The sequence below is a fragment of the Pseudomonas xionganensis genome (assembly GCF_009763245.1).
Taxonomy (GTDB): Bacteria; Pseudomonadota; Gammaproteobacteria; order Pseudomonadales; family Pseudomonadaceae; genus Aquipseudomonas; species Aquipseudomonas xionganensis.
In genome coordinates this window covers 1,052,106-1,109,776 of sequence record NZ_WKJZ01000001.1, presented here as the reverse complement: position 1 = coordinate 1,109,776, position 57,671 = coordinate 1,052,106, and the positions used below count along the sequence as shown (strand labels likewise).

Annotated in this window: 46 protein-coding genes and 1 riboswitch (2 of these 47 cut by a window edge); of the genes, 13 read left to right on the top strand and 33 right to left on the bottom strand. The window is 63.0% G+C overall.

Annotation, left to right across the window (positions count from 1 at the left end):
* Both orn and GJV18_RS05005 read right to left on the bottom strand, forming a co-directional pair.
* Positions 1-328, bottom strand: partial view of an oligoribonuclease gene (gene orn / locus GJV18_RS05010; protein ID WP_160343605.1) — the 5' portion only. 215 nt of this gene lie to the left of the window's left edge; only the first 328 of its 543 coding nucleotides appear in the window; its start codon is at positions 326-328; the stop codon falls past the left edge of the window.
* A gap of 31 nt (positions 329-359) precedes the next feature.
* Entirely contained in the window at positions 360-1,175 is an 816-nt protein-coding gene (locus GJV18_RS05005) for a class I SAM-dependent methyltransferase (protein ID WP_160343604.1), read from the bottom strand.
* A 132-nt stretch (positions 1,176-1,307) separates the two neighbouring features.
* Here GJV18_RS05005 and rsgA point away from each other — a divergent pair, with 132 nt between their 5' ends.
* The gene (rsgA, locus tag GJV18_RS05000; RefSeq protein ID WP_160343603.1) at positions 1,308-2,339 is read left to right on the top strand and encodes a small ribosomal subunit biogenesis GTPase RsgA; all 1,032 of its coding nucleotides are present in this window, start codon (positions 1,308-1,310) and stop codon (positions 2,337-2,339) included.
* Between the two features lie 104 nt (positions 2,340-2,443).
* Here the strand turns inward: rsgA and motB are convergent, their stop codons facing one another.
* Entirely contained in the window at positions 2,444-3,445 is a 1,002-nt protein-coding gene (gene motB, locus GJV18_RS04995; protein ID WP_160343602.1) for a flagellar motor protein MotB, read from the bottom strand.
* Between the two features lie 10 nt (positions 3,446-3,455).
* The gene (gene motA, locus GJV18_RS04990) at positions 3,456-4,307 is read right to left on the bottom strand and encodes a flagellar motor stator protein MotA (protein ID WP_160343601.1); all 852 of its coding nucleotides are present in this window, start codon (positions 4,305-4,307) and stop codon (positions 3,456-3,458) included.
* Positions 4,308-4,426: 119 nt separating this feature from the next.
* Here motA and GJV18_RS04985 point away from each other — a divergent pair, with 119 nt between their 5' ends.
* The 5 genes from GJV18_RS04985 to GJV18_RS04965 all read left to right on the top strand — a co-directional run bounded on the left by GJV18_RS04985 (position 4,427) and on the right by GJV18_RS04965 (position 11,868).
* Positions 4,427-5,944: an HDOD domain-containing protein gene (locus GJV18_RS04985; protein ID WP_160343600.1), complete on the top strand. Its 1,518-nt coding sequence runs from the start codon at positions 4,427-4,429 to the stop codon at positions 5,942-5,944.
* A 75-nt stretch (positions 5,945-6,019) separates the two neighbouring features.
* Positions 6,020-6,835 (top strand): rhodanese-like domain-containing protein, encoded by an 816-nt coding sequence (locus GJV18_RS04980; RefSeq protein WP_160343599.1) that lies wholly within the window; start codon positions 6,020-6,022, stop codon positions 6,833-6,835.
* Positions 6,836-6,860: 25 nt separating this feature from the next.
* The gene (gene asd / locus GJV18_RS04975; protein WP_160343598.1) at positions 6,861-7,724 is read left to right on the top strand and encodes an archaetidylserine decarboxylase; all 864 of its coding nucleotides are present in this window, start codon (positions 6,861-6,863) and stop codon (positions 7,722-7,724) included.
* 205 nt (positions 7,725-7,929) lie between these two features.
* On the top strand, positions 7,930-9,735 hold the full coding sequence (locus tag GJV18_RS04970) for a molecular chaperone (RefSeq protein ID WP_160343597.1): 1,806 nt from the start codon (positions 7,930-7,932) through the stop codon (positions 9,733-9,735).
* Between the two features lie 63 nt (positions 9,736-9,798).
* Positions 9,799-11,868, top strand: coding sequence for an EAL domain-containing protein (locus tag GJV18_RS04965; RefSeq protein ID WP_160343596.1), 2,070 nt, complete (start codon positions 9,799-9,801; stop codon positions 11,866-11,868).
* A gap of 59 nt (positions 11,869-11,927) precedes the next feature.
* Here GJV18_RS04965 and serB read toward each other — a convergent pair whose 3' ends face one another.
* Positions 11,928-13,142, bottom strand: a complete 1,215-nt coding sequence (serB, locus tag GJV18_RS04960; protein ID WP_160343595.1) for a phosphoserine phosphatase SerB — start codon at positions 13,140-13,142, stop codon at positions 11,928-11,930.
* Between the two features lie 174 nt (positions 13,143-13,316).
* Here serB and GJV18_RS04955 point away from each other — a divergent pair, with 174 nt between their 5' ends.
* Positions 13,317-14,846 (top strand): AhpA/YtjB family protein, encoded by a 1,530-nt coding sequence (locus GJV18_RS04955; protein ID WP_160343594.1) that lies wholly within the window; start codon positions 13,317-13,319, stop codon positions 14,844-14,846.
* Between the two features lie 79 nt (positions 14,847-14,925).
* On the opposite strand, the gene GJV18_RS04950 is transcribed toward GJV18_RS04955, so the two are convergent.
* The 10 genes from GJV18_RS04950 to thiC form a co-directional block, all read right to left on the bottom strand.
* Positions 14,926-15,627: a PqiC family protein gene (locus GJV18_RS04950; protein WP_160343593.1), complete on the bottom strand. Its 702-nt coding sequence runs from the start codon at positions 15,625-15,627 to the stop codon at positions 14,926-14,928.
* Positions 15,628-15,807: 180 nt separating this feature from the next.
* Positions 15,808-18,060, bottom strand: a complete 2,253-nt coding sequence (parC, locus tag GJV18_RS04945; protein WP_160343592.1) for a DNA topoisomerase IV subunit A — start codon at positions 18,058-18,060, stop codon at positions 15,808-15,810.
* A 7-nt stretch (positions 18,061-18,067) separates the two neighbouring features.
* A complete protein-coding gene (locus tag GJV18_RS04940; RefSeq protein ID WP_160345991.1) occupies positions 18,068-18,553 on the bottom strand; it encodes a retropepsin-like aspartic protease family protein in 486 nt (161 codons plus the stop codon).
* Between the two features lie 38 nt (positions 18,554-18,591).
* Positions 18,592-19,575: an esterase-like activity of phytase family protein gene (locus tag GJV18_RS04935; RefSeq protein ID WP_160343591.1), complete on the bottom strand. Its 984-nt coding sequence runs from the start codon at positions 19,573-19,575 to the stop codon at positions 18,592-18,594.
* Complete coding sequence (parE, locus tag GJV18_RS04930; protein WP_160343590.1) at positions 19,575-21,479, bottom strand: DNA topoisomerase IV subunit B; 1,905 nt, start codon at positions 21,477-21,479, stop codon at positions 19,575-19,577. The genes GJV18_RS04935 and parE overlap by 1 nt, the downstream gene beginning before the upstream one ends.
* Before the next feature lie 14 nt (positions 21,480-21,493).
* Positions 21,494-22,105 (bottom strand): YqiA/YcfP family alpha/beta fold hydrolase, encoded by a 612-nt coding sequence (locus tag GJV18_RS04925; protein ID WP_160343589.1) that lies wholly within the window; start codon positions 22,103-22,105, stop codon positions 21,494-21,496.
* An 84-nt stretch (positions 22,106-22,189) separates the two neighbouring features.
* Positions 22,190-23,008, bottom strand: a complete 819-nt coding sequence (cpdA, locus tag GJV18_RS04920) for a 3',5'-cyclic-AMP phosphodiesterase (RefSeq protein ID WP_160343588.1) — start codon at positions 23,006-23,008, stop codon at positions 22,190-22,192.
* A gap of 153 nt (positions 23,009-23,161) precedes the next feature.
* Positions 23,162-23,614: a DUF1249 domain-containing protein gene (locus tag GJV18_RS04915; protein ID WP_160343587.1), complete on the bottom strand. Its 453-nt coding sequence runs from the start codon at positions 23,612-23,614 to the stop codon at positions 23,162-23,164.
* On the bottom strand, positions 23,605-24,204 hold the full coding sequence (locus GJV18_RS04910) for an NUDIX domain-containing protein (RefSeq protein WP_160343586.1): 600 nt from the start codon (positions 24,202-24,204) through the stop codon (positions 23,605-23,607). Before GJV18_RS04910 ends, GJV18_RS04915 begins: the two co-directional genes overlap by 10 nt.
* 89 nt (positions 24,205-24,293) lie before the next feature.
* Positions 24,294-26,177, bottom strand: coding sequence for a phosphomethylpyrimidine synthase ThiC (gene thiC, locus GJV18_RS04905; protein ID WP_160343585.1), 1,884 nt, complete (start codon positions 26,175-26,177; stop codon positions 24,294-24,296).
* 93 nt (positions 26,178-26,270) lie between these two features.
* Positions 26,271-26,377, bottom strand: a riboswitch (TPP riboswitch).
* Between the two features lie 209 nt (positions 26,378-26,586).
* On the opposite strand from thiC, the gene GJV18_RS04900 reads away from it, so the two are divergent.
* Entirely contained in the window at positions 26,587-28,035 is a 1,449-nt protein-coding gene (locus GJV18_RS04900) for a TolC family outer membrane protein (protein ID WP_160343584.1), read from the top strand.
* A gap of 120 nt (positions 28,036-28,155) precedes the next feature.
* On the opposite strand, the gene waaA is transcribed toward GJV18_RS04900, so the two are convergent.
* A complete protein-coding gene (gene waaA, locus GJV18_RS04895) occupies positions 28,156-29,436 on the bottom strand; it encodes a lipid IV(A) 3-deoxy-D-manno-octulosonic acid transferase (RefSeq protein ID WP_160343583.1) in 1,281 nt (426 codons plus the stop codon).
* Positions 29,437-29,522: 86 nt separating this feature from the next.
* On the opposite strand from waaA, the gene GJV18_RS04890 reads away from it, so the two are divergent.
* The 3 genes from GJV18_RS04890 to GJV18_RS04880 all read left to right on the top strand — a co-directional run bounded on the left by GJV18_RS04890 (position 29,523) and on the right by GJV18_RS04880 (position 32,441).
* On the top strand, positions 29,523-30,695 hold the full coding sequence (locus GJV18_RS04890; RefSeq protein WP_160343582.1) for an NAD(P)/FAD-dependent oxidoreductase: 1,173 nt from the start codon (positions 29,523-29,525) through the stop codon (positions 30,693-30,695).
* Positions 30,695-31,504, top strand: a complete 810-nt coding sequence (locus tag GJV18_RS04885) for an aldo/keto reductase (protein ID WP_407692332.1) — start codon at positions 30,695-30,697, stop codon at positions 31,502-31,504. The genes GJV18_RS04890 and GJV18_RS04885 overlap by 1 nt, the downstream gene beginning before the upstream one ends.
* A 61-nt stretch (positions 31,505-31,565) precedes the next feature.
* Positions 31,566-32,441, top strand: coding sequence for a metal ABC transporter ATPase (locus GJV18_RS04880; RefSeq protein ID WP_407692331.1), 876 nt, complete (start codon positions 31,566-31,568; stop codon positions 32,439-32,441).
* A gap of 30 nt (positions 32,442-32,471) precedes the next feature.
* Here the strand turns inward: GJV18_RS04880 and GJV18_RS04875 are convergent, their stop codons facing one another.
* The 5 genes from GJV18_RS04875 to msbA all read right to left on the bottom strand — a co-directional run bounded on the left by GJV18_RS04875 (position 32,472) and on the right by msbA (position 39,458).
* Positions 32,472-33,680, bottom strand: a complete 1,209-nt coding sequence (locus GJV18_RS04875) for an acyl-CoA dehydrogenase family protein (RefSeq protein WP_160343581.1) — start codon at positions 33,678-33,680, stop codon at positions 32,472-32,474.
* A gap of 12 nt (positions 33,681-33,692) precedes the next feature.
* Positions 33,693-34,976 carry an acyl-CoA dehydrogenase family protein gene (locus tag GJV18_RS04870; protein WP_160343580.1) on the bottom strand — a complete coding sequence of 428 codons (1,284 nt, stop codon included), beginning with the start codon at positions 34,974-34,976 and terminating at the stop codon, positions 33,693-33,695.
* Positions 34,977-35,086: 110 nt separating this feature from the next.
* Complete coding sequence (gene hldE / locus GJV18_RS04865) at positions 35,087-36,508, bottom strand: bifunctional D-glycero-beta-D-manno-heptose-7-phosphate kinase/D-glycero-beta-D-manno-heptose 1-phosphate adenylyltransferase HldE (protein ID WP_160343579.1); 1,422 nt, start codon at positions 36,506-36,508, stop codon at positions 35,087-35,089.
* A 295-nt stretch (positions 36,509-36,803) separates the two neighbouring features.
* Positions 36,804-37,514 (bottom strand): lipopolysaccharide kinase InaA family protein, encoded by a 711-nt coding sequence (locus GJV18_RS04860; RefSeq protein WP_160345987.1) that lies wholly within the window; start codon positions 37,512-37,514, stop codon positions 36,804-36,806.
* 150 nt (positions 37,515-37,664) lie between these two features.
* Positions 37,665-39,458: a lipid A export permease/ATP-binding protein MsbA gene (msbA, locus tag GJV18_RS04855; protein WP_160345985.1), complete on the bottom strand. Its 1,794-nt coding sequence runs from the start codon at positions 39,456-39,458 to the stop codon at positions 37,665-37,667.
* A 112-nt stretch (positions 39,459-39,570) separates the two neighbouring features.
* On the opposite strand from msbA, the gene GJV18_RS04850 reads away from it, so the two are divergent.
* Positions 39,571-40,215 (top strand): lipopolysaccharide kinase InaA family protein, encoded by a 645-nt coding sequence (locus GJV18_RS04850; protein WP_160343578.1) that lies wholly within the window; start codon positions 39,571-39,573, stop codon positions 40,213-40,215.
* On the opposite strand, the gene GJV18_RS04845 is transcribed toward GJV18_RS04850, so the two are convergent.
* From GJV18_RS04845 to glnE, 12 genes are all read right to left on the bottom strand, one after another.
* On the bottom strand, positions 40,216-41,685 hold the full coding sequence (locus GJV18_RS04845; protein WP_233280071.1) for a hypothetical protein: 1,470 nt from the start codon (positions 41,683-41,685) through the stop codon (positions 40,216-40,218).
* Positions 41,682-42,587 carry a glycosyltransferase family 2 protein gene (locus tag GJV18_RS04840; protein WP_160343576.1) on the bottom strand — a complete coding sequence of 302 codons (906 nt, stop codon included), beginning with the start codon at positions 42,585-42,587 and terminating at the stop codon, positions 41,682-41,684. Before GJV18_RS04840 ends, GJV18_RS04845 begins: the two co-directional genes overlap by 4 nt.
* A complete protein-coding gene (locus GJV18_RS04835) occupies positions 42,574-44,328 on the bottom strand; it encodes a carbamoyltransferase family protein (protein ID WP_160343575.1) in 1,755 nt (584 codons plus the stop codon). Before GJV18_RS04835 ends, GJV18_RS04840 begins: the two co-directional genes overlap by 14 nt.
* A gap of 12 nt (positions 44,329-44,340) precedes the next feature.
* Complete coding sequence (locus tag GJV18_RS04830; protein ID WP_160343574.1) at positions 44,341-45,786, bottom strand: lipopolysaccharide kinase InaA family protein; 1,446 nt, start codon at positions 45,784-45,786, stop codon at positions 44,341-44,343.
* A complete protein-coding gene (locus GJV18_RS04825) occupies positions 45,783-46,529 on the bottom strand; it encodes a lipopolysaccharide kinase InaA family protein (RefSeq protein WP_160343573.1) in 747 nt (248 codons plus the stop codon). Before GJV18_RS04825 ends, GJV18_RS04830 begins: the two co-directional genes overlap by 4 nt.
* Positions 46,526-47,260, bottom strand: a complete 735-nt coding sequence (locus GJV18_RS04820; RefSeq protein WP_160343572.1) for a lipopolysaccharide kinase InaA family protein — start codon at positions 47,258-47,260, stop codon at positions 46,526-46,528. Before GJV18_RS04820 ends, GJV18_RS04825 begins: the two co-directional genes overlap by 4 nt.
* The gene (gene rfaP, locus GJV18_RS04815) at positions 47,260-48,066 is read right to left on the bottom strand and encodes a lipopolysaccharide core heptose(I) kinase RfaP (RefSeq protein ID WP_160343571.1); all 807 of its coding nucleotides are present in this window, start codon (positions 48,064-48,066) and stop codon (positions 47,260-47,262) included. Before rfaP ends, GJV18_RS04820 begins: the two co-directional genes overlap by 1 nt.
* Positions 48,063-49,184, bottom strand: coding sequence for a glycosyltransferase family 4 protein (locus GJV18_RS04810; RefSeq protein WP_160343570.1), 1,122 nt, complete (start codon positions 49,182-49,184; stop codon positions 48,063-48,065). Before GJV18_RS04810 ends, rfaP begins: the two co-directional genes overlap by 4 nt.
* Positions 49,184-50,185: a lipopolysaccharide heptosyltransferase I gene (gene waaC, locus GJV18_RS04805; RefSeq protein ID WP_160343569.1), complete on the bottom strand. Its 1,002-nt coding sequence runs from the start codon at positions 50,183-50,185 to the stop codon at positions 49,184-49,186. The genes GJV18_RS04810 and waaC overlap by 1 nt, the downstream gene beginning before the upstream one ends.
* Before the next feature lies 1 nt (position 50,186).
* Positions 50,187-51,221 carry a lipopolysaccharide heptosyltransferase II gene (gene waaF / locus GJV18_RS04800; RefSeq protein ID WP_160343568.1) on the bottom strand — a complete coding sequence of 345 codons (1,035 nt, stop codon included), beginning with the start codon at positions 51,219-51,221 and terminating at the stop codon, positions 50,187-50,189.
* 59 nt (positions 51,222-51,280) lie between these two features.
* Positions 51,281-52,204: a branched-chain-amino-acid transaminase gene (gene ilvE, locus GJV18_RS04795; RefSeq protein ID WP_160343567.1), complete on the bottom strand. Its 924-nt coding sequence runs from the start codon at positions 52,202-52,204 to the stop codon at positions 51,281-51,283.
* Between the two features lie 64 nt (positions 52,205-52,268).
* Positions 52,269-55,214, bottom strand: a complete 2,946-nt coding sequence (glnE, locus tag GJV18_RS04790; RefSeq protein ID WP_160343566.1) for a bifunctional [glutamate--ammonia ligase]-adenylyl-L-tyrosine phosphorylase/[glutamate--ammonia-ligase] adenylyltransferase — start codon at positions 55,212-55,214, stop codon at positions 52,269-52,271.
* 268 nt (positions 55,215-55,482) lie between these two features.
* On the opposite strand from glnE, the gene aceE reads away from it, so the two are divergent.
* A protein-coding gene (aceE, locus tag GJV18_RS04785) for a pyruvate dehydrogenase (acetyl-transferring), homodimeric type (RefSeq protein WP_160343565.1) crosses the window boundary here: on the top strand, positions 55,483-57,671 show its 5' portion. 457 nt of this gene lie beyond the right edge of the window; 2,189 of the gene's 2,646 nt are visible here — the first part of the coding sequence; the start codon lies at positions 55,483-55,485; its stop codon lies beyond the right edge, outside the window.

Here is a 57,671-nt window from a genome sequence, read left to right as displayed (position 1 = left end):
GGCCGATGCTGTTGCCGCAGATGGGCGAGGCGCCCTGGGGCACCCATTGCTGCAGGAAGGCGATGGTCTGCGCCTCGGCTGCCGCGGTGTCGATGGTGCTTTCACGCACGCGCTGGGTCAGGCCGCTTTCGCCATGGGTGCGGGTGCACCACTCGTCCATGCCGGCCAGCACCGCATCGCTCTGGTGGATGGCGATCACCGGCCCTTCGGCGAGGATATTCAGGTCGCTGTCGGTGACGATGGTGGCCATCTCGATGATGACGTCTTTCTCGGGCTCCAGACCGGTCATTTCCAGGTCGATCCAGATCAGGTTCTGCGGGTTCTGCATGCTGTGCTCCTTGGCTGATGGCGGCAGTTTATCAGCCCGCCGGCAACGCCGTATCGGCTGTACTGAGCCCCGCACCCGGCATGCACCACAGCAGCAGACTCGACTGCCGCCAATCCGACAATTCGATCAGGCGCTGCGGCGGCACATCGGGCACGGCAAAACTGTTGCTGATCAACCAGCTCCCCGCTGCCATTTCGGCCCTGGCCTTGCGCCATAACTCGGCCATGGGGGCGGGCGAAAGAAAGCAGTACACCAGGTCAAAGTCGGCAAGATCGGTGCGCCACAGGCTCTGATAGCGAATCCGGCAGTTGCTCTGCAACAGCGCCCGCAGCCAGGCGATGGCAAAGCTGAGCGGCGCGGTTTCCACCCCGACAAACTGCGCCTGGGGAAACTGCCGAGCCAGGGCCAGCAGGGTGCCAGCCGGGCCACAGCCCAGGTCGACAAAGCGAAAGTGCTCACCGCGCTCGGCCAGCAACTGGCTCAACTGGCGGCGCGTGCCCGCGCCGGTCAGGTACAGCGGCACCCGCTCGCCCAGGCTGTTCCAGTTAAGCAGCAGCAACAGCACAAAGCCGAGCAGAAACAGCCAGCCCGGCAAGGCTGCACCGCTGGCCAGCAGCAGGCCGGGGACAAAGGCCAGGTTGAGCCACCACCACCAGGGCGCCAGCCCCAGATAGCGGCCGAGCGTGGCAGCCAGCAGCCCCTGCAGCAGGCCCGCCAACAAGGCCGCGGGGCGCCAGGGACTGAGTTGTACCACCATGACCAGCAACGCCAGCACCACCAGGCTGGCCAACAGCTGGGCCAACAGGGCTGCCAGAGCCGGGTAGCGGGCAAATAAGGCGCGGGGCATGCAGGCTCCTATGGCTGGCAAGATGCCTGGCAGTTTAGCCGCAACAGCGCCCTTGTCGGCAATCGCCTGCAGTGGGGCGCAGGCTGCTAAACTCGCCGACGTTTTCCTCGCTTCTCAATTCTTGGAACCTTCATGGCCAAACGCCAACTCAATCGCCGGCAGAACTGGCGGATCGAAAAAATCCAGGGGGAACGGGCTGCCCGCGCCGCCAAACGCGAATCCCAGGCGGAGCAGATTCTCGAAGGCGGTGACCTGGGGCCGGAGCAGACCGGCCTGGTGATTGCCCACTTTGGCGTGCAGGTAGAGGTCGAGGCCCTGGAAGGCCCTCAGGCCGGCCAGGTGTTCCGCTGCCACCTGCGTGCCAACCTGCCGGCCATGGTCACCGGGGACCGGGTGGTGTGGCGCTCCGGCAATCAGGGCATCGGGGTAATCGTCGCGCAGCTGCCGCGCAGCAGTGAACTGTGCCGCCCCGATACCCGCGGCCAGCTCAAGCCGGTGGCGGCCAACGTCGACCTGATCGTGATCGTCTTCGCGCCCCTGCCCGAGCCACACGCCAACCTGATCGACCGTTATCTGGTGGCCGCCGAGCATGCCGGCATCCGCCCCCTGCTGCTGCTGAACAAGGCCGACCTGATCGATGAGCAGAACGCCGTGGCCCTCAATGCCATGCTCGCGGTGTACCGCCAGCTGGGCTATCCGCTGCGGGAGGTGTCGGCTCACCAGGGCGATGGCATGGAGCAGCTCAAGCGCCTGCTTGATGGCCATGTCAGCGTGTTTGTCGGCCAGTCCGGGGTGGGCAAGTCGTCCCTGGTCAACAGCCTGCTGCCGGGCGTGGATACCCGGGTCGGGGCGCTTTCAGAGCTGACCGGCAAGGGCACCCACACCACCACCACGGCGCGGCTGTTCCACTTCCCTGGCGGCGGTGAGCTGATCGACTCCCCGGGCATTCGCGAATTCGGCCTGGTGCATGTCAGCCGTGAGGATGTCGAAGCGGGGTTTATCGAGTTCCACGACCTGCTCGGTCATTGCCGCTTCCGCGACTGCAAGCACGACCGCGAGCCCGGCTGCGCCCTGCTCCAGGCTCTGGAGGATGGTCGTATTCAGCCTCAGCGCATGGCCAGCTACCGGCATATCCTCGCCAGCCTGCCGCAGGCCGAGTACTGATACGAAAAGGCCGTGACGATTGTCACGGCCTTGGCTACTGCAACACCGCTCAGAGGCTGCTTGCAACGCAGCATGGCCGAGCGCAGTAATGTGTAAACACCCGCTCAGGGCTGATCGAAATTCAGCACCCCATCCTCGAAGATATTCAGGCGCTCGCGCAGCTGATCCGGCTGCAGCGGCTCGTCTGCCGGGGGCGTGCTGATGCGACTGGGAAGTGCAGGCGGCGCCTGCTCATTCTGCGTCTCGTCAGCGGCTTCGCTCTGCTCGCCTTCGATGGCGCGCTGGGCTTTCTTGGTCAGCACCACGATATCGATACGGCGGTTGACCGGGTTAAGCGGATCGTCGCGATCAAATAGCGCCGAAGAGGCATAACCCACCACCCGGGCCACCTGCTCATCGTCATAGCCACCGGCCACCAGCACCCGTCGCGCGGCATTGGCGCGGTCGGCCGACAGCTCCCAGTTACCATAGCCGCCGCGCCCGGCAAAGGGCTGGGCATCGGTATGGCCGCTGATGCTGATCTTGTTCGGCACGGCGGCGATGGTGTCGGTCAGGGCCAGCAGGATGTCCTCGAAATAGGGGCGCAGCTGCGCGCTGCCGGAGGCGAACATGGGCCGGTTCTCGGCATCCATGATCTGGATGCGCAGGCCATCCTGGGTGATCTCGAAGAGGATCTGATCCTTGAAGTTCTGCAGCTGCGGATTGTCTTCAACCTTGTTCTGCAACTCTTGCAACAGCAACTCCAGCCGCTCGCGCTCCACCTCTTCGGCCAGGGATTCGGCCTGGGTCAGATCCATCTCGGAAGGTGCCTGTTCGGCGGGCGCCTGCTCCTCGGGGTTGAGGGTGCGATCCGGCGCCGGCGTGGGCGAGCCACCCAGGTCGATCACGTAAGGACTGGCGCTTTCGGAGAAGCCGATTGGGTCCTGGAAATAGCCGGAAATCAGCTTCTTCTGCTCAGGTGTCGCGGTGGTCATCAGCCACATCACCAGAAAGAAGGCCATCATCGCCGTGGCGAAGTCGGCGAAGGCGATCTTCCAGGCACCGCCATGGTGGCCGCCGGCTACCTTCTTGACCCGCTTGACGATGATCGGCTGATTGTTCTCCATGATTCAGCCTTTAGTTGCCGCGCATGGCTTGTTCAAGCTCGGTAAAGCTCGGGCGATGGGCCGGATAGAGCACCTTGCGCGCGAACTCCACCGCCAGCGACGGCGGCATGCCGGAGGCCGAAGCCACCAGGCCGGCCTTGATCGCCTCGTAGACGTTCAGCTCTTCCTTGGCATCGTGCTCCAGGGCAGTGGACAAAGGCCCGAAGAAACCATAGGAGGCGAGAATACCGAGGAAGGTACCCACCAGCGCCGTACCCACCTTCTGACCGATCTCGGCGTTGCTCGCCTCGGCCAGGATCGACATGGTGATCACGATCCCCAGTACCGCCGCCACGATACCCATGGCCGGCAAGCCGTCGGCAATCTTGGCCACGGCATGGGAGGGATGCTCAAGATCCTCCTTGAGGCTGGCCAGTTCCATATCGAACAGCCCTTCCAGCTCGTGGGGCGCCATATTGCCGGAGGACATGATGCGCAGGTAATCGCAGATATAGGCGGTCATGCGCTGGTCTTTGAGGATGCCCGGGTACTTGCTGAAGATGGGGCTGGCGTTGGGGTCTTCCACGTCGGCTTCGATGGCCATCATGCCTTCGCGACGGCTCTTGTTGAGGATCTCGTAGATCAGCTTGAGCACATCCAGGTAGTAGCTGTGGGTAAAGCGCGAGCTGAACATGCTCAAGGACTTCTTGAACACATGCATGAAGGTGCTGCCGGGGTTGGCCTGGAGAAAGCCACCCAGGGCCGCGCCACCGATGATCAAGACTTCATAGGGGTGCACCAGGGCCATAAACTGACCACCAGACAGGATAAAGCCACCGATCACACAACCCAGTACGACGAGAATCCCGAGAATTTTTACCATAGGAAGCAACTGGCCAGAGGTGAGGAAAAGGGGCTTTGCAAAACAACCCTTCTATTTATCGGAAGTTTTGCGCGAGACTATAGCCAGTTAAGGTCAAAAGCCAGCTTGACTCAACCCGAATGCCAAAGCCCCCTCCTCGCCCCCGCACCCTGAATGACTGGCTCACGCTGCTGGATAAGCAACGGCTGCCTGTGACTCAGCAGAGCCAGCTGTTAATCCTCCGCGCCTTGGCCGATAGCAATAAATCGATGCGCGATATTGCCGAGCTGATGCAGCAGTGCCCGACCCTGGCCCTTGCGGTGCTGCGCGAAGCCAATCGTCAGGGCGGTGGGTTTCACGAGCCGACCGAAAGCCTGGAAAACGCGGTCAGCCGCCTGGGCCTGAGCCGGGTCGAAACAGTACTCAAACAGTTGCCGAGCCTGAACGAAGAGGAGATGCCCCTGGCCCTGCGGCAGATCCAGCTGATCAGCCTGCACGCCAGCCAGCAGGCCAATGGCCTGTTCGGCGGCCGCCTGGCGCGCTTATGGCAGGAAATCCACTGGGGCAGCCTGCTGTTTCTTGCGCCGATCTGGCACCTGCTGGCGGCCTTTCCGGAGCTGTTCGAGGCCTGGGAGCAGCGCGTGCTGGTCAAGGGCCAGGCGGCCAGCCGGGTGGAGCAGGACGAACTGGGCGTGCCCCTGCTGCAGCTGTGCCTGGCCCTGAGTGAACGCTGGCGTCTGCCGGCCTGGATCATCCAGGGCTACCGTCTGTTGCTGGACGATCGCCGCCTGCTGGTCAAGGCCCTGCATATCGCCCGGGAAAATGAACACCCCCTGCAGCAGCAACAGCACCTGGATAACGACACCCATTTGCGCCGCTGGCTGACGCACCCGGCCAACAGCATCCTCCTGGCCAATGGCCTGGCCCTGTCCGCCCACTATGCCTGGAATGGCCAGCACAGCCTGCGCTGGCAGCGCCTGACCGGCCTGTATCTGCACCTGCCCCTGGCCGATCTGCAACAGCTGCTGCACCAGCAGGCGGTGCTTAGCGCCCGGCAGGTGAACTGCAGTGGCCTCTGGCATCCGGCCCAGGCCCTGCTCTGGCCCTGGGAGGCCCGCCACATCAAGGCAGCGCCGCCCCCTGCGGCGAAACCGACCGAAGTCAGCGCCTGGCGTCAGTACTGTGGGCAACTGCTGGCGCAACCGAGTCCCTTCAGCAATGTGCTGCAACTCACCAACTGCGCCAAACAGGCCCTGCAAGCCTGTGGCATGAGTCGCCAGTTGCTGCTGCTGGCCGACCGCAACCACAGCCGCCTGATCGTCCAACAGCATGCCGGCCTGGACCCGGCCGCCGCCAACCTGAGCCTCGACCCGCAACAGAGCCAGGTGCTGCGGCGCCTGCTCAGCAGCCCCGGCCAGCTGCGCCTGACCCCTGGCAATATCGCCCAGTTCTCGGCCATGCTGCCCGGCAGCCTGAAAGCCCTGTTCCCCGGCGAGCATCTGCTGCTGCGCTCGCTGGCCAGCAACGAGCGGGTGGTCATGCTGGTGGTGGCCGATCAGGCCGGCGCCAGCATGAGCGACGCCCAGGTGCAGGCCTTCGGCAAGACCATGCAGTGCATTGAGCGGGCGCTGGGCAGTTTTGCCCGACGCGCTCGCTAGCGGCGCCACGCACCCGGGCAGCCAGCACGGCTTTGGGCTACAATCGCTGCCTTTTCACCGCATATGAGGCCCGGCATGACCGCCTTCGCTGACCTGCCCCTGCTGATCGAGCCTGCCCAGCTGGCCAGCCGCCTGGATGGCCCGGAGCTGATCCTGGTCGACCTGACCAGCACCGCCCGCTATGCCAACGGCCATATCCCCGGCGCCCGCTTCGTCGACCCCAAGCGTACCCAGCTGGGCCAGCCACCGGCGCCCGGCCTGCTGCCACAGCCTGAGGCTCTACAGCAGCTGTTCGATGAACTGGGACATCGTCCGGATGCGGTCTATGTGGTTTACGACGATGAAGGCGGCGGCTGGGCCGGACGTTTTATCTGGTTGCTGGATATGATCGGCCACCCGCACTACCACTACCTCGATGGTGGCCTGCACGCCTGGCTGGCAGAGGGCCTGCCACTGAGCCAGGATGAGCCGGTGCCCGCCCGGGGCAGCGTCAAGCTGCACCTGCAGGAGGCGCCAATGGCCACCCGCGAGTACCTGCAAAGCCGCCTGGGCGCCGCCGACCTGGCCATCTGGGACGCCCGCTCGCCCGCCGAATACCGCGGCGAGAAGGTGCTCGCCCAGAAAGGCGGGCATATCCCCGGCGCGGTCAATTTCGAGTGGACTGCAGCCATGGACCAGGGCCGCGCCCTGCGCATCCGCCAGGACATGCCACAGATCCTGGGCGAGCTGGGCATCACCCCGGACAAGGAGCTGATCACCCACTGCCAGACCCACCATCGCTCAGGCCTGACCTATCTGATTGCCAAGGCCCTGGGCTACCCGCGGGTAAAGGCCTATGCCGGCTCCTGGGGCGAATGGGGCAACCACCCCGACACCCCGGTCGAACTCTGATCCGCTTCCCCAGCAAGGACTCTCCATGAAACAGCGTCTGTTTATCGCCAGCCAATACCTGCTGCCCCATCACCTGCTGTCGCGCCTGATCGGCTGCGCCGCGGAATGCCGCGCCAGCTGGTTCAAGAATCGCCTGATCACCTGGTTCGCCAAGCAGTACCAGGTCAATATGAGTGAGGCTCAGGTCGAAGACCCGACGGCCTATCAGCACTTCAATGACTTCTTCACCCGCGCCCTGAAAGAGGGTGCCCGCCCCCTGGACCCGACCCCCGGTGCGATTCTGTGCCCGGCCGACGGCGCAGTCAGCCAGCTGGGCAAGATCGAGCATGGCCGCATCTTCCAGGCCAAGGGCCACAGTTTCAGCCTGGTGGAGTTGCTGGGCGGCGACACCGAGCGCGCAGCGCCCTTTATGGGTGGCGAATTCGCCACCATCTACCTGTCGCCCAAGGACTATCACCGCGTGCACATGCCCCTGGCCGGCACGCTGCGCGAAATGGTCTATGTGCCGGGCCGCCTGTTCTCGGTCAACCAGACCACGGCGGAGAACGTGCCCGAACTCTTTGCTCGCAACGAGCGGGTGGTCTGCCTGTTCGACACCGAACGCGGACCCATGGCCGTGGTGCTGGTCGGCGCGATGATCGTCGCCTCCATCGAAACCGTCTGGGCCGGCCTGGTCACCCCGCCCAAGCGCAGCCTGAAAACCGTCCGCTACGACGAAGCTGCTCGCGCCGCCGTGGAACTGGACAAGGGCGCTGAAATGGGTCGTTTCAAATTGGGCTCTACCGCCATCGTGCTGTTTGGCCCCGACCAGGTGCAGTGGGCCGAGCAGTTGAGCGCGGGCAGTGCCGTGCGCATGGGCCAAGGCCTGGGCCTGCCGCAAGCGAGCTGAGCCCAGCCGACCGGGGGCGGCCCGCCCGCTCCCGGCTGAACCCACGACCCAGCACTGAGGTCAAAGACCACAGAATCCGTGATGCAACGCTCCTTTGGTCGCGCAGCACTGGCCAAGCGTATGGCTGCCATGGCTGCCAGATGCTGCTAGAGTCGAGCATAAGACCACTTTCACCCGACAGGCGTGCCGGAGCATCCAAGCGAGTATGGAGAAACAGAGCCCACACCTTATGCTGCGTGTCACCACGCCGGACAAGCAGAGCCTGTCATTCTGCAATGCCAACCCGCGCGACCTGAAACGCTGGGTTGCCGGCCTGCCCAAGGCCAATATCGGTGAAACCGCACGCCAGCTGTATCAGGTCCTGGTCGAACTCAACCAACTGATCACACCCTCGGACAACCGCCTGCAGCTGCTGGAGCTGCTGCGCCCCGAGGTGTATTTCGTGTGCAAGCAGCTGGAGAAACACTTCCTCAACCAGGCCATCGTCCTCGACGAGCGTCCGCGCAAGGTCGCCAACCTGTGCCAGGCCCTGCAGAACCATCTGGCCATCGGCTACAAGCTGATCATCAGCCGCCTGCTCAGCCAGAACAGTAGCGAGCGCACACCGCTTCTGACCGTTGCCCTGCAACGTGCGGTATACAGCCTGAGCGGCCCGCTGATTCGCGCCAGTCAACTCTACTGCCCGGTCCCCGAAGGCTTGTGGCTGGAGCTGCACCAGCTTTACCAGATCGCCCAGAGCCGTGACCTGCATAGATCCCGCGTACGCGACCCGCTGGCTTGCCATGCCGACGGCCTTAGCGTGGAACAAAGCTATCTGGTCGCGCTCCTGCTGGGCTGCGCCCGTTGCAACCAGATGCGCCAGCAGTCCATCGCCCTGCTGGCCGAGGCGCTGGAGCCCTGGAGCACCCTGGTCAAATTGCAGACCGGCACACCGATCTCCAGCCTGTTTGCCGTAGCGCCCCGACAAGATGCGCCGCCGCGCTACACCTCGCTGTTCCAGCCGAGCGAGCTGCAGAGCAGCATGGCCCTGGACCCCACCGAGCTGGTGGATGCCATCAAGGAGTACCTGCTGCTGCCCAGCGAAGAACAGAACAAGACACGTCTCAACGATCCCCATGGCCTCAGCCCGGACATGCTGCAACATTTGGCGGCAGCCTGGGGTGATATCGCCGAGCGCTCGTTCCAGCGCACCCAGAGCCAGGGCCAGCTGACCCTGTGCATCGGCATGAGCGCCCTGCACTATCACCTGGCCGGGCAGCGCCTGTTCAACGAGGTGTTGCAGCGCCCCAGCGTAACCAACACCGTGAATTTCGAGACCCGCAGCGAAGCCCCGGATGTCTGGTCCAATGCCTTTGATGCGGAAAGGCTGCAGAGCTGGAACTCGCCAGCCCCGATGGAAGAGATCCAGTACAGCCCGCCATCCGAACCCGTCCTGCCGAACGAGGCCAGTGTCACGGAAAGCTATCCGACCTATCCGCTGTCGATCGTCAACACAAGCCCGGGTGGCTACTGCCTTTCCTGGCCCCGGGAAGTGCCCAACCAGTTGCAGGCAGGCGAACTGCTGGGCATTCAAAGCCACGGCCAGCAGGGTTGGAGTGTTGCCGTGGTGCGCTGGATTCGCCAGGTGCGCGGTGGCGGCACGCAGATGGGTATCGAGCTGATCGCCCCTTACGCACAACCCTGCGGCCTGCAACTGCTGCGCAAGACCGAGCAGAACAGCCAGTTCCTGCGCGCCTTGCTGCTGCCGGAAATCAGCGCCATCTCCCGCCCGGCCAGCCTGATCACGGCACGCCTGCCCTTTCAGGAGGGGAGCAAGGTGCTGATCAACCTCAATGGAGAAGAGCGCCGCGCCGTTCTCAACCGCAAGCAGGCCAGCACCGGCAGTTTCAACCAGTTCGAGTATCACAGCGTTGACCAGCCGCCCAGCGAGCCTGGGAAACCCGTCACAGCCGGCAAGCAGCCAAAACCCCACGGGGAGGAAGACTTTGACTCACTCTGGAAGTCACTGTAGATTCCCGACGCACTCCCTTTTGTCGCCTTTTCGCATCCGTTTGGCGCCGACTTGACTCCTGCTATGGCCATCGAAAAAAAAACTATTCGGCTACTCATCCTCGAAGACTCGCAGAACGAAGCAGAGCGGCTGGTCAGCCTGTTCCGTAATGCCGGCCATGCCACCCGCGTCCACCGCCTGAGCTCCAGTGACGATCTCAACACTGCTCTGCAGCAAAGTTGGGACCTGCTGATCTGCGCGCCCCATAGCGAGCAGCTGCCGCCCAACGAGGCACTCGGCATTATCCGCCGCGCCGCCAAGGACATCCCGATCATCCAGCTGCTGGCCGACAACGACTCCGACAGCGTCACCGAGGCGCTGATGCTCGGCGCTCAGGATGCGCTGCCCCAGGGGGACGACGAGCGCCTGGTGCTGGTGGCCAAGCGCGAGCTGGCCAACCTGGAAGAACGCCGCGCCCGCCGCGCCGCCGAAGTGGCCCTGCGGGAAGCGGAGAAACGCTGCCAGCTGCTGCTGGAAAGCTCGGTCGACGCCATCACCTACGTCCATGACGGCATGCATATCTATGCCAACCGTGCCTATCTGGAGCTGTTTGCCTACGAAGATGCCGATGAGCTGGAAGGCATGCCGATGATCGACCTGATCGGCAGCAGCGACCAGGCCAGCTTCAAGGACTTCCTGAAGAACTACCAGAGCGCCGAGGGCCATGCCGAGCTGAACTGCAGCGGGGTCAAGGCCACTGGCCAGAGCTTCCAGGCGCAGATGAGCTTCTCCCCGGCCACCTACGATGGCGAGCCCTGCATCCAGGTGGTGATTCGCGCCGAAAGCGGCAATGCCGAACTGGAAGAGAAACTGCGTGAGATCAGCACCCAGGACCTGGTCACCGGCCTGTTCAATCGCGTGCACTTCCTGGAGCTGATGGACAGCGCCGCCGAGCGCGCGGTCAATGCCGGGCAACCGGCCAGCCTGGCCTATATCCGCGTGGATCGCTACGCCACCCTGCTGGCCGATATCGGCCTGGCCGGTATCGACCTGCTGCTGACCGACATGGCCAACCTGCTGCGCGCGCACTTCCCGGAAAACGCCAAAATTGCCCGCTTCGGTGATGACGTCTTTACCGTACTGCTGCCCGGCAGCACCCCGGAACAGGCCAGCCCCAGCTACCAGGCGCTGCTGAAGAAGGTCGAGGGCCATCTGTTCGATATCAGTGGCCGCACCGTGCAGACCACCCTGTCCATTGGTGGCGCCGGCCTCAACGAAAAGACTGCCAAGGCCCAGTCTGTGATAGACCGCGCCCATCGCTGCGCCGACGAACTGAGCGAAGGCAATGCCCTCAAGATCTTCAACCCAGCCGATGAACTGGCCGCCGCCGCCAGCCGCGGCAATGTCGTGGCCATGATCCAGCAGGCCCTGGAAAACAACAGCTTCCGACTGTTGTTCCAGCCCATCATCAGCCTGCGCGGCGATAACTTCGAACATTACGAGGCCCTGCTCAGGCTGATGAGCCCCCAGGGCGAAGAAGTGCCGCCGCTGGAGTTCCTGGCAGCGGCGAAGGAAGCCGGCCTGGCCGAAAAGATCGATCGTTGGGTGATTCTCAACGCTATCAAACTGCTGGCCGACCATCGCAGCAAGGGCCACAACACCCGCCTGTTCGTGCACCTGTCCAGTGCCAGCCTGCAGGATGCAACCCTGCTGCCCTGGCTCAGCGTGGCCCTGAAAGCCGCCCGCCTGCCGGCCGACTCTCTGGTCTTCCAGTTCAGCGAGCAGGATGCGGTGGCCTATCTGAAACAGGCCAAGACCATCAGCCATGGTTTCAAGGAACTGCACTGCAAGGTAGCCCTGATCCAGTTCGGCTGCGCCCTCAACCCCTTCAACACGCTCAAGCACCTGCATATCGATTTCGTCAAAATCGACGGATCCTTTGCCCGGGACCTGAGCAACGCCGAGAATCAGCAGGCCCTAAAGGATCTGCTGGCCAGCCTGCACAACCAGGCCAAGCTGACCATCGTACCCTTCGTCGAGAGCGCAAGTATTCTGGCAACCCTCTGGCAGGCCGGGGTCAACTATATCCAGGGCCAGTACCTGCAGGGCCCAAGCCAGTCCATGGACTACGACTTCGCCGCTGGCGACGAGTAGCCTCATAGCAGCAACAAGAAGGGCGCCCGACGGCGCCCTTCTTGTTGCTGCGGCTTGACTTACTCCAGCCCGTCGCGGTCGCGAAAGCCCAGCAGATAGAGAATGCCATCCAGCCCCAGGGTGGAGATGGCCTGCTTGGCCGACTGCTTGACCAGCGGCTTGGCCCGGAAGGCCACCCCCAGGCCGGCCAGCCCCAGCATCGGCAGGTCGTTGGCACCATCGCCCACGGCGATGGTCTGCTCCAGCTGCAACCCTTCCTTCAGCGCCAGCTCACGCAACAGGTCGGCCTTGCGCTGGGCATCGACGATCGGTTCCACGGCCACCCCGGTGACCTTGCCGTCGACAATCTGCAGCTCGTTGGCGAACACATAGTCGATACCCAGCTTGGCCTGCAGCTGCCGGGCAAAGTAGGTGAAGCCACCGGAGAGGATGGCGGTCTTGTAGCCCAGGCGGCGCAGCTCGGCGAACAGAGTTTCGGCCCCCTCGGTCAAACGCAGCGAGGCGCCGATGCCTTCCAGCACGTCCTCCGGCAAGCCCTTGAGCAAGGCCAGACGCTCACGGAAGCTGGCGGCAAAATCCAGCTCGCCGCGCATGGCCCGCTCGGTGATCTCGGCCACCTGCTCGCCGACGCCGGCAGCCTTGGCCAGCTCGTCGATCACCTCGGCCTCGATCAGGGTCGAGTCCATGTCGAACACGGCCAGGCGGCGATTGCGGCGAAACAGTGAGTCGCGCTGGAAGGCGATATCGACATTCAGATCCTGGGCCACGCTGAGAAACTCGGCGCGCAGGGCCACCGGATCGGCCGGCTCGCCGCGCACGGAAAACTCGATGCAGCCCTTGCCCTGCTCGGCCGGCATATCCAGAGGCATGCGCCCGGACAGGCGGTCGATATGGTCGATATTCAGGCCGTACTTGGCGGTGATGGCGCTGACCCGCTGCAGCTGCTCGGCGGTGACCTTGCGCGTCAGCAGGGTGACGATATGCCGGGCCTTGCCCTGGCCGCTGACCCACTGCTGATAATCCGCCTCGGAAACCAGGGTAAAGCGCACCTGCTGATCCAGCTCGTAGGCGGTAAACAGGATGTCCTTGAGCACCGAGGAGGCACGCTCGGTATCGGGGATTTCCACCAGGATGCCGAACGACAGGGTGTCATGGATAACGGCCTGGCCGATATCGAGGATATTCACCCCGCCCTGGGCCAGTACACCCGTGATGGCAGCAGTCAAACCGGGGCGGTCTTCGCCGGTGATATTGATCAGGACGATTTCGCGCAAGGCTCGGTCTCCGGGACAGGGTCAGGGGCGGTGGCTTGTAGAACTATCCACACGCCCGGGAAAAGGCGCACATTCTACCCAGTTTCCGCCGCAAACGGCCACGCACGGCGCTTTGCCCACTGCCAGGCGGTCGCTATACTGCGCGCCAACTCCAGTCAATACGAGCCGAGCTCTGTGAACCGGCCCACGCCCGCCAAATCCGATAATTTCTTTATCCTGCTGTTCCAGGCCCTGCGCCAGCGGCGCATCCCTCTGGTGCTGCGCATTGCCAGCCACAGCCTGCTGCTGGTGGCCCTGGCGCTGCTGATCTATGCCTGGGTGATCGGCATGCAGTTCAAGCATGCCATGCAGCAACAGGCCGAAGCCCTGGGCACCAGCCTGATCACCCAGACCGCCGCTTCAGCCACCGAGCTGCTGGTGACCAACGACATCCTCAGCCTCAACGTGCTGCTCAGCAATCTGGTGAAAAACCCGCTGGTGGCCCACGCGGCGATCTACAGCGTGGACAACCGCATCCTCGCCGAGTCCGGCGCCCGGCCGAGCAAAGACATGCTGGGCGAAATCCAGGGGCTGTACTCCACCCCCATCACCTTTCAGGAAGTGATCGCCGGGCAACTGCATATCAGCCTGGACATGCAGCAGTTCCAGCATCCCATGACCATCAGCCTGCAGAGCATGGGCATTCTCAGCCTGATCCTGCTGGCCTTGACGCTGTCCTTGAGCATGCGCCTGGGGCGACATATCTCCACGCCACTGCTGCAGTTGCGCGTCTGGCTGCGCGACCCGGACGACCCCGCGCCCGGCGCCGGTCGTCAGGACGAGATCGGCGATCTGGCTCGCCAGCTGCAAAGCCGCCTGGTGCCGCCACCGCCGCCCCGCCACGCGCCGGCGAACAGCAGCGACGAGGATTTCGCCGAAGACGACTATGCCGACCTAGATGACCTAAACGACGGGAATGAGCCGATCCCGACCTACGATGAAAGCGACTTCAGCGTCCCCGACCTGGGCGACGAGCGCTTCGATGAACTGGATGAAGAAGAGCTGCGCGACAGCTCACTGACGGACGCCCCGGACGATCCCTTTGCCGACCTGCAGCCGCCAGAAGATGAAGGCGGGAACCGCCCGGCTGCCCGCCCGCCGGTCAATCAGGCCTGCGCGGTACTGGCCATCCAGCTCGGCGCCCAGGAACAACTGCGGCGCCTGCCGCGGGCCCGCCTGCTGGAGTTGCTGCAACGCTACCGCGACTGCCTGGCCCAGGCCGCGGCCCTCTATCAGGGGCAACTGCACACCCTGAGCGATGGCAGCAGTCTGATGCTGTTTCACCATCAGCACAGCGGTGACGAGTACCTGACCCATGCCATCTGCTGCGGCGAACTGATGCGTGCCCTGGGTCATGCCCTGCAGATCGAGGTGGCCGACAGTGGCATCACCCTGCAACTGCAACTGGGCCTGACCAGGGGTGAGGGTTTGCTGGAGCTGAGTCAGGGCGACCTGCTATTGAGCGAAAGCGCCCAACACGCCCTGGCCCTGTCCCAGCACAGCCGTAACCTGCTGCTGGTGGAGCGGGCCATCGCCGACGACCCACTGCTGGGCAACTGCGCCCGTATCCGGGCCATCGCCAGCCCCCAGGGCGCCTGCTGCGTGGAGCGCCTGCTGGAGCCCTACCCGGCGCTGCTGGAGCGGCAACTGGAGCATATGCACTAAGCCTTGTCCGTCGCTGCAACCAGCGGCGGACAAGCCTGCGGCATGTCCGCCCCGCCTCGCCCTGACGACTGCCCGCGCCCTAGAAGCGAAACACTTCACCTTCGTTACGCGATGGCTCCGCCACAGGAATACGCGGCGCAGGCGGCTGTATCGGCTTGCTGACGGCAGGCTTGCGCGGCGGCGTAGCGACGACCGGTGCCTTGCCATATTCCCGGGTCGCCTGTGCCAGCAGCCCGACCAGCTGCTGCAGCAACAGGCTCTGGGCCCGCACCTGATCGGCCACCGCGCCGTTGTGTGACTCTTCCAGACGAACCAGACGACCATCGAGCAACTTGCCATCGGCGCCGGACAGGCGCCATTGCGCCTCCAGCACCGCAGCCTGCTGCGGCCCCGAATCCAGGCGCGTGATGCTCAACGCCAGGCGCAGGGTGGGCTCGAAACCCGGGCTGGCCGGCGCCAGCTGTACGCGCTGGCTATCCAGACGGGCGGCCAGCTGACGCAACAGCTGCTGGTCGATCTCGTTGGCCAGATTGCCAGCCCAGCGCGCATTGTCCGCACTGATCAGGCTACCGTCGGCCTGGCGCTGCAACAGCGCTTCGCGCTGCAGATAATCGGCCACGGTCACCGGCCCCAGGAGCAATGCAACCCCCTGATGCTCACCCGGCATCTGCCATTCACCGCCATCGAGCTGGTACAACGGCACCGGCCGATAGGCGGTGCAACCAGCCAGACCGAGACTGCCGACCACGAGTATGGCCAGCGCCTTACGCATTGTGTTCATCACGCCTTCCTGCCGGTGCAGAGACCGGCGTATGCAAAAAATCGAAACAGCTTGTGCGTCTCAACAGGCCGCGCTCCGGGAGCGGCAGCCAGCCACGGACGAGCGCAAAGTCTAGCGCTCGCCCCCACATCGTCCAGGCAATCGGCGCCGGGCTCCAGCCCGGCGCATGCCGCAGGCTCCCTATGCTTCCACCAACAGCCCATCGACCCGCTGGAAGCCCCGCGGCAGTTTGTTGCCGCGACGACCGCGCTCACCCTTGTAGTGTTCGAGATCATCCGCCTTGAGGGTCAGGGTACGCTTGCCGGCCTGCAGCACCAGGCTGGCACCATTGGGCAGCACCGCCAGATCGGTCAGGTATTCCTCGCGGCTGGCGACCCGCTCACCTGGGATACCGATGATCTTGTTGCCCTTGCCCTTGCCCAGTTGCGGCAGATCCGCGACCTTGAACAGCAACAGACGGCCCTCGGTGGTCACCGCCGCCAGCCAGTCTTCCTCGCGGTTGGCCAGGGGCTTGGGCGGCACCACCAGGGCACCGGCAGGCAGGCTGAGCAGGGCCTTGCCGGCCTTGTTCTTGGCCTGCAGGTCCTCGCCCTTGACCACGAAGCCGTAGCCGGCATCGGAAGCGATCACATACAGGGCGTTGTCGTCCGGTAGCAGCACGCAGTCGAAGGTCGCCCCCGGCGGCGGGGTCAGTCGTCCGGTGAGCGGCTCGCCCTGGCCCCGGGCCGACGGCAGGCTGTGAGCAGCCAGGGAATAACTGCGCCCGGTGGAATCGATAAAGACCGCGTATTGGTTGGAGCGGCCCGGCGCGGCGGCCTTGAAGCCGTCGCCGGCTTTATAGGACAGGCCGGTAGCGTCGATATCGTGGCCCTTGGCGCAACGCACCCAGCCCTTCTCCGACAGCACCACGGTGACCGGCTCGGTGGGCATCAGCTCGGTTTCCGACAGGGCCCGGGCCTCGGCACGCTCGACGATGGGCGAACGGCGGGCGTCGCCGTATTTTTCAGCGTCATCGAGGATTTCCTGGCGCACCAGCTTTTTGAGCTTGGCTTCGCTGCCGAGCAGAGCCAGCAGCTTGTCGCGCTCCTTGGCCAGCTCGTCCTGCTCGCCACGGATCTTCATCTCTTCCAGGCGCGCCAGCTGCCGCAGGCGGGTGTCGAGGATGTAGTCAGCCTGCACCTCGGTGAGGCCGAAGCGCGCCATCAGCACCGGCTTGGGCTGATCCTCGGTGCGGATGATATGAATCACTTCATCCAGGTTGAGGAAAGCCACCAGCAAGCCTTCCAACAGGTGCAGACGTTTCTCCACCTTGTCCAGGCGGAACTGCAAACGCCGACGCACGGTGCCGACCCGATACTCCAGCCACTCGCGCAGCATCTGCCGCAGGTTCTTCACCTGGGGCTTGCCGTCCAGGCCGATCACGTTGCTGTTGACCCGATAGCTGGACTCCAGGTCGGTGGTGGCGAACAGATGGGTCATCAGCTCTTCCACATCGACCCGGTTGGAGCGCGGGATGATCACGATGCGGCAAGGGTGTTCATGGTCCGACTCGTCGCGCAGATCGGCCACCATCGGCAGCTTCTTGGCCTGCATCTGCGCGGCGATCTGCTCCAGCACCTTGGAGCCAGACACCTGATGGGGCAGCGCGGTGACCACGATATCGCCGTCTTCCACGCGGTACACGGCGCGCATGCGCACCGAGCCACGACCGGTCTCGTAGATCTTCAGCAGATCGGCGCGCGGGGTGATGATTTCCGCCTCGGTCGGATAATCCGGCCCCTGCACATGCTCACAGAGCTGCTCCACCGTGGCATCCGGCTGATCAAGCAGACGGATGCAGGCCGAGGCCACTTCGCGCAGGTTGTGCGGCGGCACATCGGTGGCCATGCCCACGGCGATGCCGGTGGTGCCGTTGAGCAGCAGGTTGGGCAGGCGTGCCGGCAGGGTCGCCGGCTCGTTCAGCGTGCCGTCGAAGTTCGGCACCCAGTCCACTGTGCCCTGGCCCAGCTCGGTCAGCAGCACCTCGGAGTAGCGCGACAGGCGCGCCTCGGTGTAGCGCATGGCGGCGAAGGACTTGGGATCGTCCGGCGCACCCCAGTTGCCCTGGCCGTCGACCAGGGTGTAGCGGTAGCTGAACGGCTGGGCCATCAGCACCATGGCTTCGTAACAGGCACTGTCGCCATGGGGGTGGAACTTGCCGAGCACATCACCGACGGTACGCGCCGACTTCTTGTGCTTGGCGTCGGCATCCAGGCCCAGCTCGCTCATGGCGTAGATAATACGCCGCTGCACGGGCTTGAGGCCGTCGCCGATATGCGGCAGGGCGCGATCCATGATCACGTACATGGAGTAATTGAGGTAAGCCTGCTCGGTAAAGTCGACCAGAGAACGACGCTCTACGCCGTCCAGGCTCAAATCGAGGGATTCGCTCATGCGTGCCTCATTGCGGGGTTGATTGGCGCAGCACCAGGGTGCCGCCCTTCTGAGTGAATTCAAGCTGTTTCAGGGCACTCATGCCCAGCAGTACTTCATCGCCATCCATACCCGGCGCGATCAGCGCGGCGACATCGCGCAGTTCGATCTCACCCAGGCGCAGACTGGCCAGACGGGTGCGGTGCGCGGTGGCGCGACCATTGGCGGTATTGATGGTGATCGGCGCACCGATCGGCAATTGCAGCGCACCGGCCAACCGCTCGGGAATCGCGACAGCGGTGGCGCCGGTATCCAGAAGGAAGGTCACGGCCTGGCCGTTGATCTGCCCGCCAGCCAGGTAATGCCCCTGACGACTGCTGGCTAACTGCACCTCGACAAAGTTATCGCCGTGTACCGATTGTGGCGACTGATTCGGATTGCGCTGGCGCTCCTCCCAATTGCCGAAGAAATGCGTGGCCAGCAGCAAGGCAGCGCCCCAGGCGAGCACCAGCATTATCCGTCCGGCACGCTGGCCGGGCTGCGGTGCTTCACTCACTGGCGGCTACTCCAGCCGCCCCTAGGCGCGACAAAACGCCAGACAACAGGCCGCGATTCGCCATCAGTGCGACTGAACCGACCGTTATCGACCCCGACCCAGGCGCCCTCCTTGTCCACCCACAAGGCCTCAGCCATGCCGTAAGCCACCGGATAGCGGCGCGATTCATCCACGGCCACGGCGGCAAAAGACCAGCAGCGCTCCACTGCGGCGTCGCCCAACTGGCGCCGGCAGATACGATGGGCCTGCCGCTCCAGGGTGAAAAGCTTGTCCTGATAAAAGGCCAGCGCGGAGAAATCCAGGGGCTGCACCTTGCCCCCCAGGGCTGCGGGGCCGACTGTCTCGCCGCTTTCGCTCAGCATCACGCAGCTGCCGCTACAGCGCCAGCTGCTGCGCTGACGCTGCAGCGCCAGCAAGCCGCGGCGCATGCGCTCGGCGGCCAGCCACAGACGCTCGCCGGACGGATCCACGGCAATGCCCTCGAACATGGAGTTGTAGTGCAACAACATGCCACTGGCGCGTGCCTGACGCAGCAGGCTGGAAGGCAGGCTCAACCAGCGCGGCTCGCCTTCGACCGGCAGCATCAGCACGGACATGCGCGCCTCGCTGACCAGGTAGCGATTACCCGCGGCGTCGCAGCTCAGCCCCTCGAAATCCAGATGACCGCCGCGCAGGGTGCCAGCCACCCAGTTGCGCATGCGCAGGCCCCAGGGCAGACGGATATCCGGCGGTGGCGGCGCGGCGAAGCTCTGCGCCTCGGCCTGCAATACACCCTCGTCGCCCACCAGGCGATAAAGACGCTCATCAACCCGATCGGAAACGGCCCACAAGGCATCCTGACACCAGGCCAGGCCCGACAGGTTACCGCCACTCATGCCCTCGACCGGATGCTCGCTGAGCAGCTGCAGCTCGCTCAAGCTCGGCTCCTCGGCCAGCGCCGGCAGGGCCAGCAGGCTCAGGGCCAGCAACAGCCGTCGCATCAGAGCAAGACCTCGGCCAGGTTGCCCTTGGACTCCAGCCAGCTCTTGCGATCACCGGCGCGCTTCTTCGCCAGCAGCATGTCCATCACCTCGCGGGTGCCCTCGAAATCGTCCAGGGTCAATTGCACCAGGCGCCGGGTATTGGGGTCCATGGTGGTTTCACGCAGCTGCGGCGGGTTCATCTCGCCCAGACCCTTGAAGCGGGTGACCTGCGGCTTGCCACGGCGCTTCTCGGCCACCAGACGATCGAGAATACCGTCGCGCTCGGCCTCGTCCAGGGCATAGAAGATGTCCTTGCCCAGGTCGATACGGTACAGCGGCGGCATGGCCACATAGACGTGGCCGGCGTCCACCAGCGGGCGGAAATGCCGCACAAACAGGGCGCACAGCAGGGTGGCGATATGCAGGCCGTCGGAGTCGGCGTCGGCGAGGATGCACACCTTGCCGTAGCGCAGCTGGGACAGGTCGCTGGAACCAGGGTCGAGGCCGATGGCCACGGCGATATCGTGCACTTCCTGGCTGGCCAGCACCTCGCTGCCGTCCACTTCCCAGGTATTCAGGATCTTGCCGCGCAGCGGCATGATGGCCTGGAACTCCTTGTCGCGGGCCTGCTTGGCACTGCCGCCGGCCGAATCCCCCTCGACCAGGAACAGCTCGGCGCGCATCGGATCCTGCCCGGCGCAATCGGCCAGCTTGCCGGGCAGTGCCGGACCCTGGGTGATCTTCTTGCGCTCGACCTTCTTGCCGGCCTTGAGGCGACGGTTGGCGTTGCTGATGGCCAGCTCGGCCAACTGCTGGCCCAGCTCGGGGTGGGCGTTGAGCCACAGGCTAAAGGCGTCCTTGACCACACCGGAAACGAACACTGCTGCCTCGCGGGAGGACAGGCGTTCCTTGGTCTGCCCGGAGAACTGGGCATCCTGCATCTTCATCGACAGCACAAAGGCGATGCGCTCCCAAATATCCTCGGGCGCCAGCTTGACCCCGCGCGGCAGCAGGTTGCGGAACTCGCAGAACTCGCGCATGGCGTCCAGCAGGCCCTGACGCAGGCCGTTGACATGGGTGCCACCCTGGGCCGTGGGAATCAGATTGACGTAGCTTTCCTGCAGGGATTCGCCGCCTTCGGGCAGCCACAGCAGGGCCCAGTCCACCGCCTCCTTGTTGCCGGCCAGGGAGCCGCAGAACGGCTCATCCGGCAGACGGGCAAATTCACTGACCGCATCCACCAGGTAGGAGCGCAGGCCATCCTCGTAATGCCATTCGACCTTCTCGCCACTGGCCTTGTCCTCGAAGCTGACATTCAGCCCCGGGCACAGCACCGCCTTGGCCTTGAGCACATGCTTGAGGCGGCTGACCGAGAACTTGAAGGAATCGAAATACTTGGCATCCGGCCAGAAGTGCACGCTGGTGCCGGTGTTGCGCTTGCCCACCGTGCCGATCACTTCCAGCTCGCTTGCCTTGAAGCCATCGGCAAAGCTCATCTGGTATTCGTTGCCGTCACGTTTGACCGTGACCAGCACCCGGGTCGACAGGGCGTTGACCACACTGATGCCGACGCCGTGCAAACCGCCGGAAAACTGGTAGTTCTTGTTGCTGAACTTGCCGCCGGCATGCAGCTTGGTGAGGATCAGCTCGACCCCGGGCACACCCTCTTCCGGGTGGATATCCACCGGCATGCCGCGGCCGTCGTCGATCACCTCCAGGGAATTGTCCTCGTGCAGGATCACCTGGATCGACTTGGCGTGCCCGGCCAGGGCCTCGTCGACACTGTTGTCGATCACTTCCTGGGCCAGGTGATTGGGCCGGCTGGTGTCGGTGTACATGCCCGGGCGCTTGCGCACCGGGTCGAGGCCGGACAGGACTTCGATGGCATCGGCGTTGTAGGAGCTGGAACCTTGCTGGGCCATGGGGTCTCTTGTGGTCAATTGAAGGCGGAAAAGTCGATATCCTGCCACAGTTGGCGAGGAATATTGGCGAAAGCAAAGAGCATCGGCAGGCGTTCGGCGAAACCCTGGAAGCCATGGTCGCCACCGGCCTGGATACGCTGGGCGCAGCCCCGGTAGTAGGCCTGGGCGTCCCGGTAGTCGAGGGTCTCGTCGCCAGTCTGCAACCACACCTGATAGCGCTGCGGATCGTGCGGCGGGGCCACGTCCAGTTCGGCCAGAGCCGCGATATGGTCGTGGGTCAGCTCCCAGGTCTCATCGCTGTAGTAATTCTTCTGCGGCCCCAGGTAGCCATCGAAACGCAGATGCGGCCGCACGGCCGGGTTGATCAGCAGCGCAGGCAAATCATGGCGCTCGGCCAGAAAGGTCGCATAGTAGCCGCCCAGGGAGCTGCCAACCAGCAGCGGCTGCCCCAGCTCACCGATCAACGCTTCGAGCTGGGCGATGGCCTGACGCGGATGGTGATGCAGGGCCGGTACGCGCAAGCATTCGGCCCTGCCCAGTTGCGCCATGGCACGCGTCAACTGACTGGCCTTGAGCGAGGACGGTGAACTATTGAGGCCGTGGATATAGAGGATGGAATCAGTCATGGAGCGGGAGGCTACTAGGACAGCGGCGCAAGCTGCAAGCTTCGCACCAGCCATCCGCGCCACGGGGCTGCGGCTGTAGCTGCCTTAGTAGCCCTTGATGCTGTAATCGATTTCGAACTTGATACCGGTGACCCGCGACACCCCGGTGTCCAGGCGGCCGTCTGCATACAGGCGCAGCCAGCGGTAACCCGGCGCGGTGGTATCGACCTGAAACTCCTCGCTGCCCGGCGCAAACTGCACGCAGGTCGACGGCGAGGCCAGCAGACGCACCCCCGCCTGCATGCGGTCGAACTCCTGATGGATATGCCCCCAGAGCAGCGCCCGCACATGGCTGAAACGCTCAAGCACGGCAAACAGTGCCTGCGGATTGCGCAGGCCGATGGGCTCCATCCACTTGCAGCCGATGGACACCGGGTGATGATGCAGGCAGACCAGCACATGCCGCTCGGGCGTCTCGCTCAGGGCCTGCTCCAGCAAGGCCAGCTGCGAGTCGGCCAGATAACCGGGCACGGCGCCGGGAATGGAGGAGTCGAGCAGGACAATGCGCCAGTTGCCCAGATCGATGACCGGATCCAGCAGATCGCTGCCGGCACAGGCGGCCTGCATGGCCGGGACTTCATCGTGATTGCCGGGGAACCAGCGGGCACTGCCGGGTATTACCGCGGTCATCTCACGGAAGCGCGCATAGGAGGCTGAGCTGCCATCCTGGGACAGATCACCGCTGGCCAGCATCAGATCGATCTGCGGCTGCTCACGCAGCACCTGCTCGATCACCCGCTGCAGACTGTCACGCGTGTCCATGCCCAACAGCTTGCCGTCCGCCTCGGCGAACAGGTGACTGTCGGACAACTGCACCAGCAGCACCGAGGCATCAGCAATGGTTTGGGGTTGCACGCTCGGCAAGGCCGTCTCCTTGAGCGGAATGCCAGAATTATGGTGGCTATTGCCCGCCAGGGTAAACCCGCTAACAGGGAATAGTTCACAGAACGCCCGGGGTAAATCCTGCGCCCACCTTTAGGCTAGCTGCTGCGCAGCCGATACGCACGCCGCCGGCCGTTAACGGACCGGCTCCAGCTCATGGCCACAGGCCAGGCAGTGGCTCAACCACTCACCGAGAAACAGATTGAGCTGGGTTTTCTCGTCCGGCTGGTGCATGGCCGCATTGGGATAGGGGTAGATGCCGTGAAAGCGCCGGGCGCTCTGGGTGCCGACCACCTCGGCCATGCGCGCATCGTGATAGACCCGCACTTCCAGGCGCGGCACCGGCAGCCAGGACAGGCTGTGCTCCTGACGCACCTCGATGGTGGAGGTATAGGGGCAGGTTTCCAGCACCTCCAGGGCCAATACGCCCAGCAGGTGCTCGCCCTGGCTCAGGGCCACGCGACGAACCTGCTGCGCCTCGCGCATGCCCGGCAGCAACTGCAGCAGGCGCACATAGTTGAGTTCGCAAGCCGTCTGCAGCTCGACCAGGTCGACCCGGTAGCGCTCGCGCAACAGGTTCATGACCACAGCCCCCGCACCTCAGCGCGGTTCAGCGCCAGCCACTGCAGGGCGATAATGCTCGCGGCGTTATCAATGCGCCCATCCTTGAGTGCATCCAGGGCATCTTCCAGGGGCCAGACATGTACGCGGATATCCTCGCCCTCCTCGGCCAGCCCATGCACACCACCGGCACCCTCACTGTCGCAGCGCCCGATAAACAGGTGCACGCGCTCATCCGAACCGCCCGGCGAGGGGTAGTACTGGGTGATCGGCCAGAGCGAGGTCAGCGGCAGATTGGCCTCTTCCAGCGCCTCACGCCGAGCCACCTCCTCCGGCACTTCGTCCTTGTCGATCAGCCCGGCCACCAGCTCCAGCAGCCAGGGGTTGGCGCTCTTGTCCAGGGCGCCCACACGAAACTGCTCGATCAGCACCACGCAATCGCGCTGCGGGTCATAGGGCAGCACGCAGACCGCGTCATGCCGCACAAAGAGTTCGCGGCTGAGTTCAGGGCCCATGCCCCCGGCAAACTGGCGGTGGCGCAGGCGCAGTCGATCGAGCTGGTAGAAGCCGCTGAAACAGGGCTCCCGCTCGATCACCTCTACATCGTCGCGCTGCATAAATCGTCCCCCGATTATCAAGAACGGGCCCGAAGGCCCGTTCCGCTTACCCCTATGCTGCACCGAAACCGCGTGCAGCAGAAGCGCTATCAGACCTTCTGATACAACTGACTGCCCTGGGCCTTGAACTCCTGCGCCTTGGCCTGCATACCCTCCTCCACTTCCAGGTCGACGGCGGCGATGCGCTGCTCTTCAGCATAGACCCGAACCTCCTGGGTGATCTTCATCGAGCAGAACTTCGGCCCGCACATGGAGCAGAAGTGCGCCACCTTGGCCGAGTCCTTGGGCAGGGTCTCGTCGTGGTAGCTGCGCGCGGTGTCCGGATCCAGGCCGAGGTTGAACTGGTCTTCCCAGCGGAACTCGAAGCGCGCCTTGGAGAGCGCGTTGTCGCGGATCTGCGCGCCCGGATGCCCCTTGGCCAGATCAGCCGCATGGGCAGCGATCTTGTAGGTGATGATGCCGGTCTTCACGTCATCCTTGTTCGGCAGGCCCAGGTGCTCCTTCGGGGTCACGTAGCAGAGCATGGCGCAGCCGAACCAGCCGATCATCGCCGCGCCGATGCCGCTGGTGATGTGGTCATAGCCCGGGGCGATGTCGGTGGTCAGCGGGCCGAGGGTGTAGAACGGCGCCTCGTCGCAGCATTCCAGTTGCTTGTCCATGTTCTCCTTGATCAGCTGCATCGGCACATGGCCGGGGCCTTCGATCATGGTCTGCACGTCGTGCTTCCAGGCGATCTTGGTCAGCTCGCCGAGGGTTTCCAGCTCACCGAACTGCGCTTCGTCGTTGGCGTCGGCGATCGAGCCCGGACGCAGGCCATCGCCCAGCGAGAAGCTGACGTCGTAGGCCTTCATGATTTCGCAGATGTCTTCGAAATGGGTGTAGAGGAAGTTCTCTTTGTGGTGCGCCAGGCACCACTTGGCCATGATCGAGCCGCCGCGGCTGACGATACCGGTAACGCGCTTGGCGGTCAGCGGCACATAGCGCAGCAGCACGCCGGCGTGGATGGTGAAGTAGTCCACGCCCTGCTCGGCCTGCTCGATCAGGGTGTCGCGGAACAGCTCCCAGGTCAGATCCTCTGCCACGCCGCCAACCTTTTCCAGGGCCTGGTAGATCGGCACGGTACCGATCGGTACGGGGCTGTTGCGGATGATCCACTCGCGGGTCTCGTGGATATGCTTGCCGGTGGACAGGTCCATGACGGTGTCCGAGCCCCAGCGGATGCCCCAGGTCAGCTTGGCCACTTCTTCCTCGATGGAGGAACCCAGGGCCGAGTTGCCGATATTGCCGTTGATCTTCACCAGGAAGTTGCGGCCGATGATCATCGGCTCCAGCTCCACATGGTTGATATTGGCCGGGATAATGGCGCGGCCGCGGGCGATTTCCTCGCGCACGAACTCTGGAGTGATTTCCTTCGGAATGCTGGCGCCGAAGCTATGGCCGGCGTGCTGCTCCTTTAGCAGACCCGCCTCTCGTGCTTCCGCGAGTTTCATATTTTCGCGGATGGCGACGTATTCCATCTCTGGGGTGATGATGCCCTGACGCGCGTAGTGCATCTGACTGACGTTCTTGCCGGCCTTGGCCTTGCGCGGGTTGCGCACATGGGCAAAGCGCATGGCGGACAGCTCGGCATCATTCAGGCGGCGCTGGCCGAATTCGGAAGACAGGCCGGGGAGTTTCTCGGTATCGCCGCGATCCTCGATCCAGGCGCTGCGCACGTCCGCCAGGCCCTTGCGCACGTCGATGGTCACGTTCGGGTCGGTATAGGGGCCGGAGGTGTCGTAGACGGTGACCGGCGCGTTGATCTCGCCACCGAAGTCGGTGGGGGTCACGTCCAGGCTGATCTCGCGCATCGGCACGCGGATATCCGGGCGCGAACCCTGCACATAGACCTTCTGCGAACGGGGGAAGGGTTGCACCGACTGCTGGTCGACCTGCGCCGACTCGCTCAGATTCTTTTGTTGTTGTGCACTCATCAAGGCTCTCTCCGCTAATGGTTGTCGGAGCAGAACCTGAAAGAGCAGGAGCGAAGGCGCACCAGGGGCTGTGCCAGAGGCTCGCCGGCGAACGGGCGAGCACATCTTGTTCCCTACGCAGGCCTTAACCTGATCAGGTTCAACGGGACCCGGCAGCTGCCAATCTCAGCCCCTCACTTGGGGCACCCCGACAAGAACCCGAGCAGTCTAATCAACCCTCACCGAGAAAACCAACTCGCGAGTCAAATTTATCTGACCCATTCGTCGAAAAATGACGCCGCGACAAAACAAGCCCCAGATACGCCATGCCTTGTAGCAATCTACACTGACAACGCCCCAGACAAATCTTGACCCCCCAGGCAACGCCCCTTAGCCTTGCCGATTACCGCCAAATTCAGGACTTCCCTCAATGTTGCGTAGACTCTCTCTGGCGATCGCCCTGGCCTCGGCTCCCGCCGGATTTGCCTGGGCCGAAGAAGCGCCACTCTCCAGCAAAACCGACCTGGTCACCGTCTACCAGCAGGCCGCCGCCAATAACGCCGACCTGGCTGCCGCCCGCGCCGATTACCAGGCCCGCCGCGAAGGCGTGCCCCAGGCCCGTGCCGGCCTGCTGCCCAACCTGTCTGCCGGCGCCAGCATCATGGACAGCCGCACCGATGTCGACTCCCCCAGCCTGACCAGCTCACGCAGCGGAGCCCTGTACCAGGCCAATCTGAGCCAGCCGCTGTTTCGCGCCGATCGCTGGTTCCAGCTGCAAGCCGCCGAAGCCAGCACCGAACAGGCAGCCCTGGAGTTGTCCGCCAATGAGCAGAACCTGATTCTGCAGAGCGCCGAGACCTACTTCGCGGTGCTGCGCGCCCAGGACAACCTGGCCTCAACCAAGGCCGAGGAAGCCGCGTTCAAGCGCCAGCTGGATCAGGCCAACGAACGCTTCGATGTAGGTCTATCGGACAAGACCGATGTACTGGAAGCCCAGGCCGGTTTCGATACCGCCCGCGCCAACCGCATTCTCGCCCAGCGCCAGGTAGAAGACGCCTTTGAGGCCCTGACCAACCTGACCAACGAAGAATTCATCGCCCTGGAAGGCATCGAGCACAGCCTGCCGATTCTGGCGCCAACCCCCAATGACGCCAAGGCCTGGGTCGACACGGCCGCCGCACAGAACCTGCGCCTGCTGGCCAGCAACTACGGCGTAGATGCCGCCGAAGAAACCCTACGCCAGCGCAAATCCGGCCACGCACCGACTCTGGATGCGGTAGCCAGTTACCAGCGTGGCGACAATGACCGCCTGGGTTTTAGCAACTCGGGCAGCCGACTGCCAGGCCAGGATCCTTTTAGTGGCGATGTTGAACAACGCTCCATCGGCCTGCAGCTGAATATCCCTTTGTACAGCGGCGGCCTGACCAGCTCCCAGGTGCGCGAGGCCTACCAGCGTGTCGAGCAAAGCGAGCAACTGCGCGAAAGCCTGCGCCGCCAGGTGGTGCAGAACACCCGCAACCTGCACCGCGCGGTGAACACCGACGTGGAAACCGTGCAGGCGCGCAAGCAGTCGATCATCTCCAACCAGAGCGCCCTGGAAGCCACCGAAATCGGCTATCAGGTCGGCACCCGCAATATCGTCGATGTGCTGGATGCCCAGCGCCAGTTGTACAGCTCGGTGCGCAACTACAACAACGCCCGTTACGACTACATCCTCAACAACCTGCGCCTCAAGCAGGCTGCCGGCACCCTGAGCCCGGCCGATCTGGAAGCCCTGGAGCAGTACCTGAAGTCGGACTACGACCCGGATCAGGACTTCCTCCCGCCGGACCTGGCCAAGGCCGCCGAAGCCCAGCTGCGCGGCAATCTCGACTACTGAGTAGCCTTGGCTCACAAAAAAGCCCGACGCAAGTCGGGCTTTTGCTAACTGATGACGCCCCGTAGGGTGCACCGCGCGCACCATGGGGCTCCCCGGGATTATCGGTGCGCACGGCGCACCCTACATCAAGCGGCGCAGCCCATCGAGCAGCCGCGCCAGCGCGCCCTGATTGGCCTGCATCACGCCCACCCCCGCCTCACGCATCTCCCGCACCGACTCGGGCTCACGCCATAGCCGGGCGACCTGGTGCGCCAGCGCCTGGGCATCGCCCACTTCGACCAGGCCCCCGGCCTCACGCAACTGCGCGGCGATATCAAGAAAATTGAACAGATGCGGCCCGCTCAGCACCGGCTTGCCCAGCGCTGCCGGCTCCAGCAGGTTATGCCCGCCGTTGGCCACTAGGCTGCCACCGACAAAGGCGATATCGGCCAGGGCGTAGAGGAACAGCAGCTCGCCCATGGTGTCGCCCAGCAGCACCTGATCCCCGGCCTGCAACGCCTCTGCGCTGGAACGACGGCGGGTGGCAAGACCCTGGCGCAGGCACAGCTCGTGCACAGCTGCAAAGCGCTCGGGATGACGCGGCACCAGAATCAGCAGGGCCTCGGGCCACTGCCGGAGCAGCTCGGCATGGGCGGCGAGAATGATCTCGTCCTCCCCCGCATGGGTGCTGGCGGCAATCCAGACGGGCCGCGCCTCGGCCTGCCACTGCTGGCGTAGGGCGGTGGCTCGCGCCAATAGCGCGGGGTCGATCTGCAGGTCGAACTTGATCGAGCCGGTCACCGTCACGCACTCCGGACGCGCACCCAGGGCGAGAAAACGCTCGGCCTCAACCTGAGTCTGCACCGCAATCAGGCTGAGCTCGGCCAACATCGGCGCAGTCAGCCCGGAGAAGCGCCCGTAGCCGCGCGCCGAGCGCTCGGAGAGTCGCGCATTGGCCAGCGCCACAGGGATACCGCGCCGGGCGCACTGGTGGATATGGTTGGGCCATAGCTCGGTTTCCATCACCACCGCCAGCCGTGGCTGCACCCGATCGAGAAAGCGCGCCGCCGCCCAGGGCAAGTCATAGGGCAGGTAGCAATGCTGTATCCGCCCGGCGTACTCGGTGCCACCGAACATGGATTGAATGCGCTCGGAGCCGGTGGGGGTCATGCAGGTGAGGGTGATCGGCAAGTCCGGGTAACGCGCCAGCAACTCGCGCACCAAAGGCGCCGCGGCAATGCTCTCTCCCACCGACACCGCATGCAGCCAGATGCCGCCGGGCTTGAGCGGCGGCAAGCCAAGAGCAAACCGCTCGCCAAGGCGCCTGGCATAGGCCGGCGCCTGCCAGGCGCGCCAGGCCAGGCGCCCGGCCAGCACGGGCAGGCCCAGATGAAACAGCAGGGAATAAAGATGTCGATTCATGGGCGCGCAGCTTAAGAGCTGCAAGCTGCAAGCTGCAAGCTGCTTGCCGTTATACTGCGTTCCTTGTTTTGGCCGCGAGCACATCCATGTCCCAGGCTCTGTCTACCGATGTACTGATTGTTGGCGGCGGTATCGCCGGCCTCTGGCTGAATGCGCGCCTGCGCCGCCAGGGCTTCGCCACCCTGCTGCTGGAAAATGCCCGCCTCGGTGGCGGCCAGAGTGTGAAATCCCAGGGCATCATCCATGGCGGCGCCAAGTACGCCCTGCATGGTGCGTTGACCGGCGCATCGGAAGCCATTGCCGATATGCCGAGGCGCTGGCGCGAAGCCCTGAGCGGCAGTGGCGAGCTGGACCTATCTGGGGTGCGCCTGCTCTCCGATGCCCATTACCTGTGGTCGCCCGGCAGCCTAGCCGGCAATATCACCAGTTTCTTTGCCAGCAAGGCCGTGCGCGGTCGGGTTGATCAGGTCAAGGGCGAGCAGCTGCCACCGGCACTGCAGCACCCGAAGTTCAAGGGCAAGGTCTATCGCCTGGCTGAACTGGTGCTGGATGTGCCAAGCCTGATCAGCCGCCTCAGCGAACTGGCCGGAGATGGCCTGCTGGCCGCCGAGCAGATCGAGCCGCTATACGAAGAGGGCGAACTGGTCGGGCTGATTGTCGATGGCCGTGAGATTCGCGCGCAGCGCATCATCCTCAGTGCCGGGCGGGGAAATGCCGAGCTGCTTAGCGCACTCGACCTCAGCCAACCGGCCCAGCAAGTGCGCCCGCTGCATATGGCCCTGGTCAAGGGTCCAACGCTAAAACCACTGTACGCCCACTGCCTGGGCGGCGGGCCGAAGCCGCGCGTGACCATCACCACCCACCCGGCGGCCGATGGCCAGTGGGTCTGGTACCTGGGGGGCGATCTGGCCGAAGCCGAGGGCGTGGCCCGCGATGAAGCGGCGCAGATCCAGGCGGCGAAAAAGGAGCTGAGCGAACTGCTGCCCTGGATCGATCTGTCCAACGCGCAATGGGCGACGCTGCGGGTGGATCGCGCCGAACCGGCGCAATCCGGTCTGGTGCGCCCGGACAATGCCTTCCTGCATGAGCAGGGCGCGCTGCTGGTCGGCTGGCCGACTAAACTGGCGTTAGCCCCTGACTTTGCCGACCGCGTGCTGGCAGCCCTCAGCCGTGACGGTATTCAGCCGGCGCAGCACGCGCCACTGCCTACCTTGCCACGCCCGAGCGTGGCCCCCGCTGTCTGGGAGGAACTGTTCTGATGCATGCCCTGCACAACCTGCATCGCCCACTGGGAACCACCGACCTGCTGGTTTCGCCGCTGGGCCTGGGCACGGTCAAGCTGGGCCGCGACCAGGGCGTCAAGTACCCCAATGGCTTCACCATTCCCGATGATGCCGCCGCCCGCGAGCTGCTGGCCCTGGCCCATGATCTGGGCATCAACCTGATCGACACCGCGCCGGCCTACGGCACCAGCGAAACCCGCCTCGGCCCGCTGCTACGTGGCCAGCGCCAGCAGTGGGTGATCGTCAGCAAGGTCGGTGAAGAGTTCGAAAACGGCCAGTCGCGCTTCGACTTCAGTCCGGCCCATACGCGTTTCTCGGTGGAACGCAGCCTCAAACGCCTGGAAACCGATTTTATCGACCTGGTGCTGGTGCATTCCGACGGCAACGACGTGGCGATTCTGCGTGACAGCGGCGTGTACGAAACGCTGGCCGAACTTAAGCGCGAAGGCAAGATTCGCGGCTTCGGCCTCTCCGGCAAGACCGTCGAGGGCGGCCTGCTGGCCCTTGAGCAGGGTGACTGCGCGATGGTCACCTATAACCTCACTGAGCAGGCCGAATTGCCGGTACTGGACTACGCCGAAGCTCATGGCAAGGGCATCCTGATCAAAAAGGCCCTGGCCAGCGGCCATGCCTGCCTGAAGCCCGATGAGGATCCGGTACGTGCCAGCTTCGAACTGATCTTCGCCCATCCGGCGGCCACCAGCGCCATCATCGGCACCATCAATGCGCGGCATCTGGAACATAACGTGGCCACCGCAGCCGCTGTAATTCAGGATATTGCCTGAGGGCTCAGGCCCGGCGATCTGTGCCAAGCTCTCAGGCCGTGCACACCTGCGAGGAACTGCCATGCCGCGCACCCTAATCCGCAAAGACCCCGGCAGCTTCAAGACCCTGCAGCTGTTCGTCGAGGCCAGCAGCGAAGGGCTGAGTTACCAGGGCATCGGCATGCCGCTGAACTTCACCCAGATGCTCGAACGGCGCCAGCCCGTAACGGTGAGCGACTGCGAACACTTTGCCCTGGAGCTGGCCAACCTGGGAGTCTCGGTGCGCCTGACCCTGCACTGGCAGGGGCGCGACTACTGGGTGCTGGTGCGCCAGCGCCGGGCCGACCGCGGCGACGTGGTGCTCAAGCTGATCTCCGGCTATGTGCCAACCCATGAACTCAACCTGCCGCTGCTGACTGCCATCCAGGAGGTGGCCGAGGAATGCCTGCTGCATAGCCCCCAAGGCTGGCTCAGTGGGCGCTTTGGCGATACCTGGCTGCCCACTCCCTACACCGCAACCCTGAACTACCGCGACGATGCAACCTTCCAGCTCAGCCCTCTATCCGGTGCGGCACGCCCGGTGCAGGCCGGCAAACTGCCGCTGCTGGAGCGGCCGCGGGCCTATGTGCACCTGCCCACTGCCTCGCTGCAGCTGGTCTATGACCTGCATCTGCAACTACCCAAGGACATCCGGCAGCTCAGCCTGCACCATGTGGACGAGCGCCTGGAGCAGGGCCAACTGGTCGCCCGTCTCGACCCAAGACGACCCGACCTGTATCTGCTCCCCCTGGAGCAAGGCCACCCTACCGCCGAGCTGCTGACCCTGAGCCAGGGCCAGCTGCAGCCTGCCAGTACCCGCGGCCTGTGGCTGGCGGAAAGCTTCGCCCCGCAACAGGGCTGGCTGGTGGCGGATGAGCGTATTCGCTGGAAGGACTGGCTGGCCCAACAACGCCTGTAGCCCTTGCTCCTGCAGGTTTGCCGAAAACCGTTACCTCAACTCGCTGGAACTCTTGCCCAGCAACCGCCGCGCCACGATCAGCAACTGGATCTGCTGGGTGCCCTCGAAGATGTCGAGAATCTTCGAATCCCGCGCCCACTTCTCCAGCAACTCATCCTCGCCGTAGCCCAACGCGCCGGCCAGCTCCACGCACTTGAGTGTCACCTCGTTGGCCACCCGCCCGGCCTTGGCCTTGGCGATGGAGGCTTCCTTGGAGTTGGGCAGCTTGTTATCGGCCATCCAGGCGGCCTTTAGGGTCAGCAGGCGCGCGGCTTCCCATTCGGCCTCCAGGCGATACAAGCTCGCCTCGGCATGGCTGACGCTGAGCAGCGGCGCGCGGTAATCGAGCTTGCAGACTTTCTTCAACAATTCACGAGTGCGGTCCAGCGAGGCCTTGGCCACCCCAACCGCCATCCCGGCAACCAGCGGGCGGGTGTTGTCGAAGGTTTCCATCACCCCGGAAAAGCCCTTCTGCACATCAATTTCCGGGTTTCCAAGCAGGTTGGCTGCTGGCACGCGGCAATCGCTGAAGCTGATCGCGGCGGTGTCCGAAGCCTTGATCCCGAGCTTCTTTTCCAGACGGGTCACGGTCATGCCCGGTGTGCCGTGCTCCACCACAAAGGATTTGATCGCCGCGCGGCCGAGGCTCTTGTCCAGGGTGGCCCACACCACCACGGCATCGGCACGTTGGCCTGCGGTGACGTAGATCTTCTCGCCGTTGAGCACGTAGTGATCGCCATCCTTGATCGCCGTGGTGCGGATCGCCGCCGAGTCCGAGCCGCAGCTCGGCTCGGTAATCGCCATGGCTGCCCAGGTGCCGCCGAAGCGCGCCAGCTGCTCATCGTTGGCCACCGCCGCAATCGCCGCATTGCCCAGGCCCTGACGCGGCATAGCCAAGAGCAGGCCGACATCGCCCCAGCACAACTCCATCACCCCGAGCAGGGCCGACAGATTGCCGCCATTCTTGATGCCTTCCTGCTGCTCGCGGGCCGCACCGCGCTTGCTTGCGGAGGTGGCCCCGATGGCTTCCGGTGAGCCGGCGTTCATGCCATCGAGCAGCGCCGCGAGCAGGTCCAGCTCCTTGGGATAGGCGTGCTCGGCCTTGTCGTATTTACGCGAAATCGGCCGGAAATAGTTTTCCGCCACCTGATGGGCCTGATTAACCAGGCCACGGAATTTCTTTGGGGTTTCCAGGTTCATGTTGAGGCGCCCTTAAAGCTGGAGACCGCCGGCCATAATCGCCAGCGCACGCAAATCGCGGTACCAGCGCTCGGCTGGATGTTCTTTGGTAAAACCGTGGCCGCCGAGCAACTGCACGGCGTCGGTGCCGATCTTCATGGCCTTTTCGCTGCACAGCAGACGCGCCAGATAGGCTTCGCGCTGGAACGACAAACCCTGCTCGGCCCGCGAACACGCGCGCCAGACCATCAGGCGCATGGCGTCGAGCTCCACGGCCATATCGGCGACCATAAAGGCCACGCCCTGGCGATGACTGATCGGCTCGCCGAAGGCCACGCGCTCGTTGCAGTACGGCACCACATAATCCAGCGCCGCCTGCGCCGTGCCCACGGCCAGGGCACACCAGGCCAACCCGGCGTAATCGAGAAAGCTCTGGTAGTTGAAATGCTCAGCAGCCAAGCGCGCCTCAACCAGCACCGTCACGCCATTGAGCCGCACCCGCGCCGTGCTGCCGGCCTTCAGGCCCATGGCCGGTTGTGGGCTGCGCTGCAGACCTTTGGCACCGGCCCCGACCATAAACAGCGCCGGGCCATCCGCCGCCTGCGCCGCGACGATCAGGTGACTGGCGTCCAGCCCGCGCAGCACCAGGCTCTTCTCACCACTGAGCACATAATGTTTACCGCGTTTGCGCGCACGGGTCGCCAGCGTGTGCGGGTCGAACAGCGGTGTCGGTTCATTCACCGCAATGGCCATCACGGGCGCGGGCTCTTCAGCGACAAAGGCCGGCAGCCAGCGCGCCTGCTGCGCAGCATTGCCCCAACGGCGGATGCAGTTGGCTGCCGACAAGGGCACCAACAAAGCTGCTGCCAGGGACAAATCGCCCTTGCCCAGCGCTTCGGCAATCAATGCATTGCTCAGGGTGGTGCGCTCCCCCGCCATGCCGCCCTGAGCCTCGCTCACCGCATAGTGCGTCAGCCCCAACTCGTGCGCCTGGTTGAGCAACGCCGCCGGCAGCGCAGCCTGTTCATCGGCATCCTGGGCGAGCGGGCGCAGCGCTTCACTGGCGAAGGCTTCCAGCATCTCCACCAGCATCTGCTGCTCATCAGACAGGGACAGATCGAACAAGGCATCCGGGTCAGCCGGGCGCGGCAATTTGGCGACTTTGCCTGCGTGCTGCGCCGCCGCGCGAAAGCTCGCACGACTGCCGGTGTAGATCAGTTTTTCGAAGGGTTTGCGCAGCTTCAAACGGTCCGGCCAGTCAGCCTGGGCGACTCGATTCAGCACTGCCAGGGCACGGCCCTGTACGTCGGAACTCATGGCATCTCACTCCATACGGGGGATACCAAGGATCATGCGCGCGGCCAGGACAAGCGCCTATGACCGCGCCGACGCGCATGACTGGCAAAGCAGCCAGTCAGTGTGGAGAGTTACTTGCTGCGGATCTTCTCGACGATGGCCGTGGTCGAGCTGTTTTCCACCAGCCCCAGCACGCGAACTTCGCCACCATAGGCGCGGACGATATCACCGCCCACCACGCCCTCGATGCCGTAATCCCCGCCCTTGACCAGCACGTCCGGCTTGACCGCCCGAAGCAGGTTTTCCGGGGTGTCCTCGCTAAAGCTCACCACCCAGTCCACCGCGCCCAGGCCTGCCAGTACCGCCATGCGTCGGTCCACCGAGTTGATCGGCCGACCAGGGCCCTTCAGGCGGCTAACCGAGGCGTCATCATTGACCGCCAGCACCAGACGATCACCCTGGGCACGGGCCTGCTCCAGGTAGGTGACATGGCCGGCATGCAGGATATCGAAGCAACCATTGGTAAAGACGATCTTCTCGCCATGGGCACGGGCATCCTCGATGGCTACCAGCAACTGCTCAAGACCCAGCACGCCGCGCTCGGAACCGGCCTCACGCTGGATCGCCCGACGCAGTTCAGGGGCGCTGATGGCGGCGGTGCCCAGCTTGCCCACCACAATACCGGCGGCCAGATTGGCCAGGGCCACGGCCTGGGGCAATTCCTCCCCTGCGGCCAGGGAAGCGGCCAGGGTGGAGATCACCGTATCGCCGGCGCCGGTCACATCGAATACTTCCCGGGCCCGCGCTGGCAAATGCAGCGGCGGCTGCTGCGGACGCAGCAGGGTCATGCCATGCTCGCCACGGGTCACCAGCAGGGCCCCCAGCTCCAGTTCGCTCATCAGCGCCGCGCCCTTGGCCACCAGCTCGGCCTCGTCACGGCAATGCCCGACTATGGTCTCGAACTCATGCAGGTTGGGGGTGATCAGGCTGGCGCCACGGTAGATGGAAAAATCCTTGCCCTTGGGGTCGGCCAGCACCGCGATGCCCTTGCTGCGCGCCAGCTGCACCAGGGTCTGGTGATTGCGCAGCGCGCCCTTGCCATAGTCCGACAGCACCAGCACCTTGATCCCGGCCAGCTGCGCTTCGACGCTGGCGGCTAGTTGCGCCGCATCGGTGTGAAAGGGCTCCTCAAAATCCATGCGCAATAGCTGCTGATGCCGGCTCATGACCCGCAGTTTGACGATGGTCGGCTGATTCTCGATGCGCTGAAAATGGGTGGTCACCCCGGCCGCCTGCAGACTGTTACCCAGGCTCTCAGCCGCCTCATCGGCGCCAGTAACCCCGACCAGCACAGCCGGAGCGCCCAGGGCGGCGATATTCAACGCGACGTTGCCCGCACCACCAGGGCGATCCTCAATCTGCTCGACCTTGACCACCGGCACCGGCGCCTCCGGGGAAATCCGCGAAGTGCCGCCATGCCAATAGCGATCAAGCATGACATCGCCCACCACCAGAACGGCGGCCTGGTCGAAACGCGGCATGGATAATTTCATGGAGACTCCGGCAAGCACTGAAAATTGCCGCGCATCATAGCATTTGTCAGCCGCAGACCGCCTATTCGGAGAGCTTGCGCACAGAGAGCTGCCACCTGCACCTTTCTGCCAGCTAACGTGCTCGTATGCAGGTCTTGTTCAGGATGGAGCACAGCCATCCCTGTAATAAAATCGCCACACGACCACCAAACTAGAGCCAGCCTGAACGCCGCCTTTACAACACCAATAGGCGTCGTTATCTGCGCACGGCAAAAACGCAGCAAGGTCGTATCAGACTGCAAGAGGCGCGGAGGGCTCAACCGTGCTTGGCAACCCTGGGCAGAGAGGCGCCATAGCTGCTCTGATAGCCCATCAAGAAACGTTCCCAAAGCGCATCGCTCATTTCCAGGCGACGCCTAGATTGCTGCAGATCGTGTCGCGCAGCCTGACTCGCAAAAAAGCGACGGCGCGATTTCTCAAGATCCAAAAGCGCCACTTCCGGGCAGCCGTCAGTGACACGCACAAATACATGCTTAAGGCGAATACAGCCATGCTGCCAGCGCCCGCTGTTCAGGCGACCAATCACCCGGCCTACTTCCTCAATGATCCTGCCATGTAATGCCTCCCCCCAGGCGCTCTCGGCCCCCTCGGCATAATGTTCCTCAAGGCTTCTGTAACCATCAAGCCCTTCGGTCACCAGCAGAGCCTGCCAGCCGTCAGAGGTCTTTCGACAGGCTGCGTAAACCAAGGGAGGCACCGCCACATCTAACTGGTGGAGTGCTAGCAACGCTTCACGTTCGCGCATCACAGTCGGGTAACCAAGCGGGTGGCGCAAACTGCGATAGATATGACCATCCTGCTGCTTGCGATAGAGCACCTTCCCTGACTCGGTGTAGATGCGCTTTACACCGCTCATACCTCCGCGACGTACATTGGGCTCTTCAACCCAATCACCATCCACCTCCAACCAACGGGAAAAAGCTTCAGCTTCAGGTAGCTGAGTTAATACTGCTGTGTTCGCAAGCATTACACCCCCCAAAAAAGGCAGAAAAGAATCCGGCATCTCGGCGCACCAAGACACGACGTTACTTATCTCTGGCCAACCCCGGACAATCCCAAAACGATCATCGCGAAAGTCCACCCCGAGAAAGGCACCGCATCTTTATGCAGAGGAAACCTACTCGTCATCTTCATCCTTGAACTGCTTGGCATGCAGCCGTGCGTAATAACCATTAAGCGCCAACAGTTCGTGATGGGTTCCGCGCTCGACGATACGCCCTTGATCCATTACCAGAATCAGGCCGGCCTTCTCGATGGTCGTCAGGCGGTGGGCGATGACCAGCGTCGTGCGCCCCTGCATGACCCGATCCAGCGCAGCCTGGATATGCCGCTCCGACTCGGTATCCAGCGCCGATGTCGCCTCATCCAGAATCAACAGCGGTGCATCCTTGAGCAATGCGCGGGCAATCGCCAGGCGCTGACGCTGCCCGCCAGACAACAGCACACCATTCTCGCCCACTAGAGTGTCGTAACCCCGAGGCATCTGCTCGATAAACTCTGCAGCATAGGCCGCTTCGGCCGCACGCTGAACGTCGTCCAAAGGTGCGCCGGCAAGGTCGCCATAAGCGATGTTATTGCCGACCGTGTCATTGAACAGAGTCACATGCTGGGTCACCAGCGCGATATGACGACGCAAGTTGCGCAGGGTGTAATCCTCGACATCCACCCCATCCAGCAGAATCTGGCCATGTTCATGGTGATAGAAGCGCGGAATCAGGCTTGCCAGAGTGGACTTGCCACTGCCTGACCGGCCAACCAGCGCGACCATTTGCCCAGGTTCGGCTACAAAAGAAATATTGCTCAATACCGGCTGCTCGGTTCCTGGATAGCTGAAGCTCAGATTGCACACTTCCAAACGGCCACTGACCCGTTCAAGTTCCTTGGTACCACGATCGATTTCTGGCGCCTCATCGAGCTGTTCGAAAATACTATCAGCCCCCGCCACACCTTTCTGAATGGTTGAACTGACCTCGGACAACTGGCGTATCGGCTTGGGTAGCAGCCCCGCCAAAGTAATGTAAGCAACAAGATCGCCGGCACTGGCATCGCCGCGCAGCAGCAGAACCAGGAACATCAGCACGGCCATGGCGCTATAGATCACCAACTGCAGGCTAGGGGTGTAGACCGCATTGGTCTTGACCATTTGCAACTGCTTCTGCCGATTGGCCATGCTGGCTTCGCCGAAACGTTCCTGCTCATAGGGCTCACCGCCGAAACTGCGCACAACGCGATAACCCTGAATGGTTTCGGATGCCACATGGGTTACATCACCCATGGCTACCTGGATTTTCTTGCTCTGCTTGCGAAATTTCTTGCTGGCACTGACCACCATCACCCCGATGATGGGCAGGATGGCGACCATCACCAGAGTCAGCTTCCAGTTCATCCACAGCAGGGTGGCAAACAGGAAAATCACCGTCATGCCCTCGCGCACCACGACCTTGATCGCGTCTGTGGCCGCGCCGGTGACCATGGTCACGTTGTAGGTAATACGGGAGATCAGATGCCCAGAGTTGTGATTGTCGAAATAGCGATTGGGCAACGTCAGCAGGTTGTTAAACAGCGTCACCCGCAGATCGTGCACTAACCCAAGAGATACCTTGGCCAGAAAGAAGTTACCCAGGAACGAGCCAACCCCCTGCCATAGCGCGATAAACACGATCAACAGCGGCACCACCTGCAGCAACTGCAGATCCTGCAGATAAGGCACATCCGGAAACAGGCTGGCCGCAGGGTTGGCGAGGCCGTCGACAAAGTACTTAAGCATGTAGCCCAGCATGGGCTGAGTGGAAGCAAAGATCAGAAAGCCCAGAATACTGATCATAAACAGGCCAATGTAAGGCCGAACATAAGTCAGCAGACGTAGGTAGATCTTCAGACTGGAGGGCGATGACTGGTTGGACTGGCTCATGGAACTCGCCGTGGCAACAAAAGAAGGGCGCGAGTGTAACACGAGCCTATTTTGCCGCCGCCCCGGCATGCACTCTCGGTTAGACTATGCGACCCCGAGGTTAGGTGGCCCTATGCAAGCACTGTCAAAAGCCCATTACGAAGAACTGCGTCAGAACGCCTGCGTGCTCGAAGACGACAGCCACGGCGACAAGGTGCTGCGTCTGCAGGACGGCAGTTTTCTCAAATTATTCAGACGCAAGCGCTGGCTCACTTCCGCCGCACTATGGCCCTATGCCGCCCGCTTCGCCAGCAACGCCCAGAAGCTGCAACAGTTGGGCCTGCCTTGCCCGCAGATCATCAACACCTACCGGATCTGCGCCATCGCTCGCGACGCCGTGCATTACCAGCCGCTGGCCGGGCGCACACTCCGGCAACTGGAAGAGGAAGAGCTCAACCCGCAGCTCTTCGGCGAGCTGGGACGTTTTATCGCCCAACTGCATCAGCAAGGTATCTATTTCCGCTCACTACATCTGGGCAATATCGTCTTAACGCCGGACCACCGACTGGGGCTGATCGATATAGCCGACCTGCAGAAGAGTGCGCGCGCGCTGGGTAGGCACAAGCGCCTGCGCAACTTCCGCCACCTCAGTAGAGACAGGAAAGACCATCAGCTACTCACCAGCCCACAAGCCGAGGCCTGTTTTGTTGAGTACCTGCGCCATTCTCCGCTGCGCATGGATGCCCAGGCGCTGCGGAGCCACTTGCTGGCACGCTGATCAGTTGCCGATAACCAACACGGTATCCTTCTTGCGGTTGGCGAATTTCTCGATCACCCGCAGATCATGCTGCTGCAGCCATTCCAGCAGCCACTGTTCGTCACCATCAGCTTCAATCACAAAGTAATCGTAGCGTTCACGGTACGCCTCGCTCATGGCCATGCGCGGCGCTACGCCGCGCTTGGGATAACCGCGCCCGGCGTGGTAGGCGATACGCGAGTCTTCGTAATAGATCGAAGCAGCAGGATCCAGGTTCGCGCCAATCCAGCGACCACTATCGACATAGTGGGTTTTCTTCGCCGACAAGGAAATCACGTTATCCAGCATCACCAGCAGAGCAACAAACGCCAAGGCCTTGCTCCAGCGTGGGAACTGCTGGGCAAACCAGGCAAAAGCTATGACCGCAGCCGGAACAGCAAGCATATTGAGGAAGCTGAGGTAACGGGCATTCATAAACAACTGCTGGATGTAGAACAGCATGATCACGACGAAGTAGAACAGCAGCGTCCAGACGAAAGGCTTGTAATCCTGAACATACTGTTTGACTGCGGCACGCCCCTGGCTAAAGAAAAACGGCACCAGAAAAGGCCCAAACAGCTTGAGGAACTTCAACAACACGCTGCCCAGCAAGCCGAAGAACAGCACCTCGCCCCCATCATTGGCCGAGAAACGATGCATGACGGTTTCGCCCAGCAGATCAGCCTTGGCCTCAAAGCCTTTCTGGATCTGTCGTGGGTCCAGCATCTCGGCATAATCCGCCAGGCGCCCCAAGGATACGTTGGCGACCAGCAGACCAATAACACCCGCCACCACCAACAGCAGCGGCAACAGATTAAGCTGAATAAATGTGCGCAAGCCGGCGAACGAACGCAGCAGGCTCAACTGCCAGACGGCCAACGCCGGCATCAGCAACACCGCCTCCATACGAAACAGGGCGGCCAAGCCAATAGCCAGCTGAATCAGCACACCACCGGTCCAGCTCGGCCGCTGCGCCCAGCGCATGGCTTGCCACAATGCCAACACACTAAAAAACCAGAAGCCAAACTCGCGCAACACATCGCCGCGAAAGCTGTTGAACGCCGGCATTGCCAGGACAACCAGGCACGCCCAATAGCCAGCCTGTGGCGCACGCTGAAGGGTGATATCCACCAAAAGCGCACAGGTACCCGCCATAAACAACGCACAAAGCAGATAGGCGAGCGCCTCAGTTGGAATACCGGTCAGCCCATGCAGGCTACCCAGCAGTACCGAGAACCAGGGCCAGTTGAACCGATCGAAGGCGGCCGCCAATCCAGACTCCAGAAAGGTCGCCGCTATATCCACATAGAACGCACCATCCTTACCGATGGTGACCTCTCCCATAACCGCCACCAACGACAGCAACAAGCTGCCGAAGAACGCCAGCTGAACGGGCGACACAACACGCAAACGCGCCAAAAGTCCGTGCATAACCTCTCCCCGATTGATCATGCCTGCATCATCAGACGCAGGGCTTTACGCAAATAGCTCCAACCCAGCGCCTGCACCGGTGCCCGCTTGAATGCTGCTTTATAGAAATACCGCGCCTGCTCTGCTTCACCTGCCAGCAATGCCGCCCGGAACAATGACAGATAACGCTGAGCTTCATAACGCGCCTTCAGCGGCTGGCAACTGGCAGGCAGGCTGGAAAATACGTGGTGCACCATCTCCACCACATAGGCCTCACCGTTGGTACGGCTGTGGCGCAAACTATCGGAGTGTTTGTAGATACGCACCAACGGCTGCGTCGTCAGCGCCACCGGCGCACTGATCAGCAAAAAGGCGAATACCGCAATATCCTCGCCATTGCGCAGGCTCTCTGGATAGGGCCTCTGCATCAACAGGTCACGACGAAACATCGAACAGCCATGGGAAATGGCAATCCGCTTCTCCAGCAAGTACTGTCGAATCAACTGATCAGCCGGCGCTGCCGGGACGGCCGTAGGCATGCGCTGGCGCTCCCGGCCATCCTCATATACCGAGACATAGCCCCCGAGCAACATGCCGGCCTCGGGGTGATGCGCAACCATCTGGCGCAAGCAGCTCAGGGCATCAGGTAGCAGCTCATCATCGGCGTCCAGCATCAGGGCATAACGGCCGTTGGCCTCGCGAATGCCATGATTGCGGGCACTGGCCGCACCACCATTTTCCTGCTCGATTATCCGTATGGCCGGATAGCGCCCCTGATAATCGGCCAGCAGCGCAGAGGTCTGATCGGTCGAGCCATCATTGACCACGATCAACTCGACATCATCAGCCAGCTGCGCAAGCACCGAATCCAGCGCCCGAGGCAGCAGATGAGCGTAGTTATAAGCTGGAACGATGACGCTAATTAGCGTCTCAGGCCTGCTCATACCAATCCTTGCCGTCCTTGACCACGAGGATGTCTTCCATGATCAGGTACTGCAGGTCGGAGCCATAGAACATGTTCAGCGCATCGGTGGGCGAGCAGATCATCGGCTCGCCGCGACGGTTGAGCGAAGTATTCAGCGACACGCCGTTGCCGGTGAGCTTTTCCAGCTCCAGCATCAAATCGTACCAACGCGGGTTGTATTGGCGCTCCAGCACCTGGGCGCGGGAGGTGCCGTCTTCGTGCACCACTTCGCTGACCCGGGTTTTCCACTCTTCATTGACTTCGAAGGTGAAGGTCATAAAGGGGCTGGGGTGATCGACCTTGAGCATCTGCGCCGCCACCGTGTCGAGCATGGACGGGCAGAAGGGGCGCCAGCGCTCGCGAAACTTGATCTGTTCGTTGATGCGATCGGCCACGCCGGGGATGCTCGGGCAACCGATGATGGAGCGACCGCCAAGGGCGCGCGGGCCGAATTCCATGCGCCCCTGGAACCAGGCAACCGGGTTGCCATCGACCATGATTTTGGCGATGCGCTCGGGAGTATTGTCGATGCGCTTGAACACCGGTTTGCTCGGATGGCGGGCGCAGGCAGCGATCACGTCTTCGTTGGAGTAGGACGGGCCGAGGTAGACGTGCTCCATCTTCTCCACCGGCACGCCACGCTTGTGCGAAACGTAGGCGGCAGCGCCCACCGCGGTGCCGGCGTCGCCGGACGCGGGCTGAACGAACAGCTCTTTTACATCATCGCGGGCGATGATCTTCTGGTTCAGTTTGACGTTCAGCGCACAGCCGCCAGCAAAGGCAATCTTGCCGGTTTCTTTAAGAATATCGCCGAGATAGTACTCCATCATCTGCAGCGCCAGCTTCTCGAACAGCGCTTGCATGCTGGCGGCGTAATGGATGTAGGGGTCGTCGGCGATATCGCCCTGGCGCTTAGGCCCCAGCCATTCGATCAGTTTCTTGGAAAAATAGAAGCCTTTGCCATTTTCTTTATAGCGGCGCAGGCCGATCACGTTGGCGTATTCGGTGTTGATGATCAGCTCGCCGTTCTCGAACGAGGCCAAACGGGAGAAGTCGTACTTACTGGCATCGCCGTAGGGCGCCATGCCCATGACCTTGAACTCACCGTCGAGCATCTCGAAGCCGAGGAATTCGGTGATCGCGCCATACAGACCGCCGAGCGAATCCGGATCGAAAAATTCCTTGATCTTGTGGATCTTGCCGTTCTCGCCATAGCCGAAGAAGGTCGTGGCGTACTCACCCTTGCCATCGATGCCGAGGATCGCGGTCTTCTCCTTGAAACCCGAGCAGTGATAGGCGCTGGAGGCATGGGCCAGGTGGTGCTCGACCGGTTCGATCTTGACCTTCTTCAGGTCGAAGCCCAGTTGCTGCAGGCACCACTCGATGCGTTTCTTGTAGCGGTAGTAACGGCGGTTGCCCATCAGAATGGCGTCCAGCGCACGATCCGGGGCGTACCAGTAGCGCTTGGCATACTGCCAGCGGGCCTTGCCAAACAGGCTGATGGGCGCGAAGGGAATGGCCACCACATCGACGTCGGACGGCTTGATCCCGGCCTGCTCCAAACAGAACTTGGCCGACTCGTAGGGCATGCGGTTCTTCGCGTGCTTGTCGCGCACAAAGCGCTCCTCTTCCACAGCCGCGATCAGCTTGCCGTCGATATACAGGGCGGCGGAGGGATCATGACTGAGGGCGCCGGACAGGCCGAGAATGGTCAATGCCACAGGTAGAAGCCTCTATTTCGGGCAGGTGCCGGGCACCTGCGGTAAACGTTGATCGAGCAGCTGGTACAAGGCGGAATCCGCCGGCCAGTTGCGTAAGAATCGGGCGCGGTCGCGGGCATAGGCCCGGGCGAAGCTGCGCGCACTGCGGTGTTGCTGCATGGCATCCAGATCGATCAGCGACCAGGTGCCCCGCTTATCGTCCCAGAACAGGTTATGCCCCTTGAAATCTCCGTGGCTGATGCGCTCGCGCAGCAAAGCGGCGAACAGGCGATCCAGGGCGATTAGCTCACTTTCCGGGGGTGATGCCTGCAAGTAACCTTGAAAACGCGCGATTATATCCTGCCCACCGCAATATTCGGTAATCAGGTAAGCACGTCCGCGCAGCCAGCACCAACGCTGCTCCATAACCGCCAGGGGCTGCGGTGTGGCAATTCCGAGAAACTGCAGCCGATGGCCCTCGCGCCAGCTGTGCCAGGCTCGACTGGGGCGCCAGAAGCGCTTGAGCCAATGAGCAGCACCTTTGATGTTGTAGCGTTTGAGCACTACTGCACGCTGCCCCAACGCAACCTTGGCCACAGTCGCCGAACCACCGCCTTTGAGCAGCGGAACCTCCTCCAGCAGTTGATCAGCACGCGCCAGCAAAGGCTCAATATCCGGCGCCTGATCGCGGCGCATTACACGCAAACCAAAGGCTCCAACTCTTGCACTGAACAAACTGCACTCTCGCACGGTCTTGCGCAGGAAATCACGTAAGCGCCAGCGACGCACCTTGGCCACCTCACTGCGCAGCGCCTCCAGCGGCAGAGCATGCTCACCATTGACCAGCAGGTAATGCACTAGCAATTCTTCGAGGTAGGCTTCCAGTCCCGACGGCAATTGAGCAAAGAAAATTCCCAGATTCTCCAGAACCCTCTGCTGTGACAACGACTGACCTGGCACCTCGGCCTGCACCCCGCCACCATCAATTACAAACAACTGCCCGCCGCTGAGCAGCAAGTTATCCAGATGCAGGTCGGCCTGCCACAACCCTTGCCGATGCAGGCTTGCGATAGTGCCCAGCGCTTCTCCCAGAACCTTCTGCTGAGCATCGCAATACAACGGCAGATCAGCGACTGCTGACCAGGCACTCCAGAGGCTCTCAGCCGCTTCCAGATAGTCAAATAGCAGCCACCCCCCCTCGCCTGCATGCATACCGTGGGTCAACAGCTGCGGAGTATTCAAGCCCTGCTCGGCCAACCAGCGAACGCCCTGCAACTCGCGTTGAAAGTGCCGCACAGCCTTGTTGCCAACCAGCAGTTTGGCCACCACAGGCCGACCGCCCCATTGCGCCAAACCGACATAACGCTGGCCCGGCAGCACCCTGAACAAACGAGTAAGCAGTAGCGGCTGACCATCCAGATCAAGGCTCATGGGCAGCACCGGAGTGCGCGCAGCTTTGGAAAGCTCAGCCAGAGTCAATGCCGGGAATCCTTATACGAGCGACGCACGTTCAACCGCTGCAACCAGTAGTCCGGATGCTCGCCTGCTGGCAGATAGGCCGCCAACAGCACACGCACCTGCGCTTCACCCCAGGCGCTGGCACGACGCAGCAACGGCTCCAGGTCGCGAATCCGATCAGCCCGCCCCAACAACAAGGGACGGGTTTTCTCCAAATCAATCAACTGGGCACTGTACTGCCCAGCATGCTCCATGAGAAATACATGCTTGGGATAGAAGCAACCATGCATCTGCCCCGCCTCATGCAACCGCCGCGCAAGTAGGCCGCAGGCCTGAAGAATCGCCGTCTGCTGCCTAACATCGAGGGTGTGCCAGTCCTTCAACAGGCTCCACAGGTCTTGCCAGCCGTCCAACGCCTTGGTCAGCAGTATCGCTCTGTGCTCACCCTGCTCGCGACGCTGAGCGAAGAAAACAGCCTGCAAGGCAGGGATACCCAAATTTTGATATCGCTGAATATTGCGAAACTCACGGGCAAAGGTGGGTTCCCCGAAAGGGTGCAAAAAACCACGGGTCAAATGATTGCTTTGACGTTTGAGGTAAAAGGCTGCCTCTCCCAAGTCCAAGCGATAGACACTACTCCAGCCCCCTCGCTCGGTGTTGGGCTCATCCACCGCCTCTAGCCTCAGGGCCCAGAGCGCAGAAAAACTGGCCAGGCCATGGTGCTCAAGCAAGGCGCGCTCTTGCTCGGCAATAAAATCACTCATTCACGCCCCTCAAAAAAACCGACTATTTGCCGAATGCGGCGTTTATCTCCGGCAGTCAGTCGCACACGTCCGCAGTACTGCAAATAGAAGCGCAGGCGCTGCGTTTGAGAAAGCTTCTGTTTGCCAACCTTATCCAGGCACGCCAGATCTTTCACGATGCGGTAGCGCAAGGCAGGCCCCCACCAAAAGGAACCACCCGGACAATCGATCAGAAACAATTCGCTCCGGTCATTGACCAGCAGATTTCGCCATTTCAAATCATTATGGGTGAAACGATGGCCATGCAACGTTCGGGTGGCCAGCGCCAGTTGCCGGCTGATTACATCGACCCATTGCCGATCACCCAGGCGGGGATCATCGTAGCGAGCCATACGACCCAGGTCTTCGGTATTGATCAGTTCGCGAGTAATCAACGCGCCTCGTTCGAAACACCCCCATCGCCGTTCCAGGCCATAAGCAACGATGGGGGCGGTGGCGATTCCCCACTTAGCGAAATATTTGAGGTTCTGCCATTCCGCCTTGATTCGCGGCCGCCCCAAGTAGCGACGCAAACCTTTGCCGCCACTCCAATAGCGCTTCACATAGTAGCGCACACCCGCTCGCTCCAGCAGTATCACCTCGGACATTGGATCCTTGGTCAGGCGCTCACCCTGCAGGGCGAAAACAGCTTCAAGGCTGCCAAATTCAACTGCCAAATCCCCATAGTCCGGTGCCAGAAACCACGACGCCATCAGAGCAGCCCCCCGTAGCGCTGCTTGCGCTCATAGAGTTTGCCTGCCTTGTACTCCAAGTAACGCAGGAAGCGCTGCTCGTCCGCCAGAATCTGCCGCAGCGGCAACTCGAAATATCTGCGCAGAAAGCGCAATTTGTCACGCGAAGTTAAGCCAGTCTCCAGCACCGAATAGTAGAGCGCCGCCAGATCCTTGTCCCGCCAACGACGTGGCACCTCGACACGACACTGGGCGCGGTGCAGGTCGATCAGCGACAGGCGCAGGTTATCCGCCGTCACCGCCTGATCGGTGTGCAACAAAAAATGGCAGATATAGCAGTCGCGGTGGTTGACCCCGGCGCGGTGCATGCGTCCGACCATGCTCGCCACTTCCTTGATCAGCGCCCACTTCAGTCGCGGCGCGGGCGGCTGATTGGCCCAGTTCAGGCTTAGCTGCTCCAGGTCGGTGGTTGGGGCCAGTTCTTCGGTGACGATAAAGGAGTGCTGCGCCGCCGGGTTGGCGCCGCGCTCGCCATAAGCCACCGCCGTCATGGTCGCCACCCCTGCTGCAGTCAGGCGCTCGATGGCCTGCCATTCCTGACGGGCGCCGAGCACCGGCAGTTTGGCTGTCAGCAGGTTCTTGGCGATCTCGCCCCAGCCAATGCCGCGGTGGATCTTGACGAAATAACCGCGCCCGGCCACTTCGGTGCGCAGGGTGCGGCGGCCTTCCAGTTCGCGGTACACCTCGCCCTGCAGCGCCTCCACGGCGACAAAGGGGTCCTGCCCGGCCCACAGCGATTTAAAGGGTTCAGCCAACATCAGCTTCATGAGCGCGCCGCCAGGATAATGTCCGCAGCATGCTGCGGCATGGAATACAGATCGGCGCTGTCGGCATAGGCCAGGCCATTGCGCGACCAGAAGGCGCGGCGCTGTTCGTCGGCAAGCATATCGACCAACAGATGGTTGAGCCGCTCCTGCTCGAAGGGGCTGGCCAGCACACGGCCAGCATCGGCCTCGGCGATATAGTGGGCATAGCCACAGACATCGGTGACCAGTACAGGCAGACCTGAGACCAGAGCCTCCAGCAGAACGGTGCCGGTGTTCTCGTTGTAGGCCGGGTGGATCAGCAGGTCGGCACCCAGCATAAAGCGCGGGATGTCACTGCGGCCCTTGAGAATTTCGACCTGCTCGGCAACACCCAGGGTCTTGGCCTGCAATTTGAAGGCACGCGGATCGTCCTGACCGATGGCGATCAGCCGCGTGCGTTTCTTGAGCTCGCGGGGCAGCGCGGCCAGGGCCTTGAGGCTGCGATCCAGGCCCTTGGTCTTGAAGCCGGAACCGATCTGCACCAGCAGCAGGTCGTCATCCGCCAGCTTGAACTCGGCGCGAAATTCGGCGCGAATCTCGGCCGCATTGGCCGGCGCACGGCGGTCAAAGGCGATACCAGGCGGCAGCAGGTGAAAGCGCTGCAGCGGGGTGTGGTAGTGCTTGATAAACAGCGGCTGCTGCACCTCGGAGATCATCAGAATCTCGGTTTTGGACTCAGGGGCAAACACTGCCCGCTCATAGTCGGCAAAGTGCCTGTAGCGCCCCCAGCGCTTGTACAGCGGGTTGCGCAGGGTCTGCGCCTTGTCTTCATAGCAGCCATCGGCGGCGTAGTAGACGTCCAGGCCCGGCATCTTGTTGAAGCCGATCACCCGATCCACCGGGCGCTGGGCCAGATCGGCCTTGATCCAGGCGGTCAGCTTCTCGTTACGCTTGTGGTTGAACAGCGCCTTGACCGGCACTACCACCACCTCGAAACCGGCTGGCATCTCGCCTTCCCAGATCGGCGTATAGACGCGGATGGCATGGCCGCGCGCCTGGCACTCCAGGGCAATACGCATAAAGTCGCGCTGCAGGCCACCGAAGGGAAAGTACTTGTACAGGATAAAGGCCAGTTGCATCAGACAGCTTCCTCGGCCAGCAGCAGGGCCTGCAGTTCGTGGGCGACTCGTTCGGCGTCCAGGCCCTCGAAGCAGGGCTTGTGCCGGTCACCACAACCAGCATTGGGTCCCGTGGCGCACAGGTGCACCTGGCCGCGACCATAGGCGCCGACCCGGCCCGGCAGGGTCGGGCCGTAAAGGGAAATGCTCGGCACATCCAATGCCGCCGCCAGGTGGCCCAGGCCGGTGTCCACCGCCACACAGGCGCTGGCCCCGGCGATCACCTTGGCCACACCAGCAAGATTCAATTTGGGCAGCACCGCAGCGTTTTCAATGCCGGAAGCGATACGCTCGGCACGGGCCTTTTCGCTTGCATTACCCCAGGGCAGGCGAATGGCCCAGCCCTGTGCGCTCATACGCTCGGCCAGGGCGCGCCAGTCGGCTTCCGGCCAGTGCTTGCTAGCCCAGGTGGTGCCATGCAGAAACAGCAGATAGGGCTGCGCCGCACTGTCGGCCAGTTGCGCGCGATTCAGACCATAGTCGCCCAGGCCTGACGGCACGGCATAGCCCAGGGCCTGGGCAAACAGCTGGCGGGTGCGTTCCAGGGCGTGCTGATCCCGGGCTACGGCGTAGCGCCGGTCATAGAAATGGCTGGCCAGGGGCTCGCGGGCCGAATCCCGATCCAGGCCAGCCACCGGCCCCTGCACATAGCGGATCAACCAGGCGCTTTTCAGCAGACCCTGGGCATCGATCACCAGATCGTAGTGGGTTTCGCCCAGACGCTGCTTGAAACGCTTCCACTCGCCGTTCTTGAGGGTCTGCCAGAGGTGCTTGCGCCAGCGGCGGATGGCCACCGGTATCACCTGGGCCACGGCCGGATGCCAGGCCGGGATCTCGGCGAAACCCTCCTCCACCACCCAGTCGAACTGGATGCCGGGAATGGTCCGGGCCGCATCGGTCAGGGCCGGCAGCGTGTGGATTACATCGCCCAGCGACGAGGTCTTGATCAGCAAAACGCGCAAGCTATTCGACCTCGACCGGGTCGGCCACCAGGCGATCCAGCGCCTCGATCACCGGGCGCGGCTTGAGCTGGCCCAGGCAGTCGTAGTGACCGAAGCGGCAGGTGCGCTCGAAGCAGGGGCTGCAATCCAGCCCCAGGCGCACGATTTCCACCTGCTCGGCCAAGGGCGGGGTGAACTGTGGCGAGGTGGAGCCATAGACCGCCACCAGCGGGCGATTCAGCGCGGCAGCCACATGCATCAGACCGGAATCGTTGGACACCACGGCGCCCGCGCAGGACAGCAGGTCGATGGCCTCGGCCAGACTGGTTTCGCCAGCCAGATTGCTGACCTCCTCACGCAGGCCGGGAATCAGCCGTGAACGGATATCCTCACCCACTGCATGATCGTTTTTCGAACCGAATATCCATACCTGCCAGCCGGCGCGGATCTTCAGCTCCGCCACCTTGGCATAGTGCTCGGCCGGCCAGCGCTTGGCCTCGCCAAACTCGGCGCCCGGGCACAGCGCCAGCACCGGGCGATCCAGTTCCAGGGCGAACTTGCCCAGGGCGGCGTCACGACTGACCGAATCAATCTGCAAGGCCGGGCACGGATAGGGCTGGGGCAGCTCGGCGCCCGGTTCGAAGGCCAGGGCCATAAAGCGCTCGATCATCAGCGGATAGCGCGCCTTGTCCAGCTTGCGAATATCGTTGAGCAGGCCGAAGCGCATCTCGCCACGCCAACCGGTGCGCATGGGGATATCGGCGAAAAACGGCACCAGGGCGGATTTCAGCGAGTTGGGCAGCAGAATCGCCTGATCATACTGGCCAGCCAGAGACTTGCCGATCTTGCGCCGGGTGGCGAGATCCAGCACGCCATGCCCCAGGGGAAAGCTCAGGGCCTGGCGCACCTCGGGCATGCGCTCGAGAATCGGCCGACTCCATTCCGGGGCCAACACATCGATCAGGCATTCGGCATGGCGCTGCTTGAGACACTGAAACAGCGTCTGCGCCATCACCATATCACCGACCCAGCTGGGCCCAACGATCAGAATTCGCATGGTTTTTCCACAAATGCGCAGGGAGGCTCACGCCTCCCTGTCATGGCCTTGAGTAGCCGTTACTTGACCAGAGTACGCCATTCGGCATGGGCATCGGTCTTGCCGGTGACCAGATCAAAGTAGGCGGTTTGCAGCTTCTCGGTGATCGGCCCGCGGCGCCCGGCGCCGATCTGGCGGCCGTCCACTTCACGGATCGGTGTCACTTCGGCGGCGGTGCCGGTGAAGAAGGCCTCGTCGGCGATATACACCTCGTCACGGGTGATGCGCTTCTCCACCACCTGGATGCCGTGCTCGGCCGCCAGGGTCAGAATGGTGTTGCGCGTGATGCCGTTGAGGCAGGAAGTGACTTCCGGGGTGTAGATCACGCCGTTCTTGACCAGGAAGATGTTCTCCCCCGAGCCCTCGGCCACATAGCCTTCGGGATCGAGCAGCATGGCCTCGTCGGCGCCGCCGGAGATGGCTTCCTGCAGGGCCAGCATGGAGTTGATGTAGTTGCCGTTGGCCTTGGCTCGGGTCATGGAAATGTTCACATGGTGGCGGGTGTAGGAGCTGGTGCGCACCTTGATACCCACCTGCAGGGCCTCGTCACCCATATAGGCGCCCCAGCTCCAGGCCGCGACGATCACCTGCACCTTCAAGCCGTTGGCACGCAAGCCCATGGCTTCCGATCCGTAGAACACCATGGGGCGGATATAGGCGCTTTCCAGGTTGTTCTCGCGCACGGCGGCGCGGGTGGCTTCATTGATTTCTTCTTTGGAGAAGGGAATCTTCATGCCCATGATATGGGCCGAATCGAACAGGCGGTCGGTGTGCGCCTGCAGGCGGAAGATCGCCGTGCCTTGCGGAGTGTTGTAGGCGCGCACGCCCTCGAACACGCCCATGCCGTAATGCAGGGTGTGGGTCAGCACATGGGTGGTGGCGTTGCGCCACGGCACCAGTTCGCCGTCATACCAGATCACGCCATCACGATCGGCCATCGACATAGTTGCCTGCTCCTCAAGTTCGATTGGTACGCATCGACCGCCCAGACAGTCGACCCTTAAATCTTCAGCTCAGCCCCAGTTCCCGCCAGATGCGCATCACCGTGCGCCGCTCATCGACAAACTGATCACCACTCACCACCCCAGGCTGCTTCTGCAGTGCCTGGCGGTGCGCCGCCGAGCGGTAGGCCTTGTAGATATCCTGCAACAGCCGGGCATCTTCACCCGGCAACAGCCCAACTCGCTCCAACCCTTCAAGAATGCGGATGTTATCGGTGAACTCCAGCAATTCCGGGTGTTGTTGCGACCAGGCCAGGGCCGCGTATTGCACCATAAATTCAATATCGACGATACCACCGGCATCCTGCTTGAGATCGAAGGTGGCCGTCGCCTCGAAGGCATTGGCGGCAGTGCCGGCGGCGGTGGCCTTGCTGCCGAGGTTGTCGCGCATCTTGGCGCGCATCTCGCTGACTTCGCTGCGCAGCGTGTCCAGATTGCGAGCGCGACCCAGCACCTGGGCGCGCACCGCCTCAAACGCCTGGCCCACCCGCGGACAGCCCACCAGCACCCGCGCCCGTACCAGAGCCTGATGCTCCCAGGTCCAGGCCTCGCTCTCCTGGTAGCGCGCAAAGGCCGCCAGGGAGCTGACCAGCAGCCCAGCCGCGCCGGAGGGGCGCAGGCGCATATCCACCTCATACAGCTGACCCGAGTTGGTCTGGGTGGTGAGCAGATGAATGATGCGCTGGCCCAGGCGATTGAAGAACTGCGCGCCATCGATGGGCTTGGCGCCGGCAGTTTCGGCCTGGGGGTCACCATCGTGAATAAACACCAGATCCAGATCCGAGCCATGACCCAGTTCGATACCGCCGACCTTGCCGTAACCGACAATGACGAAGTCCGGATCACAGGGACTGCCATCGGCCCGCCGTGGCGCCCCATGGCGGGCCACGGTGTGACGCCAGGCCAGGGCCAGCACCTGATCGAGGATGGCCTCGGCCAGCCAGGTCAGGTAGTCGGATACCTTCATCAGCGGCAAGGTGCCGGCGATTTCCGACGCCGCCACCCGCAGACGATGGGCCAGCTTGAAGTGGCGCAGGGCCTCCATCTGCTGTTCCAGATCCTCTTCGGGAATGCGCATCAGCCGCTCACGCAACTCGGCAGCCAGCTCGGGCGCCTGGGGCGGCTTGAACAGGCGGCCCTCGTTGAGCAGTTCATCAAGCAATAAAGGGAAGCGGGTGATCTGCTCGGCAATCCAGGGGCTGGCCGCGCACAGGGTCAACAGTCGCTGCAGGGCGCCGGGATTTTCCGTGAGCAGCACCAGATAGGCCGAGCGCCGCGCCACCGCTTCCACCAGCGGCAGAACCCGTTCCAGCACCAGATCCGGATTATCGTGCTCCACCGCCTGGGCCAGCAGGCGCGGTACAAAGGCATCCAGGCGTTCGCGGCCGAGACGCTGCATGGCGCGCACCTGGCTACCACTGCGCAGTGCCGTGATCCGCCGCCAGGCGGTCTGGCCATCGGCAAAACCCGCGTCGTCGAGCTGGCGACAGGCCGCCTCCTCATCCTGGGCCTCCGCCCATAGCGGCAGCCATTCACCGCCGACACATTCATCCGCGGCCACTTCGGCCTCTTCATCGGGGTCGGCGATTACCTGGTGGAAATGCCAGTCAACCCGACCGCGCCAGTGCATCAGCCGCTCGTGGAAGGCATGCCAGCTGTCGAAGCCCATGATAAAGGCGACCCGCGCCCGATCCTGATCGGTGTCCGGCAGCATCTGCGTCTGCCGGTCGTCGATACCCTGCAGGGCATGCTCGGCATAACGCAGAAAGGCATAACCGTCGCGCAGTTCGTCGGTCACCGCCGCCGGCAGGTAGCCCTGGTCGCGCAAGGTGTCGAGCACGGCAAACAGCGAACGCTGCTGCAGGCTGAGGTCGCGCCCACCGTGGATCAGCTGGAAGGCCTGGGCGATAAATTCCACCTCACGAATACCACCGGCGCCCAGCTTGATGTTGTCGCTCATGCCCTTGCGCCGCACTTCCTGCTGAATCAGCTGTTTCATGGCGCGCAGCGCCTCGATCGCGGAAAAATCCAGGTAGCGCCGGTAAACGAAGGGCCGCAGCATCTCCAGCAACTCGGCGCCGGCCTTCTGATCACCGCCGACCACCCGTGCCTTGATCATGGCGTAGCGCTCCCAGTCGCGGCCCTGATCCTGGTAGTACTGCTCCAGCGCATTGAAGCTGAACACCAGGGCACCGGAAGAGCCATAGGGGCGCAGGCGCATGTCAGTACGGAACACAAAGCCATCGACGGTAATAGCATCCAGAGCCTTGATCAGGCGCTGCCCCAGGCGAATAAAGAATTCCTGGTTATCCAGCGAACGCTTGACGCCCTCGGTCTCGCCACCTTCCGGGTAGCCGAAGATCAGGTCGATATCCGAGGACAGGTTCAGCTCATGGGCGCCCAGCTTGCCCATACCGAGAATCACCAGATGCTGCGGCGTACCGCTACGCCGGCCGATGGGCGTGCCGAACTGCTCGCAGAGCCGTGGATAAAGCCACTGATAAGCCAGGTCGATGCAGATATCGGCCAGCTCGGAAAGGTCGCGACAGGTTTCGATCAGATCCGCCTGGCGGCTGATATCACGCCAGATGATGCGCAGCTGCTGGCGATTGCGAAAACGCCGCAGGCGGCGGCTCAGTTCATCTTCATCAACACATTCGGCCAGCCAGTCGCGCAGTTGCTGGCGCATTTCCCCCGAACCGAGACTGCGTTCCAGCTCACCGCTGGCCGCCAGATCGAGCAGCATCTGCGGATCACGCAGACCCTGCTGGACGACAAAATCGCTGGCCGCACCCACCCGGCGCAGGTCCTCGCGGCGGGCCAGGGGCCAGGCGTTGAACTGGGCCAGGGCCGCCTCCGAGAGCGCGGCACAGGCCTGTTGCAGGGACTCCTCGGCGCGCAGGGCCAGGGGTTGCAGGGCGTCGGGCAAACAGGCCAGCGCGGGCAGGCTCATGGTCTATCCTTTTTGGCGAACGGCCCAGCGCATGCAGGCCAGGCAAATCGCCCGGTCCAGAGCACTTTCGCGCAAGGGCCGCGAAAATAATTGTAGTTTTACTACCAAAGATTGTATCCAGAAGGCTGAAATCAGCGTCGGAATGTAGTAAAACTACACGGAGCCGGCCCTACCCCCGGTCAATCCAAGAATTCACGCGGCCCACTCACGAAGTCGGCCACGAAACCTGGCCTCCGATTCTGGAAGCCTTTCCGCCCTGGAGCAAGCCATGCAAGACCTCGATCCCGTCGAAACCCAGGAATGGCTGGACGCCCTTGAGTCCGTCCTCGAACACGAGGGTGAAGACCGTGCGCATTACCTGATGACCCGCATGGGCGAGCTGGCCACCCGCAGCGGTGCGCAGTTGCCCTACGCCATCACCACCCCGTACCGCAACACCATCCCGGTTGGCCATGAAGCGCGCATGCCGGGCGACCTGTTCATGGAGCGGCGCATCCGTTCGCTGGTGCGCTGGAACGCCCTGGCCATGGTGATGCGCACCAACCTGCAGGACCCGGATCTGGGCGGCCACATTTCCAGCTTCGCCTCCAGCGCGACCCTGTACGACATCGGCTTCAACTACTTCTTCCAGGCCCCCACCGAGGAGCACGGCGGCGACCTGATCTTCTTCCAAGGCCATGCCTCGCCGGGCGTTTATGCCCGCGCCTTTATGGAAGGTCGCATCAGCGAAGAGCAGATGCAGAACTTCCGCCAGGAAGTGGACGGCAACGGCCTGTCCTCCTACCCGCACCCCTGGCTGATGCCGGACTTCTGGCAGTTCCCTACCGTATCCATGGGCCTGGGACCGATTCAGGCGATCTACCAGGCGCGCTTTATGAAGTACCTGGAGAGCCGTGGCTTTATCCCCGCCGGCAAGCAGAAGGTCTGGTGCTTTATGGGCGACGGCGAGTGCGACGAGCCGGAATCCCTCGGTGCCATCGCCCTGGCCGGCCGCGAGAAGCTGGACAACCTGATCTTCGTCATCAACTGCAACCTGCAGCGCCTGGACGGCCCGGTGCGCGGCAACGGCAAGATCATCCAGGAGCTGGAAGGCGTGTTCCGCGGCGCCGAGTGGAACGTCAACAAGGTGGTCTGGGGCCGCTTCTGGGACCCGCTGCTGGCCAAGGACAAGGACGGCATCCTGCAACGCCGCATGGACGAGGTGATCGACGGCGAATACCAGAACTACAAGGCCAAAGACGGCGCCTATGTGCGCGAGCACTTCTTCAACACCCCGGAGCTCAAGGAGATGGTCAAGGACCTCTCCGACGACGAGATCTGGAAGCTCAACCGCGGCGGCCACGACCCCTACAAGATGTATGCGGCCTACCACCAGGCGGTCAACCACAAGGGCCAGCCCACCGTGGTCCTGGCCAAGACCATCAAGGGCTATGGCACCGGGGCCGGTGAGGCGCAGAACACCGCGCACAACACCAAGAAGGTCGATACCGACAGCCTGAAGAAATTCCGCGACCGCTTCGACATCCCGGTCAAGGACGAAGACCTGGAGAAGCTGCCCTTCGTCAAACCGGAGCCGGGCAGCGCCGAATACCGCTACCTGCACGAACGCCGCGCAGCCCTCGGCGGTTTCGTGCCGCAGCGCCGCGTAGGCAGCTTCAGCGTGCCGACCCCGCCCCTGGAAACCCTCAAGGCGATCCTCGACGGCAGCGGCGAGCGCGAAATTTCCACCACCATGGCCTTCGTGCGCATCCTCGCCCAGCTGGTCAAGGACAAGGAACTGGGCAGCCGCATCGTGCCCATCGTGCCGGACGAGGCGCGCACTTTCGGCATGGAAGGCATGTTCCGCCAGCTCGGCATCTACTCCTCGGTGGGCCAGCTGTACGAGCCGGTCGACAAGGACCAGGTGATGTTCTACCGCGAGGACAAGAAGGGCCAGATCCTCGAAGAAGGCATCAACGAGGCCGGCGCCATGTCCAGCTGGATCGCCGCCGCCACCGCCTACAGCACCCATAACCAGCCGATGCTGCCGTTCTACATCTTCTATTCGATGTTCGGCTTCCAGCGCATTGGCGACCTGGCCTGGGCCGCCGGTGACAGCCGCGCCCGTGGTTTCCTGATCGGCGGTACCGCCGGACGCACCACCCTCAACGGCGAAGGCCTGCAGCACGAGGACGGCCACAGCCACATCATGGCTGCCACCATCCCCAACTGCCGCACCTATGACCCCACCTACGGCTACGAGCTGGCGGTGATCATCCGTGAAGGCACGCGGCAGATGATCGAAGAGCAGCAGAACATCTTCTACTACATCACCGTGATGAACGAGTCCTACCAGCAGCCGGCACTGCCCGAAGGCGTCGAGGACGGCATCATCAAGGGCATGTACCTGCTCGAAGAAGACAAGCGCGAGGCAGCCCACCATGTGCAGCTGCTGGGCAGCGGCACCATCCTGCGCGA

Bases quoted from the DNA above. Each gene is read 5' to 3' on its own strand.
- GJV18_RS05005 (WP_160343604.1), bottom strand. From the start codon at position 1,175: ATGCCCCGCGCCTTATTTGCCCGCTACCCGGCTCTGGCAGCCCTGTTG.
- rsgA (WP_160343603.1), top strand. From the start codon at position 1,308: ATGGCCAAACGCCAACTCAATCGCCGGCAGAACTGGCGGATCGAAAAA.
- motB (WP_160343602.1), bottom strand. From the start codon at position 3,445: ATGGAGAACAATCAGCCGATCATCGTCAAGCGGGTCAAGAAGGTAGCC.
- motA (WP_160343601.1), bottom strand. From the start codon at position 4,307: ATGGTAAAAATTCTCGGGATTCTCGTCGTACTGGGTTGTGTGATCGGT.
- GJV18_RS04985 (WP_160343600.1), top strand. From the start codon at position 4,427: ATGCCAAAGCCCCCTCCTCGCCCCCGCACCCTGAATGACTGGCTCACG.
- GJV18_RS04980 (WP_160343599.1), top strand. From the start codon at position 6,020: ATGACCGCCTTCGCTGACCTGCCCCTGCTGATCGAGCCTGCCCAGCTG.
- asd (WP_160343598.1), top strand. From the start codon at position 6,861: ATGAAACAGCGTCTGTTTATCGCCAGCCAATACCTGCTGCCCCATCAC.
- GJV18_RS04970 (WP_160343597.1), top strand. From the start codon at position 7,930: ATGGAGAAACAGAGCCCACACCTTATGCTGCGTGTCACCACGCCGGAC.
- GJV18_RS04965 (WP_160343596.1), top strand. From the start codon at position 9,799: ATGGCCATCGAAAAAAAAACTATTCGGCTACTCATCCTCGAAGACTCG.
- GJV18_RS04950 (WP_160343593.1), bottom strand. From the start codon at position 15,627: ATGAACACAATGCGTAAGGCGCTGGCCATACTCGTGGTCGGCAGTCTC.
- parC (WP_160343592.1), bottom strand. From the start codon at position 18,060: ATGAGCGAATCCCTCGATTTGAGCCTGGACGGCGTAGAGCGTCGTTCT.
- GJV18_RS04940 (WP_160345991.1), bottom strand. From the start codon at position 18,553: ATGCTGGTGCTCGCCTGGGGCGCTGCCTTGCTGCTGGCCACGCATTTC.
- GJV18_RS04935 (WP_160343591.1), bottom strand. From the start codon at position 19,575: ATGCGACGGCTGTTGCTGGCCCTGAGCCTGCTGGCCCTGCCGGCGCTG.
- parE (WP_160343590.1), bottom strand. From the start codon at position 21,479: ATGGCCCAGCAAGGTTCCAGCTCCTACAACGCCGATGCCATCGAAGTC.
- GJV18_RS04925 (WP_160343589.1), bottom strand. From the start codon at position 22,105: ATGACTGATTCCATCCTCTATATCCACGGCCTCAATAGTTCACCGTCC.
- GJV18_RS04910 (WP_160343586.1), bottom strand. From the start codon at position 24,204: ATGCAGCGCGACGATGTAGAGGTGATCGAGCGGGAGCCCTGTTTCAGC.
- thiC (WP_160343585.1), bottom strand. From the start codon at position 26,177: ATGAGTGCACAACAACAAAAGAATCTGAGCGAGTCGGCGCAGGTCGAC.
- GJV18_RS04900 (WP_160343584.1), top strand. From the start codon at position 26,587: ATGTTGCGTAGACTCTCTCTGGCGATCGCCCTGGCCTCGGCTCCCGCC.
- waaA (WP_160343583.1), bottom strand. From the start codon at position 29,436: ATGAATCGACATCTTTATTCCCTGCTGTTTCATCTGGGCCTGCCCGTG.
- GJV18_RS04890 (WP_160343582.1), top strand. From the start codon at position 29,523: ATGTCCCAGGCTCTGTCTACCGATGTACTGATTGTTGGCGGCGGTATC.
- GJV18_RS04885 (WP_407692332.1), top strand. From the start codon at position 30,695: ATGCATGCCCTGCACAACCTGCATCGCCCACTGGGAACCACCGACCTG.
- GJV18_RS04880 (WP_407692331.1), top strand. From the start codon at position 31,566: ATGCCGCGCACCCTAATCCGCAAAGACCCCGGCAGCTTCAAGACCCTG.
- GJV18_RS04875 (WP_160343581.1), bottom strand. From the start codon at position 33,680: ATGAACCTGGAAACCCCAAAGAAATTCCGTGGCCTGGTTAATCAGGCC.
- GJV18_RS04870 (WP_160343580.1), bottom strand. From the start codon at position 34,976: ATGAGTTCCGACGTACAGGGCCGTGCCCTGGCAGTGCTGAATCGAGTC.
- hldE (WP_160343579.1), bottom strand. From the start codon at position 36,508: ATGAAATTATCCATGCCGCGTTTCGACCAGGCCGCCGTTCTGGTGGTG.
- GJV18_RS04860 (WP_160345987.1), bottom strand. From the start codon at position 37,514: ATGCTTGCGAACACAGCAGTATTAACTCAGCTACCTGAAGCTGAAGCT.
- msbA (WP_160345985.1), bottom strand. From the start codon at position 39,458: ATGAGCCAGTCCAACCAGTCATCGCCCTCCAGTCTGAAGATCTACCTA.
- GJV18_RS04850 (WP_160343578.1), top strand. From the start codon at position 39,571: ATGCAAGCACTGTCAAAAGCCCATTACGAAGAACTGCGTCAGAACGCC.
- GJV18_RS04845 (WP_233280071.1), bottom strand. From the start codon at position 41,685: ATGATCAATCGGGGAGAGGTTATGCACGGACTTTTGGCGCGTTTGCGT.
- GJV18_RS04840 (WP_160343576.1), bottom strand. From the start codon at position 42,587: ATGAGCAGGCCTGAGACGCTAATTAGCGTCATCGTTCCAGCTTATAAC.
- GJV18_RS04825 (WP_160343573.1), bottom strand. From the start codon at position 46,529: ATGAGTGATTTTATTGCCGAGCAAGAGCGCGCCTTGCTTGAGCACCAT.
- GJV18_RS04820 (WP_160343572.1), bottom strand. From the start codon at position 47,260: ATGGCGTCGTGGTTTCTGGCACCGGACTATGGGGATTTGGCAGTTGAA.
- rfaP (WP_160343571.1), bottom strand. From the start codon at position 48,066: ATGAAGCTGATGTTGGCTGAACCCTTTAAATCGCTGTGGGCCGGGCAG.
- GJV18_RS04810 (WP_160343570.1), bottom strand. From the start codon at position 49,184: ATGCAACTGGCCTTTATCCTGTACAAGTACTTTCCCTTCGGTGGCCTG.
- waaF (WP_160343568.1), bottom strand. From the start codon at position 51,221: ATGCGAATTCTGATCGTTGGGCCCAGCTGGGTCGGTGATATGGTGATG.
- ilvE (WP_160343567.1), bottom strand. From the start codon at position 52,204: ATGTCGATGGCCGATCGTGATGGCGTGATCTGGTATGACGGCGAACTG.
- glnE (WP_160343566.1), bottom strand. From the start codon at position 55,214: ATGAGCCTGCCCGCGCTGGCCTGTTTGCCCGACGCCCTGCAACCCCTG.